Source organism: Deltaproteobacteria bacterium CG11_big_fil_rev_8_21_14_0_20_42_23, from assembly GCA_002796345.1.
Classification (GTDB): Bacteria; UBA10199; UBA10199; order 2-02-FULL-44-16; family 2-02-FULL-44-16; genus 1-14-0-20-42-23.
In genome coordinates this window covers 1-54,003 of the sequence record PCXC01000076.1, presented here as the reverse complement: position 1 = coordinate 54,003, position 54,003 = coordinate 1, and the positions used below count along the sequence as shown (strand labels likewise).

Below are 54,003 nucleotides of genomic sequence, written 5' to 3'. Positions count from 1 at the left end.
GCTGGACGACTTAACTAAGTGTCAACTATTTTAGGACGTGACAAAAACGGAAACACACCATGTTTGATAAACTCTCCGAGCTGGTAAAAAAATACGAAGACCTCAGCTATAAGCTTTCTGATCCAAGTGTCATGGCTGATCAAAATCGCTATCAACAAATCACACGAGAACATTCGAAACTAAAAGAAATTGTCGATATTTTCCAAAAATATAAAAAATTTAAAGAAGAACTAAAAGAAAACAAAAAACTTCTCGAAGAGAAAAATGATGAAGACATTCGCCAAATGGCGAAGGAAGAAATTCCAGTTCTCGAAAAAACTATTACGGAATGTGAAGATGAGCTAAAAATCCTTCTTCTTCCTTCAGATCCAAACGACAGCAAAAACGTTATCCTGGAAATCCGCGCTGGAACTGGCGGAGAAGAAGCCGCACTTTTTGCCGCCGAACTTTTTCGCATGTATGCTCGATATGCCGAGCGTGCACATTGGCAAGTGGAAGTGATTGATCAAAACTTCACTGGCCTCGGTGGACTGAAAGAAATTGTGGTGCTTATTTCTGGTACAAATGTCTACAGCAAACTTAAATTTGAAAGTGGAACGCATCGTGTGCAGCGTGTGCCCGAAACAGAAACGCAAGGCCGCGTCCATACTTCCGCTGTTACGGTTGCAGTGCTTCCCGAAGCTGACGAAGTAGATGTGAACATCAACCCAGCAGATCTTCGCATCGATACATACCGCGCAAGCGGAGCCGGCGGTCAGCACGTGAACAAAACTTCTTCCGCCGTTCGCATTACTCACATTCCAACTGGAGTTGTCGTTGCGTGCCAAGATGATCGCTCTCAACACAAAAATAAAGCAAGAGCGATGAAAGTGCTTTCCTCTAAATTGTTGGATATTGAAATTCAAAAACAAGCAAGCGCAGAATCTGAAGCAAGAAAAGCTCAAGTTGGAAGCGGCGACCGAAGCGAAAAAATTCGCACCTACAATTTCCCCCAAAGTCGTGTGACAGATCACCGCATCGGCTACACCATGCACAATCTCCCCTCTTTTATGAACGGTGAAATAGACGACATCATCTTAGCTCTTCGCACACACTATCAAACCGAAGCTCTCAAAGAGCAAAAAACTTGAAGATGATTTTTCCCCTCCTTCAAAATGCAGTGGAACAATTGCAAGCTGCGCACAAAGATACTCCACGACTTGAAGCCGAACTTTTGTTGTGTGCAACTCTAAACTGTTCGCGTTCTGATATAATTTTAAAAAAAAATGAATCCCTAAGTGAAGGTGAAGAAAAAAACTTTCAACAGCTTCTTCAACGTAGACTTGCATCAGAGCCGATGGCTTACATTTTGGGCTATAAAGATTTTTGGACGAGACGCATTAAAGTTACGCCAGATGTTCTTATTCCACGGCCAGAAACTGAACATCTTGTAGAAGCTGTTCTTGAAAAATTTAGTTCAGATACAAATCCACTTCAGCTTTTAGATCTCTGCACTGGCAGCGGATGCATTCCAGCTGCACTTGCCAGTGAATTACCACACGCACAATTTACACTGACCGATATTTCTAAAAAAGCATTGGACGTGGCAAAAGAAAACATGCTCTTTGCACAAGCTCGCACTCAATTTCTCTGCGGAAATCTTTTTGAAGCATTGCCCCATTGTCCCATTGCCCCACTGTACAATGTGATAACCGCCAACCCACCTTATGGCTCTGAAACTGATTATGAAAATCTGGAAAAAGAACTAAAACATGAGCCTAAAAATGCTATCGTTGCCGGAAACAACGGACTTGCAATTGCCGAACAAATCATAAAAACTGCACCAAAGTTCTTGGTATCAAGAGGCTTTCTCTTTCTCGAAATGGGATACGATCAAGCTCTGGTCATTTCACACATTGCAGAAAAATCAAATTGCTATCGGGAAATACTGATCCAAAAAGACTTAGCGGGCATCTACCGAACTTTGATTGCGCAAACTGATTAGGATATTTTTATGGATAGTTTTCTTATCGAAGGCGGAAAAAAACTTGAAGGTGAAGTGAATATTTCTGGCGCGAAGAATGCCGCACTTCCTTTGCTTGCTGCCAGCTTACTCTGCGAAGGCACGCACAGCCTCGAAAACGTTCCTCGCCTGCGAGATATTTCCACTATGCTGAAATTGCTTTCACACTTGGGAGTAAGTTCAGAGCAAAACGGAAACGGCGTCAAATTGAATGCTGATAAAATTGTAGCCGATGATGCTCCTTATGAACTCGTAAAAACCATGCGCGCTTCTGTGTTGGTAATGGGCCCACTTGTTGCCAGGCTTCGTCATGCAAAAGTTTCACTCCCCGGCGGATGCGCTATTGGCGCACGTCCCATCGACTTACACTTGAAAGCACTTGAGCAAATGGGTGCAAAAGTTGAACTTCACGACGGCTATGTAGAAGTGTTTGCAGAAAACTTAAAAGCGGCCCACATTTCCTTCGACAAAGTCACCGTGACTGGAACCGAAAACATTATGATGGCAGCCTGCCTGCTAAAAGGCACCACCATTTTGGAAAATGCTGCCAAAGAACCTGAAGTGGTAGAGCTCGCAGAGCATCTCTGCAATATGGGTGCAAAGATTCGCGGAGCTGGAACCCATCACATCGAAATTGAAGGCGTTGAAAAACTCCACGCTGTTCACCACCGTGTTATGTCAGATCGCATTGAAGCTGGTACGTTTGTAATAGCTGCTGCCATCACCGGCGGAAAAATCACCTTGCACAATGCGCCAACAGAAAATCTTTCTGTTTTTCTCGATCGCATTATCGATACCGGTGCAAGTGTTGAAAAAAATAAAAATGATCTTACTATTATCGGAGCAAGTGAAATTAAAAGTGTCAACATTTCCACTGCACCTCATCCTGGTTTTGCCACCGACTTACAAGCACAGTTCATGGCACTTATGTGCAAAGCTAACGGCACCAGCATCATCAACGAAAATATTTTTGAAAATCGTTTCATGCACGTTCCAGAATTAAAACGCATGGGAGCTGATATCAACATTGAGGGCCATACCGCAATTGTGAATGGAAAGCGAAAGCTCACCGGAGCACCCATTATGGCAACTGATCTCCGCGCCTCTGCATGCCTTGTCTTAGCTGCACTTGCAGCCGATGGGCAAACTGAAGTGAGCAGAATTTATCACCTCGATCGTGGCTACGATCATATGGAAGAAAAACTGTGTGCATTAGGAGCAAATATTATTCGCAAAAAAAATATTTAAGTTTCTCTGGGGGAAACCATGCAACTGATTCCAATGGTTTATGTGAAACACAAAAAAGCAGTACGACCTGAAGGCAGCAAAACAGCCCTCTTTTCCGAAGACCCCCTTGAATTTGCCACTGCACTAAAAGAAGCTGGCATTCAAACGCTTTTGCTGCACGACCTCAATCTTTCCACACTCGCCAAAAGTGAAAATGAAAGTGTAGTGAGTGATATTCGCAAACTTGGATTTACAGTTCACGTTACTGCAACTTTTCGCACTCTCGCTTCCGTTGAGTTTTATTTGAAGAAGGGAGTTCACCTTTGCTTGTTAGATGCCATCGCCTATCAAGAACCAGATTTTTTAAGTGAAGTGGCAAAAGCCCATCCAAAGCGGATTGCCGTGAGCATTGATGTGAAAGAAAAAAAATTACACATTCCCGGTTGGGCAAAACCTTCACACAAAACTGCAGAAGAACATGCAAAAGAATTTCGTGACGAAGGCATATATGCCATTTTTTATTCCGATGTGGGAAGTGATGGCGTCATCTCAGCCGATTCACTCTTGAGCACAAAACGTTTTTGCGAAGGAAGTTTGAATAGAATTTTTCTCACCAGTGAAATTGAAGAACTTCACGACATTCGCAAAATCTTGTCCCTCAAACTTCCTCGCTTGGAAGGTTTGGTGGTCAACAAAGCTTTTTACCAGAGAAAAATCGACCTCAAAAGTGGCGTTGATTACATCACCAACATCCTTGAAGACAGCGCTGAAGAAACTATTGCAGAGGAATAGGAGGAAACATGAAAAATTGTCTCTTTTGTAAAATCGCCAACAAAGAAATAGCTGCTGAGATTATTTACGAAAACGAGCATGTAGTAGCTTTCAACGACATCAACCCCGCCGCAAACACGCATGTACTGGTTGTTCCCAAGGAGCACTTCACTTCTGTAGTGGATGTAAAAAATGCAGAAGTGTTTGCACATCTTCTTGAAGCGGTTCAACATGTTGCACAAATCACTGGCGTTGATGTTACCGGATTCCGCACGCTGATCAATTCTGGAAAAGATTCGCGTCAGGAAATTTTTCACTTGCATGTGCATGTGTTAGGCGGCGAACCTCTCGGCCCTATTAATTAATTTGTTTTGAATTGTTTGATTTTATAACCCCCTCCTAGCGGGAGGGGATTAAGGGGAGGGAGAAAAGTTTTGTCTGAGCAAAAAAAGCTCACCCTCACCTTAGTCCTCTCCCTTAAGGGAGAGGAAACTGAAAAAACTGATCCACAACATCTTGTCAATTCATCACGGCAACAATCGTGAAGTCATCGTCGCAATGCCAATCAAGGCCATGGCAAGAAGTGCAAGGTAGAAAGCAATGGTCACCCAACGATTTGGCGATTTAACCGGAGCGCTCAACCTTCCCCAATGCCACCAAGGCACGAAGCGGTAAGGATCATCTTGCGGTTCGAGATCGTTTTCGAGAAATGAACCCATAAATCCGCCAAAGCCACCTCTTCTTTTCATGAGACGAGTTTTACTTTGTAATTGCGCATGAAGTGGAACGCCAAGATCATGCGAAAGCATCGCTTCGGTTTGTCCCGCCAACAAAAATTTTCCCTTCGATGCATCTTGACTAAAAGCAATTTCGCTCCCTTGTGAAGCTTTGAGCGCTAAGTACATCAAGTCTTCATCGTTCATGCCTTCAAGTGCAGCTTTTGAAAAAATATCTCCAGGATTCATACTTTTTAATTTTGCAAGAGCATCTGCCATCACACTAAATCGAATAAACTTTTCAATTTTTCCATTGGCCAGTACGAGATCGGAAATCACAATGCCTTTTCCATTTCCTTTTTGAATTAAGCCGCGAAAAAGAAAATTGCTAATGTCTTCGAGTGAAGTTTTTTTGGTAACGGTTCTTCCCATCATGCCTTCAAAAAAACTTTTCCACATGGCGAGTGATTTTTCGCCAAAGGCTAATTTTCCATTATTGGGATTTGCAACTTCCGCACCTTGCTCAAACCTTGCTACCACAAGCTTTTCAAAGGCATTGAGCAATTGTTGCACTCGTTCTTTTGTCGTTGCTTGTGTTGGTTGCGCGTTTGCGTTTGTTTGATGCGCTTGTTGTGTCTGTGCTTGTTGCGCATTTTTTTCTAGCATCTTCCCTTGACGCATTACATATGAACGAGAAACCGCGGCCGCTTTTCCGCCCTGCATTTTTCCTTCTGTTTGCTTTGCTTCTTGCTGACCCTCTTTTGTTTTGTGCTTGGCCTCTGACTTTTTCAGCTTGTCGCGCAGGTCTTTTACTTCGCGCTTGCCAGGAAGTCTGATCGTTTGAAATGCAGTTTTGGATTCTTTTGAGGCCTTTAAGGTATGCTTGGCAAAGTCAATGAGGGCGCGGGCGAGCTTTTCGTTCTTTTTTTCACCGGCCTTGTCGATCTCTTTTTTGATATCCGTGATTTCTTTAACAACGCTCTTATCGACGTCCAAAGAAGGTTTGAGCAGATTGCTCTGAAACGAATCAAAGCCCTTAATATCAGCAAAACCACCATTTAACATATTGATATCCCTCTCTTTTTGTTCAAAAAGTATAGTCTCATTACCCCAAAAGAACAAGAACCCATTTCCTTCAAACACACCCTATCCTTAAGCTATCGGCCCCCAAGCAGGCAAAAGTTGCGTATTTGAGCAAAATGCTGAGAAAAAAAGAGCTAAAACACTGTATTATTTTTTAGCAACTTTTTGCCGAAAACAGCGAAAAGGAACTCGAAGCACGAAGCACAACACTCAAAATCAAGCAGGAGGAAAAAAATGCTTACAACTCTTCAAATACTTCCAAAACTTCCACCCGGAAGGTTTTTTGCTCCATCAAGTGGAAATGCAGCACCCATTGCAACAACTGCAGATGGTATCGCTCCCAACTTGAGATCTGCTTACAACCTTGCGTGCAAAATAAACCTTCGTGCTTTTAGTCTGGATGTTCCATCCATTTTTTTTCCTCATGCTCTCATGAGTGATGGGGCTGGACCTATTTTCAATGCATCTCTATTACGAGGAAACCCAGGCAGTGGTATATGTGTGCTTACTCACGGCACGGATAGAGTCGTTATAGAAGACCTTAGCCCAAGCGTCGGGCTAGCACTTCAAGTAAACCTTATATTCGCCCTTTTTGCAGCAGGGGCAACTGTAGCTGTAAAGATAAAAGGTTGTCGGTTTACCGATCTCCTTTATCCCACCCCCCCAGATCTTAAACAGAGTGATTTAAGCGCTGTTGTGGAAATAAACCATTGGAAATATTATGTCGCGCAGCTAAACGCACCAAAGATCGATGATTATCCAAACAATATTGGCACCTTCCTGGCCGAAGGAGCAACAAGGCTCCACGCTTTGCACAGAGACATTATGGGGACTCGAAATATTGAAGGTAAATTTCCTGAAGCAGTATCAGAAATGCTCAGATCTGCTGGCATCAACACCTTTGGACAATTGTTGGGCGAGGAGAGCGATACACTGACCGGTATAACGGGTTGGCAAAGGGGCTACCTGAAAACAATAGAAGATTCTCTTGCCACGTGTGGATTAGCATTACGCAGTCCATACCCGTTTTATCATGATCGTCTCACACCAAAAGTTATAAAGTTTCTAAAGGAGCGCGGTATTACAACACCAGAAGCATTAGCAGAAATAAGGAAAGCTGAACTTCGCAGAATAAAAGGCTTTGGAGGTCAAACCGTCAAAGAGATAGATGGATTTCTTCAAATGTATTATGGCTTAACATTACAATAACTTCCTTCTTTCACTCCAAAACTCGAGCGTTTCGGAACATAACTCATTCTCCACACGCCCTAAGAGAGAATGAGCGCGGCTTCTGAAAAAAGGGCAGAAATCAAACATTGGCAAACGTGAGCATTCTTGCTAGAGCGCGGCTTTATTTTTGTTATTAAAATCAGTTTGAAAGAACGATGTCTGTAAGAAACACCATTTCCAAGATCTGTGAGACGCTTTTTACAGATCAGCTTTCTACTGGCTATGCACTGCAGGGCGTGCATGGTGGGGCCAAGTCGTATCTGCTTTCGAAGCTGGTGCAAAAAAATGAAGGCTGTTTGCTCATTTTGACCGAAAGCAATCAAGCTGCAGAGCAGCTCATGAGCGAGATCAAAAGCTTTCTCGATCACAGCGAAAACCATAAGCTGCTCTTGTACCCCGAACAGGAAACCCTTCCCTACACACAACTTTCTGGCGATGCCGAAACCTGGGCAAAGCAAGTGGAAGCCTTGGTACAGCTGAAGCAAAACAGAGCGCTCACTATTATCAGCACCGAAAATGCTGTGCGGGAAAAACTTCCACCGGCTTCTTTTTTGTCTGAAGCTTTTTTTTCACTCACACTCAAACAAAACCTTGATCGCGATGAACTTACTCATATTTTAGTTGAATGTGGCTACGAAGAATTTTCGCTGGTGGAAGACATCGGCACGTTTTCCGTTCGTGGAGCCATTGTTGATCTTTGGCCACCGCTTCGGGAAACACCTGTCCGTGTTGAGTTTGAGGACGATGTTATTTTAAGCCTTCGCCCTTTTTCGCCGTCGAGTCAGAAATCGATGAAGGCGAAAGATCTGCTGCAGCTTGATATTATTCCGGTACAAAAATTTCTCTTCACAAAAGAAAAATCGCTAGACGCACTTGAAAAACTGCGCGACTTAGCGGCAGAACACAATCTTCCATTGCCAGAAATTCGAAGCATTACCGAAAAATTGAAGCAACAACTGAGCTTCAGTGGCATTGAAACTTTTTTTCCTCTCTTCCATCAAGAAACGGCAGATTTTTTTGATTATTTGCCTCACAATACGTTAATCATAAAAGATGAAAGTGATGCTTCTGCTGAAAGAAGTGAAAAATGCTGGAAAAAAATGGGGGGTTTGCACAAAGAAACACAAAGCCTTGAAAAACTGATTCAGCCAAGCCAACTTTTTCTTTCACCACAAGAAGCAAACGAAAAAATGCAGGGAAAAAAATTTCTCGCTCTCAATGCTGTTTCGCTGCAAAAAGAAAATCTACATCTTCTGCCATCTGTACATTTTGAAGAAAACACTCAGCTGAAAATGCTGATCAAAAAAGATGCGTTGAAACACCACTCACTTTTGGACTCGCTCTCAAACCAGCTTAAAGACTGGATAAGAGAAGGATTCACTCTTTTATTTACGTGTCATAACGAAATTCAAGCAGAGAGACTCAAGGAATTATTTTCGCATCATGCTCTTTCCATCACTGATTTCGCAGGAAGTTTTTCTTCGCTGCAAGCCCTTGGAAATCAAGGCCTTCGCGTTCGCATCTCGCCTCTTTCTAAAGGCTTTCAATACGAAGATGAAAAATTGATTGTGATTGCGGAAGAAGAAATTTTTGGCAAAAAGCAGAAATTTAGCACCAAAGCAAGTTCGGCTCAAAGCGAAGCCTTTACTTCGTTTTCCGAAATTGCGCCTAACGATCTTTTGGTGCATCAAGATCACGGCATCGGCCGCTATCTTGGCTTGGAGCACCTGAAGTTTGGCGATGAACCCGGCGACTATCTCATTTTGGAATACTTGGGCGGCGACAAGCTCTACCTTCCCGTCTATCGCATGAACTTAGTGCAGCGCTACATTGGCAGTGGAGATGGCATTGTTCCCCTCGATAAACTTGGCGCCACACGCTGGAAAGACTTAAAGAAAAAAGTAAAAGAAGAAATTCGCGCCATTGCTGGTGACTTGCTTAAAATTTATGCCGAACGGCAAATTAAGACTGGATACGCTTTTCCCGATCCTGGCGATGAATATCAAGAATTTTGCGCACAATTTCCATACGATGAAACTCCAGATCAAGAACGCTCCATCAACGAAACCCTTCGCGACATGTGCTCAGAAAAACCAATGGACCGCTTGGTTTGCGGCGATGTGGGTTACGGAAAAACAGAAGTTGCTCTCAGAGCCGCCTTTCACGCGGCAAACAGCGGCAAGCAAGTTGCCATTTTAGTGCCCACAACCATCTTGGCGTTTCAACATTTTGATACTTTTAAAAAACGCTTGGCAGGTTTTCCTTTTCACATTGAAATGATTTCACGTTTTGTTTCCAAAAAAGACCAGAACGAAATATTAAAACGTTTGGAATCTGGAAGCATCGACATCATCATCGGCACCCATGCGCTTTTGCAAAACAGAATCAAGTTTAAAAACTTAGCGCTGCTTGTGGTGGATGAAGAGCAACGCTTTGGCGTAAAACACAAAGAACACATCAAAAAATTTAAGGCTACGGTTGATATTCTGACACTCACTGCAACACCCATTCCGCGAACACTCAATTTTTCTTTGGTGGGCATTCGGGATATCAGCATTATTAATACAGCCCCCATCAACAGACACGCCATTTCCACCCATGTGGCCAGTTTCGAGCCATCGCTGATTGCGCACGCCATTCGCACCGAACTAGAACGTAAAGGCCAAATCTTTTTTGTGCACAACCGTGTGCAAACTATCGATTCTATGCACGCGCAACTAAAACACATTGTTCCAGAAGCAAAAATTGCTGTTGCTCACGGACAAATGAAAGAAGGCGAATTGGAAAAAATAATGATTCGCTTCATCAAAAAAGAATTTGATGTGTTGCTTTGCACTACCATTATTGAATCTGGCCTTGATGTTCCAAATGCAAACACCATCATCATCAACAGAGCCGATAGCTTTGGCTTGGCGCAGCTCTATCAAATGCGTGGCCGTGTTGGCAGATCTGATCGATACGCCTTTGCCTATTTGCTGGTTCCTCCTGAAAAAACACTTTCGTCCATCGCAAAACGAAGACTTGCAACCTTGCAACGGTTCACCGAATTGGGGAGCGGATTTCAAATTGCGATGCATGATTTAGAAATACGAGGCGCCGGAAACATCCTTGGCACTTCACAATCCGGGCACATCAATGATGTGGGTTATGAACTTTACACCAAGCTTTTGGAAAAAGAAATTAAGCTGATGTCCTCTCAGCATCGCTTGGAAGACATCGACCCCGAGTTGCATTTACACGTGCAAGCCTTTCTTCCCGACACTTATATTCAAGATGAAGGGGTACGCATTGAAACCTATCGCCGGCTTGCAAACTTAGAAAGCGAAGAAGAGATTGGTCTTTTCCGTTCAGAGCTGGAAGATCGTTTTGGACATTTGCCTCAAGAAGCCATCAATCTGTGTGAACTCATGAAAGTGAAATCACTTGCTCGTCAACTGCGCATCGTCAAAATACTGGCCAGCGCAAATGCCTTCACCTGCAAGCTTAGCCCAGACAGTCCACTTTCTGCGGAAATCATCATCACATTAGTTCAAGAAAAACCTCAGCATTTTGGCATCAAACCGCCATCTCACCTGTTACTCTATCCAAGCTCTGCAGACACTCTTTTTGAAGCCAAAAAGCTCTTGAGCGAGCTTCTTGGCTGTGTTAGCAGACAGTCCTCATGAAAAAGCTTTACGCCCTCTTTTTCCTATCATTGCTGCTTGTGCCTGGTTTTGCCTGCACTAAAAATAAAAGCAGTGCGGTTGCCACGGTGAATACTACGGCCATCACGCAAGACGAAGTACAAAGAATTATTCAAACCGAAGTACTTAAATATGATCCCTTGCTCATCAACTCTGACGAATTTAAGAAAAAAATGAAGGAAGCTGCCCTCAACAGACTTATTCATGAACAAATTCTCTTAGATGAGGCTGAAAAAAGAAATCTCACTCCCAGTGAAGAAGAACTCCAATCTTCGCTTAAAAAATTTAACCTCGATTCTTCAAAATCAAAGGAACAGCTCAAAAAACTTCATCTTTCAAAAGAACACATTCGTCATGATGAAATAAAAAGAATAAAACTTCAAAAACTCAGTGAACTTGTTTTGGATGAACTTGATCCTATCAGCGAAAACGAAATCGAAAGCTATTACGAAAAAAATAAAACTGCCCTCACTACGCCTGAGCAATATCTGGTCAGTCAAATTTTGTTCGACACAAAAGAAACTGCAGATGAAGTTCATACAAAACTTACTCAAGGTGAAAACTTTGGAAAAATGGCAAAACATTTTTCTCAAAGTCCAGATGCATCGCGCGGCGGAGATCTAGGCTGGATCAACATCAGCAATGCACCAAACGAATTTATTGATATTTGCAAAAACTTAAAACAAGGCGAACTCAGTTCAGTTGAGAAAACTCCTTATGGCTATCAAATCTTTAAACTCAGAGAAAAAAAAGATGCGCACCTTCAATCTCTCTCTCAACTTACACCTCGTATCAAATATGAAATCCGTCTAAACCACTCTGAAGATAAACTTTCTTCTTGGATGGAAACTTTAAAAGCAAATGCTACTATAAGCATAAATGAAAAAGTGCTTACGGAGATGAATCCTTATGACAAAACAAACTAAACTATTCTTTCTTTTCTGCATTCTCCTCTTTCCAAGCTCACTTAAGGCTGAAGTGGTGAATAAAATTAAAGCAGTTGTTGGAAGTGAAATTATTACACAAACTGATTTGAAAAATGCCATCAAAGCTCAAAAAGCTACGCTAAAAAAAGAAGCTCAGCGAAAACTTTCTGATGAAGAAATCGAACAACAAGCTCTAGACTCTCTAGTGGATAGTTTACTTTTTGATCAAACCCTCAAAAATTCAAAAGTTGAAGTAAGCGATGCCGATGTGGATAAAGCTATTGTAAATATTCTTGAGCAAAACCATTTAAGCCGCGCCTCTCTTCAAGCAGAGTTGAAACAAAATGGAATGAGCTTCGATCAGTACAAAGAACAAATGCGAAGAGAAATTAAACGCGTAAAATTTGTAAATCAATTTATTGGACCTCGTGTAAAAATTACAGATCAAGATTTAAAAGATTATTATCAAGAAAACCAAGAGATATTTAGAGGTGTACACGAAGTTGGACTTGCACAAATTATTTTGCCTCTCGCAGAAATTAAAGACCAACAAGAATTTGAGGCACTCTATAAAAAAGCAACCGACATCAGCAAACAAGCGCAAGCCGGTGATATGAAGACATTTAAAGAATTGGCAAAAAAACATTCTAAAGACCAAGCCGCAAGCCAAGGTGGCGATTTAGGAATGGTAAATGTAAAAGACCTCTCACCTGAAATCGCAAGAGCAGTAAGAGATCTTTCTCTTGGACAAGTAAGCTTTCCTCTTTTAACTCCAAACTCCATTACTATTATAAAATTGGTTTCACTTCCTGAACTTTCATCGAAAGATTTTGATCGACTTCGTGATGATATTTACAATGTTCTCTACGACAAACGCGTTCAAGAAGAACTGCAAAATTATCTTCAACAGCAACGTCAAGGTATCTATATTGATATCCGTTAACTTTTTTTATGAATATTCCACACAACATTGGAATAAGTATTGGCGACCCCTTTGGCATTGGCGCTGAAGTGGTGTTAAAAGCACTTTGCGCTCTCACTTTAGAGGAAGTAAAAAACATTTTCCTTTTTGCACCAAAAAATCTCATTGCCAAAACTGAAACACTCACAAAACTTAAACTTCCCGCTGAAGTAGATGTGGTAAGCGTTGCAGAAGCTGAAGACTTAGATTCTCCTCTCATTGCACTGGAAAGTTTAAAGCTTGCGCTTCAGTACGCCGATGAAAAAAAAATTCGAACCCTTGTTACGGCACCGCTCAATAAAAAAAGAATCACCACAATTCTTCCAGATTTTTTTGGGCATACCGAATATCTGGGAAAACATTGCAAAGCTCATCCCGTAATGATGTTTGCTGCTCGAAATGAACGCTTTAAGATAATGCTCAATACCATTCATGTTCCGCTGAGAAAAGTCTGCGAACATCTTGACGTTGAAAGTATCGTAAAAAACATCAGTGTTGCAGTTGTAGAACTGAAAAAACATTTTAATCTTTCAACTCCAAAAATTGCAGTACTTGGCATAAATCCTCATGCCGGTGAAGATGGGCATTTGGGTGATGAAGAAAAAACAATACTTGAACCAGCACTTGCAAAGCTTAAGCTAAAAAATATTTATGCTGACGGACCATTTTCTGCTGATGCATTTTTTGGGCAAAAAAAATATTTAAATTACGATTTAATTGTCGCAGCCTATCACGATCAAGGCCTCATTCCCGCAAAACTTTTATTTGCAAAAAAAATCCTAAACATTACGCTCGGGCTTCCTTTTCTTCGTGTAAGCCCTGCACATGGAACAGCGGAAGATATCGCCTGGAAAGGTGTTGCCGATGAGTGCAGCATGTTAGAGGCAATTAAATTTGCACAAGAAAACCAAAAATAAATAAAGGATGAAGCTATGATAAAATTTGGAACTGATGGTTGGCGTGCCGTAGTTGGCGAAGATTTCACCGAAGAAAATGTTGGCAAAGTCATTCAAGCCTTTTGCGATCTCTACCCTTCTCTTCCCAACACGGGTAAACAAGTAGTTATTGGATACGATAGAAGAAACCAATCACCAGAATCTGCAGAGTTATGTGCAAGAATTCTTATCGCAAATAATATTCCTGTTCTCTATGCTTCTACCTTTTGCCCAACACCGGGAGTTTCTTGGTACACCAATCACAAAAAATGCACCGCTGGCATTATGATTACGGCAAGTCATAATCCGCCAAAGTGGAATGGTATTAAGTTTAAAGAACATACTGGAGGTGCAGCTTCGGGCGAATTTGTAACTCCTGTTGAACATCAAATTCAAAAAAATGATGCCGCTTCAAAAAAAGCAAAGTGTATAAGTAAAGAGGATTTCAAAACTCATCTTGAAGAACAAAAACTTGTTACCGTTTTTGATCCTCAAGAAGAATATCTTAGTTCGATGAAAACTCTTGTGGATATCGAAAAAATAAAACAACAAAAGTATAAAGTACTTGTAGAGCCCATGTATGGTGCTGGTATTGGATTTTTTTCTTCATTACTGGGAAACGCAGTCACAGAGCTGCATTCCGAACGCGACCTCACTTTTGGCGGCATTAATCCAGAACCCATTCCACCACATGTAAATGAAGCCATAGAAACCATGAAAAAAGGTGGCTACGATTACTGTGCCATTCTCGATGGCGATGCAGACCGCGCTGGAGCTGTGGATGAGCATGGCAGTTTCATCACTACACATGAAATTTATTCGCTACTGTTTTTGCATGCGGTAAAAAATAAAAAGTGGCCTGGGCAAAAGGTAATCAAATCAATTTCCACAACGCAAATGGTGGACACTATTGGGAAACACTTTGGCATTGAAGTGGAAACGGTAGCAGTTGGATTTAAACATATCTCTCCTGCCATGACACAAGCTGGAGTTTTGATGGGCGGCGAAGAGAGCGGTGGCTTTGGTTTCCCGCAGCACATCCCTGAACGCGATGGTATTTTAAGTAATTTGCTTTTACTTGAAATGATGGCCGTTGAACAAAAATCAATCAGCCAACTGGTTGCAGATCTTCAAGCTGAATTCGGCCCCACAAAATATCGCCGCATCGACTACTCGCTGAGCAAAGAACAAATTGCAGATGCTCGTAAAAAATTTGATGGGCTTAACATTCAAAACTGTGCAGGAAAAAAACTGAAAAAACATACTACGATTGATGGACATCATTTTCTTTTTGAAGACAACTCATGGCTGCTCTTTAGAGCTTCTGGAACAGAGCCTCTCATACGTACTTACGCGGAAGCAGCCACAGAGGAACAAGTGGAAACAATGTTAGCTTATGCCAAGGAAGCGTTGGGATTGTAGCTATTCCACTCTCTCTTCAGCCCTCATCAATAAATGGCCCAAGAGAAATTGTGCAGCTGCGCTAAACTCGCCAACAGCCTCATCTTCCTGTTCTTCAGTGATGACAAGCATGGGGTCAGTTGGTTCAAAAATATTGTGAAAAATATACGGTGCTTCTCTGTCATAAAAAATGCTAAATCTCCTGCCGCTTTGTCCATATTCCCCATTACGTATGGAAACAAATTCTTTAGGCTTCCCCATCTTCACTTTGCTTGCAGATGCTAAAACAAAGCGATCATCCCGACACACCATTTTATGCCAAGCTTTATTTACCATAAGTTCAAAACTCATCTCAGGAAAAAGAGTTGGTGAATAAAAAAGGGAAGCCAAGAGCAAAGCGGCATCATGGTGTATCTTCCCCTTGACACAAGCTTCTAGAAGTTCAGGATAAGATGAAAAAGGGAAACGAAAACTCTCGGAACCTTCATCTTGCACATATGACATTTTCACAACTGCATCTTCCAAATATTTTGCTGACAAGAGAAAGGTGAGAGCGTTGTGAGTACAGCGTACTTTCTGATTACTTACTTCCACTCTCGTTTTTTGCTCTACTTCACAACCGTCAACGATTGCCAACCGAGAAGCAACATCCATTATCAATACGCCAGTCTGTAACCTTTGGTACTTAAGCTCAAAACCTCTTACTACCCCATTTTTTCCAGTTGGTGAAAAATAATAGATTCCTTTATCAGCTGCACACTTTGAAACAGCACTCGCACTCAAAAATGCATCCCCTACATCTTGAGGTAGAAAACTTGCAACTAGATGCCTTGCATCGGTAGATGGAGCAAGGCTTTGCTGTTGACCTGTAATAAAAGTTGAAACACTTGGTGCAAAGGCCAAAAGAGCTTGAAATCCATTTGTCATGGGAGCTGTTGTCATATGACTTTGGTCCTCCCTTAATCTTTAAAAAGGAGAGAAATTTTTTCTCAACTTACAACATACCAAAGCAAACTTTCCATAAAAGATGAAATCTGCGGAGAAAATGACTCAGCCTCTGTTAGCTGTTGCCTTTGTATGTTTGTATGCACCCGTATCACAAAGTATGGACCTTGTTCAGCTGAAAATGCTGCATCAACTCCATCATTGCTAAAATCAAATTCACGAACAAGCTGCAGACGAAAAGTTTTCATCACTTGATCCCTGCCATCATCATGTTTGAAATGAGGTTCCCTCGCTCTAAAGCTAAACACAGTACAATAAGGATTTTTCATCTTCTCTACTGAACCACGCTCAGGCTTCAACATGCCTTCGTGATATATAACCTTTTCAGGTGACGGTTTTTCTTCTGAAGCCCATTTCAGGATTTCATCTGGCAAAGATAAAAGTGTTGCTAAAAGAAAAACTAATTTCGCTTTTACAAATGGTTTTCCATTTTTCCCAAGAATTAACGATTGAACCACACGGCGAAGAAGATCTTGAGAATACACTTCACTAGGCTTTAAGAGAGGAAGAAATTTGAACAGTGACGCTGCGCTCATCACAAAGAGCATGCCGTTTACGCCATACACTTCTTTGCTAAAAACCCTGCTATGTCTAGGGTTCAAAGCTGGTTTCATTCTCATGAGGGTACACTGTTCAAGATGCAAACCTTGTTCTGCATCAGTTAAAGCATATCGAGCTTCGAGATTTACTTTTGCCCCTTCATGTACAGCTCTTCTCAAATCAGCTTCAGGAACACCTCGCATCGCAAAAGAAAGTGATTTTTTTCCTGCACACACATAATGCTGAAAAGTATGATCCTTCCAACTAAAACGATCAGGCAAAGTCGTTCTCCAATCAGAAACACTCTGCCAAAAACGATTTGCTCGCAGTGGTACGGCGGAAAAAGCTGCATGCGCGATTTCCCCATTGGGGTCCATCACCGGCACCAAAAGTGAACCCTGAGGACGAAACGCCACCCCAGCGTGAAGAGCTGAAATGATCTGGGAGTTTGCAGCAACTGCTGGACTTGTGACGACGACATGACTCATATAGCTCCTTATCGCCTCGCTCTCGAAAAAGTTGCTTTAAAAAGCCTTTTCTCATTTCACCTGAAAAATCGTTGTCTTTCAATCCATTCCCTCGTAGAAGAAGTGCTTCTAACGTAAAGGTATTCCTCATGAAATTGCTTATTCCAAAAGAAATATCGCCTGAAACTCGGGTTGCACTTATTCCACAAATGGCAAAAAAACTCATTGAAACCACAAAACTAGAAATCTTTTTTCAGGCGGAAGCTGGCGTGAATGCTGGATTTCCCGACCAGTCCTATCTTGACGCTGGAACCAAACTATCTTCGTTTCTGGCTGAAGCAAACGTCTTTTTGTGTGTTGCACCACCCTCAACAGCCGATCTCCAGCGCTTTCCCAACGGAAGCACTGTCGTTGGATTTTTCAATGCCCTTTCCAACCCCGGCATTGCTGCGGATCTTGCGAAAAAAAATATCACGGCTTTCGCCATGGAAATGATCCCACGCATCAGCCGCGCACAAAGTATGGATGCGCTTTCTAGCCAAGCTGCTCTTGCGGGTTACAAAGCGGTGTTGCTGGCAGCGAATCACTTGCAAAAAATTTTCCCACTCATGACCACTGCGGCCGGAACCTTAACGCCAGCAAAGGTACTCATCTTGGGAGTTGGTGTTGCAGGCCTTAGTGCCATCGCCACCGCAAAGCGTCTTGGCGCGGTAGTTTCCGCCTTCGACATTCGTCCAGAAACAAAAGAACAAGTGGAAAGTTTAGGCGCAAAATTCATCGACATCACCCTTCCCGAACAAGTGGAAAGCAAAGGTGGATACGCGCAGGAAGTTTCGCAGCAAACCACAGAGCATATTCAAAAAGTTTTGAGCGAAGCCGTGGCAAAAGCAGACATCATCATCACTACAGCGCAAGTGCCTGGAAAAAAAGCTCCAAGACTCATCGATGAAAACATGCTCACAAATGTACAAATGGGTGCTGTGATTGTTGACCTTGCAAGTCATCAAGGCGGAAACGTTGCTGGATCAAGGCCAAACGAAGAAGTGAAAATAAATGGCGCCACCATTTTAGGGCCCACAAACTTACCTGCAATGCTCGCTCATCATGCAAGCCAAATGTTAGCGCGCAACTTTTCTGAATTTTTGCAGCTGCTTTTTCAGGATGGAAAACTTCACCTCAACTTTGAAGATGAAATCATCAACGCTTCATGCCTCACACATGAAGGCGAAATAAAAAATAAAACAATTGCCGAACTTTTGAAAAAGGAAAGCTTATGAGTGCCGATCTTATTTTGTTGCTTCTTTTCATTTTTATTTTGGCCTGCTTTGTTGGCTTCGAGCTCATTTCAAAAGTTCCACCAACCTTGCACACGCCGCTCATGTCTGGCGCCAACGCCATCTCTGGCATCACTATTATTGGCTCTCTTATTTTAGCTGGCGCAAGTGAAAGTGAAACAGCAAAAATAATTGGCTTCGCCTCGCTGATCCTTGCCAGCATTAACGTTGTGGGAGGCTTCCTTGTGACCGATCGCATGTTAGAAATGTTTAAAAAGAAACCTAAACCAGAGAAAAGCTTATGAACTTTTTCATCCAAATCACCTACATGATTGCCGCAACGCTTTTTATTTTCGGCATCAAAAAACTCACTTCACCCGCAACTGCGCGCCGTGGAAATATGCTTTCTGCATTGGGGATGCTGCTGGCAGTTGTGGTAACACTGTTTGATAAAAGCATTCTGAGTTTCGAATGGATTATAGCCGGCCTCGTCATCGGTTCATTCATCGGAGTGCTGTTTGCAAAACTCGTAAAAATGACGGCCATGCCACAAATGGTAGCTCTCTTAAACGGCTTTGGTGGCGGCGCTTCGGCGTTGGTTGCCGTTGGCGAAATTATTCGCAATGCCAATGATATTTCTTTACTCACCTCACCCTTTTGGCTTTCCACCATTATGTTGGGCACTACAATTGGAGCTGTCACGCTCACCGGAAGTGTGATTGCGTTTGCAAAACTGCAAGGTATCATGCAGGGAAATTTCAAACTTCCCTTTCACAACATCGTTAATTTGCTGCTCTTTGTCGCCACTATCACGAGCGCTCTTGCTGTTACCGCTATGGGCTACAACCCGCTCTACTTCTCACTTTCCTTGGCAGCATCACTCTTACTGGGAATTTTGTTTGTGGTTTCCATTGGCGGCGCTGACATGCCAGTGGTCATTTCACTTTTGAACTCTCTTTCTGGAATTGCCGCCAGTTTTGTAGGTTTCGCCCTGGCCAATAATGTGCTGATTGTTTCCGGAGCTTTGGTTGGCGCATCTGGTCTTATCCTCACGCAAATTATGTGCAAGGCTATGAATCGCTCGCTTATCAGTGTTCTCTTTGGAAGCTTTGGCGCTGAAAATGGCTCTGGTGTTACATCTGCCACGGGCGACAAAATTCATCGCTCAGTCGGCTCTGAAGAAGCTGCTATGATTTTGGGCTATGCCGAGAGTGTAGTCATCGTTCCTGGCTTTGGAATGGCTGCAGCTGGCGCACAACATGCTGTGCGTGAGCTTTCAGACTTGCTGGAATCTCGCGGCGCCAATGTACGCTTTGCCATTCATCCTGTTGCTGGTCGTATGCCGGGACACATGAATGTGTTGCTCGCTGAAGCTGATGTGCCCTACGAAAAATTGGTGGAAATGGAACACATCAACCCAGATTTTGAACGCACTGATGTGGTGTTGGTAATTGGAGCTAATGACGTAGTGAACCCTGCAGCCCGCACTGCCAAAGACTCTCCGCTGTATGGCATGCCCATCTTAAATGTTGATCTTGCGAAAAATGTGATCGTCATCAAACGTTCTATGAATGCGGGATATGCAGGAATAGACAACGATCTTTTTTATCTCGCGCACACCATGATGCTCTTCGACTCAGCAAAAGAAGCGGTGGCAAAAATTGTGGGTGAGGTGAAGTTGTTGTAAGATCTCACGTTCTGTCATTCCCGCATGCTTGAAGCGGGAATCTCATCTGCCAATTTTATTGCTTGGGAAATCTTAAAAGAAAACCGAAAAGCCTAGCAACGCCAGGGTAAAGTGGTGTGACTCCACGTTGATGAATCTGCGCAAAATGTCTTACTGTAAATTCCGGACCACTTGTTGCATCACCCTCATCATAGTCTATTTGGAGGCCATTTCTTCTCTCCTTCATCCCCGAATTTAAAAAAACATATGGACGATCGTCAGGACAACACACTCCCAAACTTGTACCTAAGATATCTTGAGGATCTTCTCTAAGAGGCCAATATCCAACCTGCTCTCTCTGCGGAAGCGGATGATGATGACTTCTCTGATCCATCCATTTCAAGTTTAATTCATCTGGAAGAAGAACATTGACGGCATGAAAAAAACCAGTTGGGGTTAAATCTCCGTACCACTTATTGCCAATTTTTTCCTGTAATAGTTCATGAGCATTTACATAACGCGCAAAGTAAGCACCATATATGGTCATCTCAAGTCCATGAAAACCAATACGTGAGCTAACATTTCCTTTAGCGTCTCTTCTAAAAGAAAGGTCTACTGACTGGATTAAAGAAAATTTTCCCTTACGAGCAAGTCTTAACTCTGCTCTTGCATATATATTTGTAGAAGATGAAGTGTCTCGCGACAAATCTTCACTTGGAACATCTAGTTCGAGATCAATATTCCCCTCACCTCTTTCCGCTTTTAAATGAACATTGCGCCTCTCGTTTTTATCAGTAACGGTAAGTGCAGGGAAACTTAGCCGAGCAGTGTGGTTTGGAAGCTTCATTTCATGCAAAAATCGAAAAGCACGCAAAGGATCTTGATGAAAAGCTACTGAACGCACTTGCTCACGCGCAGTGCGAACAGGCACAAACAATGGCCCAGCTGTGTTTGCTGCCATGTAATGGCATAAGTTGATTTTGCGCCATAAACAAAGTTGGAATTGCTGCTATTTGACCTGTCATATCTCTCTTATCGTCCTTTGTTAAAAAAGTTGTCTCTTTTCGCGTATGGATCTCTTTTCCACATCTAACGAGAGGAAAAAGATTTTTGCTTGTTTTACTGCTTCACTGTGATAGAGTCCCAGGCCTCATTTTAAGAGGGTCTCATGCACAACGAAATTAAAATTAAAGGGGCTAGAACACACAATCTAGCCAATATCGACCTCAACATTCCCAAAAATAAGCTGGTGGTCATCACTGGACTTTCTGGGTCTGGAAAATCGTCGCTGGCCTTTGACACGCTTTACGCAGAAGGTCAACGCCGTTATGTAGAATCTGTTTCAGCCTATGCCCGGCAATTCCTAGAGCAGATGGACAAACCGGATATGGACAGCATCGAGGGCCTCTCTCCCGCCATTGCTATTGAGCAACGCGGATCATCAAGAAATCCAAGATCAACCGTTGGAACCGTGACAGAAATTTACGATTATCTTCGCCTCCTCTTCGCAAGAGTAGGTAAATACTACGTTAACGGCCGTCCGGTTTCTTCACAAACGGTCACACAAATTGTGGATCAGCTTTTGGCGTTGCCCGAAAAAACCAGAATTGGCATTTTGGCTCCCATCATCAGAGGCCGAAAAGGTGAGCATCACAAGCTGCTTTCCAATTACATTAAACTTGGATTTTCGCGCGTAAAAATAAATGGCGAAGTGTTTGAACTCACCGATTTACCAACCCTCGACAAAAAGAAAAAACACGACATCGATCTCTACATCGACCGCATTAGCATTTCAGAAAAAGTAAAGAGCCGCCTTGCAGACTCGATAGAAACTGCACTTGCGCAAACCAATGGTTTTATAAAAATTGAATTTATCGACAAAAAAACTGAAGAAATTCTTTCCACAAAAAATGTAGACATTGAAACCGGAAAAAGTTTTCCCGATTTAACACCGCAACTTTTTTCCTTCAACAGTCCAAAAGGCGCTTGTCCAAGTTGCGATGGTTTAGGAACGCGACAATACTTTGATCCCTCTCTGGTTATTCCAAATCCAAATCTCTCTCTTCGCGATGGAGCCATTGCACCGTGGCAAACAAAAACATCAACCTATTACCTCAATCTTTGCGAGTCGCTGGCAAAGCATTATAAATTCAGCATTCGCACGCCCTTCAATGAGCTTCCCGAAAAAATTCAAAACATAATTCTCTATGGTTCACAGGGACAAAGTGTAGAATTCTTTTTTGAAAGCCCAGGCGGAAAGCAAACTTACTCCACTGTTTATGAAGGAGTCATGGCGCAGCTTGAACAAAAAATGCTGGAAACAAAATCTGAACATGTGCGCGAATCCATCAGCCGCTATATGAACAACCGCGACTGCCCCACCTGCAAAGGCTCACGTCTTCGCGAAGAAGCGTTGTTGGCACTCATTGGCGAAAAAAATATTGCAGACATTACCGCACTCTCTATTGAAGATGCATTGAAGTTTTTTGACAATCTCAAGTTGGGGAAAAAAGACGCTGCTATCGCGGATAGAGTTTTGAAAGAAATCAGCAATCGTCTTCACTTTTTGCAAAACGTTGGCCTCAATTATTTAAGCCTCAACAGAACCAGCGGAACACTTTCCGGCGGAGAAGACCAACGCATCCGGCTTGCAACCCAGATTGGGTCTGCACTTACGGGCGTGCTCTATGTTTTGGATGAACCTTCCATTGGCCTGCATCAACGCGATAACGACCGTTTGCTTTCCACGCTCAAAAACTTACGCGACATTGGCAACACGGTGTTAGTGGTGGAACACGATCAAGACACCATCATGGAAGCCGACTACGTAATAGACATGGGCCCAGGTGCAGGCGTAAACGGTGGAAAAGTAGTTGCCACCGGAACTCCAGAAGAAGTGATGAACAATAAAAAATCACTCACAGGCCAATATCTCTCCGGAAAAAAATCCATCCCGATGCTGAAACAGCGTAGGCCAATCGGCATTGATAAAGTACACGTCATTGGCGCTACACATCACAACCTCAAAAACATCGACGTGATGATTCCACTCAACACGCTTACGTGCTTCACCGGAGTTTCGGGTTCCGGAAAATCAAGCTTCGTCAACGATACGTTGCTTGCAGGTTTAAACCAACGCATCAACCAATCCAAAGAGCCAGCCGGAGAAATCAAAGAACTTTTGGGCTGGCAAATTGTGGGCAAAATTATTAGCATCGATCAATCTCCCATTGGGCGAACACCACGTTCAAACCCGGCCACCTACACCGGCGTGTTTACACACATCCGCGAACTTTTTGCAGAGCTGCAGCTTTCAAAAGCGCGTGGTTACAAGCCTGGCCGCTTTTCCTTCAACGTAAAAGGTGGGCGCTGTGAAGCGTGCGAAGGTGATGGCATCATCAAAATTGAAATGCATTTTCTCCCCGACGTGTATGTGGAATGCGAAGAATGCGCAGGAAAACGCTTCAACCGTGAAACCCTTGAGGTGCTGTACAAAGGCTCTTCCATTTCTGATATTTTGAAAATGACCATTCAAGAAGCAACTTCCTTTTTCGAAAACATTCCAGCCATCAGCCACAAGCTAGAAACCTTACTGGACGTGGGTTTGGGCTACATTCAATTAGGCCAAGCTGCCACAACTCTTTCAGGCGGGGAAGCTCAGCGCATTAAGCTCGCACGCGAACTTTCAAAACGCGCCATGGGCCACACGTTCTATATATTAGACGAGCCCACCACAGGCTTGCACTTTGATGACGTTCGCAACTTGCTTGAAGTGTTGAACCGACTTGTAAATCAGGGAAATACTGTTGTGGTGATCGAGCATAACCTTGACGTTATCAAAGCAGCCGATTACTGTGTCGACTTGGGGCCCGAAGGAGGAGACAAAGGGGGAAGAGTTGTTGCCTGCGGTACGCCGGAAGAAATTGCAAAACATCCCACCTCTTACACTGGGCATTACCTCAAAAAAGTACTCAAAAAATAATGCACTCATAACGAGGATATTATTTCATCTTTTTAACAGGAGTTTCTATGCGTATTTCGTTTCGTTCTCTTTCTGTTGTGTTTTTTCTCTCACTTTTTTTCCTTTCCACCTCAAGCTTTGCGGCAGAAAAAAGACAGTTCGTAGAAACTGTTCAGTTTCAAAATGGCCAATCGGCTGAAATTACAGTGGTGGCTTTTGACAACGAAGAAGCTTCAAGCAAAGTGGCTCTACAACGCGCTTTCTCGGCAATGACCAGATTAGACACAGAACTTGGCGAGTACGAAAACAATACGTTGTGGAAGCTCAACCACGCTGGAAAAAAGACAAGTGTTTCTTTAAGCCCCGAAGCTTTTTCTCTTCTCAAACAAGCCGTAAATCTTTCCAAAGTCACCGACGGCTGGTTTGATATTGCAGCTCCTTCTGCCTATAGTGCCTTCAGCCAACGCGATTACAGACGAATCAAACTCAACGAAAACACTTCAAGCCTTTCTTTCACAAAATCAAAAATGAAACTGGATCTCAGCTGGATTCTCAAAGCCGGAATGGTAGATGCTGCCATTGCATCATTGCAACAAAGCGGCTTTGCAAATGCGCAGGTTGAATATGCTGGTGTAAGCAGGCATATAGGAAATGATATTTACACACCGTGGTCCATCACGTTGGGACAAGGCAAAGAAAAAGAATTCGCCTATCACGCAAACCAATACAAACTAAGCAGCGCCGCTGTAACCCATATAGACCAAGCAAATGCGGGTAATCTCATTGATGCAAAAAACAAAAAAGTTGTGGTGCCTCAAATTAAAAATGCTTTCGTTATTGCAAATAGTGCAGTGAATGCCACTGCCTTTGCCGTTGCAGCTTATAGTTTAGAACCTCTCACCAGCATTCGTTACATCAACAAACATCCTGCGGTACATGGTTTCGTCACAGACCTTGAAGGAAACTTGCTTACTTCCGAAAGCTTTGCAGAAAAAATTAAAAAACAACTCTATACCGAAAACAAATAAGGAAAGTTTATGAAAAAAATATCTTCCATTTTTTTAGTTCTCTTTTTGTGTTTTATTTTTCCTCTTCACGCGCAAAGTACCGGCATAAAAGAATATGGAAAAAAATTCTTCCTGGGTAAAACTCCCTGTGCACTTGTAGTTGTGGGCTACCTCCATGACGCTGATGCCGTGAATAGACTTATAGATCATGCGATTCGCGAGGCCGAACTTGCACATGCTCAATTGGATTGGAGAAATCCAAACAGCGAAGTGGCAAGACTCAATCGAGCTGGCGATAAAAATTACTACAAACTCAGCAAAAATGTGCTCGATCTTTTTCAACGTTCCATTCTCATTTCAAAATGGACCGACGGTGCCTTTGACATTACCGCGTCTGGAAAAGTGGGAGATTATAAATCAATTAAACTCAGCGAAGGGAAATCTGCTGTACGTTTAAAAAAAGAGGGAATGCAAGTTCGCTTCGATGGTATCTTGGATGGTTACCTCGCTGATCTGCTTCGGGATTACGTCATCAACGGTGGGATGAATCACGTTTTAGCAAAAGTGGGAACAAGCTACAGTGCAATGGGTTCGCGCGCTAACGGAGCTTGGAAGGTAAATGTTCAAGATGACAACGGCAGCTTTGCTCACAGAGCCTTGTATATTGTTTTAAAAAATGTAGCGAGCTCCACTGCAAACTTTACCGATTACAAAGACAACTCCATCACTGATCCTCGATATAAAAAGGAAATTCCCCTCCAAGCAAGAGGTGCTAGCATCGTCATGAAAAACGCCAGCGAAGCTCAAGCCGTCAGCAATGCCGTGATGGTATTGGGTCCGCAGGCAGGCTACGATTTACTGTTAAAACTTGGAAGTGTGAAAGGCATGATTGTAGACAAACAAGGCAAATTTTTTAGAACGCCGGGATTTTAACTTTTATGAATCGTGAAGATACTCTTGTCATTGCACTTGGTGGAAATGCTATCAGCAAACCCGGTCTACGTGGAACCATTCAGGAACAGTTTTACTCCACAAGTGAAACCATGGATTCCATCGCAAATTTAATTTTGGATGGTTTCAAACGGGTCATCATCACTAACGGAAATGGCCCTCAAGTTGGCGCCGCCATTTTGCGAAGTGAAATTGCCGCTTCAACGGTTTACCCTCTTCCCCTTGACGTAAACGTAGCTAACACTCAAGGCGGCATGGGATACATGATGGAGCAAGTGCTTGCCAATGCCATCAAGAAAAAAGGTGGGCAGCCAAAAGTTGCCACTATAGTAACGCAAGTTTTGGTTGATTCGTCCGACCCTTCTTTTGATAACCCCACAAAACCCGTTGGTCGTTTCTATGATGCAGAAGAAGCAAAAAATATCATGGCGGGAAAAGGTTGGGCAATGAAGGAAGACGCCGGCCGTGGATGGCGCCGAGTGGTTCCAAGCCCAAAACCACTAAAAGTTTTAGAAACCGACGCCCTCAAAAGCTTGCTGAATGAGGGTTACATCGTTATTGCTGGCGGCGGTGGCGGTGTTCCCGTAGCAAAAAATAGACACAAACTCTATTACGGCACCGAAGCAGTGATAGACAAAGACCTCACCAGCTCTCTTATTGCAACCGAACTTTGTGCATCCACCCTTCTCATTCTTACAGCCGTTGAACATGCCTTCATTCATTTCGGAACACAAAAAGAAGAAGCTCTTGGAAAAATTAAAAAAGAAAAACTTCGAGAATACTTTGAAGCCGGAGAGTTTAAAGAAGGAAGTATGGCTCCAAAAGTTGAAGCATGTCTTAAGTTTTTAGACAACGGTGGAGATGAAGCAATCATCACCTCCATTCCTTCATGTCTTCATGCTTTAAGAGGAAAAACCGGAACACGCATCACTGCATAAAACATCGCAGCCCATCGCAAATCTGCATTCTTCTTCACTTTTACAGCGTCTCACCAAAATACAGATGTGCAAACCCTTGTTTTTTAAATGAAAAAATCCTCTTGCCAAGTCAAAAAAAAATGCTTAAGGCCATTTCACTTTAAGAAACACACAAACAACATCAATTTTTTGCGGGGAATAAAATATGGGATTTGAAATGAATGAAATGGAAAAAGAATTCGAAGGCGAAATCGATTTAGGCTCTTCTGAAAAATGTCCCATCTGTGGATCGCACGATCTCACCAACGACATGGTGTGCAACAACTGCGGCGCCATGCTTGGCAGCACAGATGCCCTCGATATTTTCGAAGGCGATGACGATTACGCTGAAGATTTCTAGCCACTCACCTCTCTCAAAACAGAGAGCAAACGCTCTGTTTTGAGGGGCTTCACGTCTCTCTCTTTTTTCTTTGCATCTCCTCTTTAGCCCTTGATTAAGTTTTTTAATCAGCTAAAAGAATCTGGTGAAATTCCTAAATATTTTTTTTTCAAAATACATCAAACGTCTCGGAAAACTGGCAACATTTCTTATAGGTTTTTTTGTCTTTGCGCTTGTCGCTTTTTTTATTGTCTACATTAAATTCGCCAGAGACCTTCCCGATATTAGCTCTCTCAATGATTATCATCCGCCAGTCATCAGCGAAGTGTATGCGCAAGATGGAAATAAAATTGGTGAGTTCTGGGAAGAGTGTCGCATCTTTCTTTCGCACGAAAACATTCCTCCCCTCTTTGCAAAAGCCTTTATTGCTACCGAAGATGATCGCTTCTATGAACACAAAGGCATTGATGTAAAAGCCATTTTCAGAGCCGCCGTCGCCAACCTCAAGTCTAACGGCATTTTCCAAGGCGCCAGCACCATCACACAGCAAGTTACTCGCTCCCTCTTACTCAGTCGTGAAAAAACGTTTAGTCGAAAAATTAAAGAAGCCATTCTCTCTCTTCGTCTCGAACGAAAACTGAGCAAACAACAAATTTTAACTTTATATTTAAATCAAATTTATTTGGGAAACAGAGCTTACGGCATTGAAGCTGCTGCGAGAAATTATTTTCACAAACATGCAAACGAACTCAGCCTTGGACAGATTGCGCTTATTGCGGGGTTGCCATCTGCACCATCAAAATATTCGCCGGTTGTAAATCCTGATGCTGCAAGAAAACGCCAAACGCATGTCCTTCGTCGCATGCTTCATGAAGGCATAATTACCGCAACGCAAATGGAAGAAGCACTTCAAGAAAGTTTTCCTCTTTATGTAGCAGGGCTTGATACGAGTTTTCATCACAAGCCATCACTCAACTTTGTTGAATATGTTCGTCGGCTCGTAAAAGAAAAATATGGCGACGAAGTTTTGTATCACAAGGGCTTGAAAATTTACACGAGCCTGGACCTAGCAACTCAAGAAGCTGCTTTTCACGCCATCCAAAATGGAGCACGAAAGTTGGACCGCAGACAAGGCTACCGCGGCACTTTTGGCCATATTGATCCTGAAGCTATTGAGGCAAAAGCAAATGAATTTCAGCAAGAAATGCTCAACGATTATCTTCGCACCCAACTCAAATGGCCACCCGAAAAAAATAATATTGTTCCAACTCTAGAATTCAAAAAAAATACTTTTTATAAAGCCATTGTCAAAGGCTTCACCGAAAAAAATGTTGATCTCTTCATTGGAACAACGCACGCCATAATTCCTTTTGAAGGTTATAAATGGGCAAGAAGCTACAACACAAAAGTAACTGGATATGATGATGCAAATTATGTCAGCAATCCAAAAAATATTTTAAAAGCAGGTGACATTATTTTAGTAAGCCTTCGTGATGATAACGAGAGCTTCGACCTTGCCCAAGTTCCTGAAGTGCAAGCGGCACTTTTTGCTCTCGATCCCAAAACTGGCTTTGTCAAAGCGCTCATCGGTGGAAATGGCTACAAAGACAGCGAGTTCAACCGGGCAACACAATCTTTACGTTCACCAGGATCATCCTTCAAACCTTTTGTCTATGCCGCTGCATTAGATAAAGGCTATTCCTTCGATACAAAAATTATTGATGAACCGATTGTCTATGAAGTTGGTGAAAATGATTTATGGGCTCCAAAAAATTACGACGGAAAATATAAAGGAGAGTTAGAGTTTCGCACTGCACTCATGCAATCACGTAACGTTCCCACGGTAAAAATCGCACACGATATCGGCACAGAATACCTCACTGGCTTTGCACGTAAATTTGGTTTTACTTCGCCTATCGAAAAATATCTTTCAATGTCGCTGGGTTCAAATGGAGTTTACCTCTCCGAGCTGACGCAATCCTATGCTGTGTTTGCCAATGATGGAAAAATGACTCCCACAGTTTTCATCAGCAAAATTGAAGATGCCCAAGGTAATATTCTTGAAGAATTTTCTGCAAAAGATGATTACAACTTCGAAGTTCCCACAAATGACAACACCGAAACTCCCATTGCAGAAACCCTCGATGCCGTAAGCGATGCCCTTGAAAAAGAAGTAAAACCTCAAGACTTAAATCTGGGTCTTTTTTCTTATCAACAAGAATTCACCAAAGGTGACCAGCTTCAGTTAACAGATTTAGAAATCAAAACTCTCTACGGAAAAGATATTGCGCCAGGTCATGTAATCACCCCACAAACGGCTTATCTCATGACCACGCTCTTGCAAGGTGTGGTTCAAGGAGGAACAGGAACTGCCGTTCGAGCGCTCAATAAACCCGCGGCGGGAAAAACGGGAACCACAAATGATGAAACTGACGCTTGGTTCGTGGGCTTCGTGCCTCAATTGGTTGCGGGCGTGTGGGTTGGCTTTGACCAGCTCAAGCCCATTGGAAAAACTGAAACTGGCGGAAGAACTGCAGCCCCTCTTTTTCTAGAGTTTATGCAAGAAGCCACGAAAGACATGGAAACACTTGCTTTCACGCCACCACAAAGTTTCCCCCAAAGCAATATCGCGAATCTTTCCGGCGGCTCTGCCCTCTTTGGCTTGGAACCACATTTTGAAGTAGCCGAAGAAAGAGCCCAATCAGATAAAGCTGGCAGTTTCTTCGAAGAAGATTTCGAACAAGCCACACCAGATTTAGGTGGGCTCTAAACTTACATTCCGTGAGTTGATTTTGAATTGAGAGAAATTTTTTTCCTCTTTGTTTCACTCTAATTTTTTCGCTCAAGCGCCGCGAAAAAATTGTCCAACATTTCGGCCTTCATCGTTTTTTTTAAGGCTGTCAACGAGATGAAGGCCTCAAAAGTGCGTTCCACAAAGAGGAAAAAAATTTCTCGAGTTGAAAATCAGTACGACTTCATTTGGAGAGAAAACAATATACAATGCTTAAAAAAAGAGAGCCTTTTGGGCTCTCTTTTTGAAATGTTAGCATTATTTCTTATTCAGCTTTTACCGTTACAGAAACGATTTTGTCGCCCATGGCAATTTTTTCTACCACATTCATGCCAGAAACAACTTGGCCAAACACGGTATATTGCCCATCAAGAAATGGTGTGGGTTCTAAAGTGATGTAAAACTGTGAACCATTTGATTTTCGTTCGGGATTCACCTCGTCTGGTGTTCTTGCCCATGCCAACGCACCTTTTGGGTGTGACTTTCCAATTTCAGCTTTAATGGTATAGCCCGGACCGCCAGAGCCTGTTCCTGTTGGATCTCCGCCTTGGATCACAAAATTTGGAACGACACGGTGAAAGGTAAGTCCGTTATAAAACTCACCATCAGCCAAGTATTTAAAGTTTGTTACTGAAAGAGGAGCTGCATCTGCAAAAAGTTCACATACAACATCGCCTTTTTCTGTTTTGATCACAGCAGTATATTTTTTCCCCTGCTCAATATTTGCTACCATTGGTTCTTTCCATCCATCTTTTTGCACCATAACCTCCTTATTATTTTGTGTGGGAGAAGAAGCTGCTTCCTTTTTAGAACATCCAAAACAGCACAGCATTCCGATGAAACAAAAACTTAAAAGCCTTTTCCGTTGCGATAAGTTCATTTACCCTCCCTTTTTGCTGGACTACCTCTCATATGAAATCTGAAAGGTCAAGCCCGGACAAAAAGAAGGCCCCAAACATGAGGCCTTCACCATACGCTGCATCTAAAAACTACAACAAATTAAATTCCTTAAGCTTACTGTAAAGCGTTGTCCTGCCTACATCTAAGACGCGTGCTGCTTTTGATTTGTCCCATTTTGTCATCCCCAACACTTCTTGAATGTACATTTTTTCAGCATATTGCGTGTACTCTTTCAAGCTTTGTTGTTGATCAAAGGGAGCACCTGAACTGGCGGAAAAATTTGCCACAAAATGAGAAACTTTTGCATTTTTCCCTACATGAATTCCATTCAATGCCCACGCTGGTAAATCGGTTTCTTGAATACTATTTTTCTGCGAGAGAATAATAAGACTCTGCACTACATTTTCCAGCTCTCTCACATTTCCTGGCCAAGAATATTCCATCAACTTTTCTAAAGCTTGTGGATGAATGGTTTTGGTGACTCCCTGTTTTGAATGTTTTGAGAAAAAATGCGCCACTAAAGCTGGAATATCTTCTTTTCTGTCTCGCAAAGCCGGCAAATCGAGTTGAATCACACGTAAGCGGTGATACAAATCCATGCGAAATTCGCCACGTGACACTTTGTCTTCTATGTTTTCATTTGATGCAGCTATAACTCTAAAGTTTGCTTTGGTGGCAGCACTTCCTCCCAGACGAACAAATTCTTTTTCTTGAAGCACACGCAAAATTTTTGCCTGGAGATCAAGCTTCAAGGTTCCAATTTCATCCAAGAAAATATCTCCACCATCGGCAAGTTCAAATCTGCCAATCCTTCGCTGTAAAGCACCAGTGTAAGCGCCCTTTTCCACTCCAAACAATTCAGCCTCAATCAAGTTTTCGGGAATGGCAGCGCAGTTCACTGCAATAAATGGTCTTGCGGGATCGTCTTCTCGTTGATGAATATAGCGAGCAATATATTCTTTCCCTGTTCCTGTTTCGCCCATGACAAAGACGTTTGCCTGATAGCCCTTCAACTGTCCCGCTTGCTTCAACACTTTTTTAAACGCCGGTCCGGTAAAAATAATTTCGCGATCTTGATTAAAATCATTTTGCCCCGAAACAAGAGCTTCATAACGTTCTCTTAAATTTCTATTTTTGAGCACTAATGCGAAGACCGCAAAAAATTCTTCGGAAGAAAATGGTTTGGTTAAATAATCAGAAGCACCAGCATGAATTGCCTCCACTACAATTTTTGGATCGTGCTGCCCAGAAAGCATCACCACATCAATGTCAGGAAATTCCGATTTAATCAGCTTCACGCCATTGATTCCCGATTCATCACCAAGTCCAACATCAAGCAAAACCAAATCAATGTTTTCACGCAGCAAAATTCGTTTGGCCTCTTGAATGTTTTCCACTCCCAAAACTTCGGCATATCCTTTAAGCGACATCCGAATCGCCAAACGCTGGTCCTCTTGATCATCCACACACAATACTTTGTATCCCATATAAAAACCCCTTTCTCGCAGTAGAGTTTGCAAGCCCAATACCAAAACATCACCGCTTAAACCTGCACCAAACATGGCTTTCCGGGAACCTTTCAAATCTGTTCCGATATGTAAACAGATTTCATGTCCTATTTTTAGAACATGTTCATTTTTGCGAACACTTTGTGGAATGCAGCTGAATTCTTGCTTTTTCCCTGAACTTGAGCTAGGGCTTGCGAACATTCGGGAGGATTTAAAGATGAAATTGAGCCTAAGAGGACTATTACGACGCGAAAAACCAAAACTACTCCCACCAAACTCAAAGCACATCACCCTCGCCACCATCCTGTCTCAAAAACAAGACCTTCACTACCACGACAACCTCGATCCCGTTTCCAGCCACAAAAACTTTTCGCGCCTTGTAGAGCAAACCCACTCGCTCTTCGAACAAGCCCCAGCAGTTCAAGAAAACTTAGCCTCAGAACTCTTGGCCGCCAGCGTAGTCAAACAACAATACACTGCTGCTCCTGTACAAACAGCACAGGCAAAATTGTTTCTTTTTCAAAATCGTTTCTTGTTTACATCCTGGAACATTCCCAGAACGCTTGTAGAAGAAAAATCAGAATTGCTTGGCCATAATCCCAGAATGTACCTCCGTTTTTCAGAGCTTCTTGTTGGCACAAAAAGGTCTCGATTTGACATCGAAACCTATGGCCCAAAAGGAAACTGGTACCTCAAAACCAGTAACTCAGACCAAAAGCTCATTTTTGACCTCATCCTAAAAAACGAACTGGGTGAAACGGTTCTTTTGGCCAGTTCAGACGAATTAAACGCTCCTAACGGCTCTTTTGCAGAAAATAACCCCACTCAAGATGAAGAGCTAAAACAGGTGCTTGGCCCTTATTTTTACAGGCTGTTTCACGATGGAAATACCCAGCATCTTTCAAGCCCCAGCATTGAAGGCCTTTTTCAAGATGTCTCTAGCTTCAAAAAGTAGTTCAAGTTCAACGGGTTAAACCGATTATATTGGCTCTAAACCCCGATTTTGGCCAAAGAGCCAAAACTACTATCTAGCTGATTTTATTCAGAAAACACCTATACTTCACAAAGCCCTTTCTGGTATACTTACAAACATGGCATTTTACCGTCCTGAATTTGGGTCAGAAAATGAAAACCACTTGGTACTTGGCCAATACACCCTCCTCCATGAAATTTCTAAAGGCATGGGGGGAACCGTTTGGAAGGCAAGTGACAAGACAAAACGCGAGCTGGCCCTCAAGTTTCTCAACTGGTCTCCCATAAAAGACAAAGAACTGGTTGCAGGACAGTTCAAAAATGAATTTGCGATTTTAAAAAATCTTTCCCATCCCCACATTTCGAAAATTTATGATTTTGGTTTTGATCCTCAGCTTGAAAAATATTTTTTCACGACCGAACTTTTTCCACACGGTGACTTGAGCACCTTAGTAATGGCTGAAGTAAATGTGATTGAAGATTTATTGCTTCAAGCTTTGCGCGCACTTGAATATTTGCGCAATCAGCAGCTGTTGCACCTTGATATCAAACCTCAGAATTTATTGTTGCGAAAAAAGGGAAAGCATCCCGAACTTGCCTTAATTGATTTCGGTCTTGCTTCGTTCCGTGAAAATTCTCGCGCGGGTGGAACTCCAAACTACATGCCGCCTGAAATGGTAGCGCATCTCAAGCGTTTTAGTGAAACATTTAGACACGAAAATTGGCAAAAGCCAGATCATCGGAGTGATCTTTATTCGCTTGGAGTTACTTTTTATTATTTACTTACTGGCATTCAACCTTTCGATCGCAAAAAAAATATGAAGCGTGATATGGAAGCAACACTTTTGGCGCACATGAATTCTGAGCCAAAACCACCTTCAGCATATAGACAAGAAATTCCGCATTATTTGGATAGAATTATTTTGAAACTCATGGCAAAAAATCCTGATGATCGCTACAGCACTTCCGGCATTGCCGCACAGGCACTGCAATACAGAAGCCCTCATCAACATCAACCAGAAAGTAAAGAGACCTTGCTTGCCTATTTACCTAAAAAAGGAAAACTCATTGGCAGAAAAAAAGAGCATCTCTTTTTAGAAAATGTATGCGAGCAGCTTCGTGCTGATACTTCACATATTCCCGTCCTTGCTCTTACCGGTCCGACTGGAATTGGAAAAACAAGACTTCTTGAATACGTAAAAGCTTATGCTCAACAGCAAGAAATGTTTGTACATCATCTTGATCTTTCTCGTCAGGAAAATTTAAACACCTTGGAAGAAATGTTGGAAAAAGAAAATTCTTCTGAACCTTTTGTGCATTGCGTATTAATTGATGATCTTGACCTTCTCTTTGATGAAAAAAATGGTTTCGGCCAAAAAGAAGAGTTGCTTCACGGGCTTAAACATCTTTTGAAAAAACTGGAACTCCAGCAAAAAATTAAAGATAAAGAAAACAAACGTTATCTCCTCCTCTGCACCCTCAATTCCGAACGTCTTTCACCCGAATCATTTTGTCTGAACTTGGGGTTAAAAAATGATTTTGTAACATCACTTGAACTCAATCCTTTTTCGCATGAGGAAGTTTCAGAATATTTGGAAAATCTTTTGGGAGAAAAACCTGAGGAAAGTGTTGTGGATCAACTCTTGAACGTAACGGAAGGAAATCCACTTTACTTGACCGAGCACCTTGAACAAATGATTTCCCGCGGAAAGCTTTTCACTTTAGCCGGGAGACCTGATGCAAAAACGTTAAAGCAAATTGGAATTGATTTTTCACATTCTGGTCCTTCAAAATCTTTGAAGGAAACTACCTTAAACTGGTATCAACAGTTGGAACCAAAGTTAAAAACTCTCGCCGCAGTTTTTTCATGTTGGAAAAGAGCTGTTTCACTTAATGAACTTGAAGCATGCTTGTCAGATGCAACGTGTATAACGCAACTTCCACATTTGGTAGAAAGTGCTTACATCAAAAGAAATGAAGATGCGACTTACACTTTCAACAATGGAATGGTAGCAAAAATTATTTCTCAAACACTTCCAAACAAAGAAAGCTACGCTCTTCACGATGCCATTGTTACAGTGTTATCGGCTGAGGCTACAAGCCAAGATGAACTTGATTATTATTTGGCACATGGATCAAAACGCGAAGTAAGAGTTGAAGCCTTAAAGCGACTTATTCCTTTTGAACTGAAACACAATCATAATTATGCAGCTATTGATTATTGCAGACAACTTTACACTGAGCTTTCAGAAGACAACTTAAATGAAAAGGTAGATTGTCTCATTCACTTAAGCAATCTTTATGAACGTGCACAACAAGACGATTTAAGTTTTGAAGCATTACAAAAAATTGAGCAACTTCAGGTTCCTGAAAAAATACTCAAAACATTTTCTATCAAAGCACTCGAACAAAAAGGTTTATTAAGCCTTCGAAAACGAAACACGCGTGAAGCAGAAAAATATTTTCATGAAGCACTAAAGCTTGTTTTATTTCAAGAATATCCTGATGCCTGGAAAATAAGGCTCAGCAACTATTTGGCGTCAGTTGAGTTGAGAGCTGGAAAGGCAAAGTCTGCTGCAACAATTTTTGAACAAAACGCAACAGCTGCAAAAAAACTACCCAAAAAGCAACAAGACTTGGTAGACAACAATGAACTTGGCGAAACGCTCTTTCGTTTGGGCAAAGCAAAAGATGCCATTCCCATCTTGATGCAAGAACTTCAAACTTCAACTCAACACGCAGCAGAAGAAAAAGCGGCTTCGAAACATTATCTCTTGGGCGAAGCCTACCGACATCCATCACTGCAGGAATTTTCTCACGCCATGAAACACTATAAAGCGGCATTGAAAATTGCATCTGAACATCATTTACTTCAACTGAACATTCGAGTTTTAAATGGAATGGGAAGCATCCATTTGCTTCAGCAAAAACCTAAACAAGCCGCAAAGCATTACCGTGAAGCACTTACGCTTTCACAGCATATTGAAAGTGAAACAGTTACAGCTGAAATAATGGTAAACCTTGGTTTTATTTTGAGTGAACTAGGAGAAGCCTCTAATGCTGCTGAATACCTTGAGGCTGCGCTTGATTTTTCAAGCGGGCCAAAGGGAAAATCGAGTGTGTTTGTGAGGAAAAAACGTGCAGAAATTCTTATCGCACTTGGAGATGCTTTATATCACCAGAAAAAATATGAACGAGCTGAACATTATTTGCTGGAAGCGATGAACTACGACAACCATGAACACCTTTCGGCAAATATGCGCTATAGCTTATATGGAACCTTGGTTGAAATTTATCTTGAAAGTGACCGCAAAAAAAATGCAGAAGGTTTATTAGCAACCCTCAAATCCCTCACACATGAAGTCCCTGAAGTCCCTGAAGTAAGCGAGCACTTCAAACAACTCCAAGCACGATTTTAGCTGTCATTCTCATACCCTCCCGCCCGCCAATGTTTTTGGAGGGAAACGGAAATCCAGTAATTCGACCAATTTGCTGTCTTTGCGAGGAGTGTTGTTAAACGACGTGGCAATCTCCTCAGGTGATTCACAATTACAAATTGTCAGAGGAGATCCTTCGTTACTCTCAGGATGACGGCACAATGTTTGAATTACTAGATCCCCTGCCTGTAACCGGCAGGTCACGTGGTTACGCTGCTTTCACCACTAAAGCTTGTCGAGGTACTGGATGAGATGTGAAAGTTCTTTTGTGGTACGAATGGAATGCTCTAGATTTCTCTTCGCCGCTTCGTGAAGTTCGCGTAATTCACCTTCAAGCGAGCAAGAATCAAGGTGGAAAATAAAACTCTTCACAACGGAAAGACCACCATTCAAGTTGTGCAAATGCTCTGTAATTTGCTTCCGGTTTTCATTCGGCATAAGCAAGGTATTTGCCAAAAATATGCTGAACAATCAATAGTTTTCAGCCTTTCTTCTCAGAAAAACTTACAGAACTACTCCGAGAGTTCAGCTTGAATTTCTGGGTAGTAGTATTCAAATACTCTATGTTGCGTTAACACAAGAAGCTGCGTTTCATCTTGTGCAAATCCCACAAAGCGAACTGGCCCAAATGCTGCTGCATCAGATTCGTAATCTCCCAACATGGACGTGAAAAGACGTTCACTGTCAGAGCTGTACACTTCAAAGTATTTGTTTGCGGCAAGTACCACATTGCCATCGGCATCAATATTTCCCACCACTTGTGCATCGGCACCTAAAGCTGGGAGAAGTTTTTTGATCGCAAGATCCGAGATAACTTTGTGCTCATAATCAACTACAGCTTCATCTGTAAATAATTCGTCTTTGTTGGGATGCATCAACAATACCGTGTTCAACGGAAGGAGATCTGAGTTGTAGTTTTTCCAGTTTCCATCTTCATTTAGACTTACTACTTTAGAAAAACTTTTTTCAGCATCTGAAATAAGAACTGCTTTTCTATCTTTTCTCACTTGAAACTTCACTTCACCTCTTGGATCTTTTGCTAAACTAAAACTTGAAAGTTCTTCAACATTTTTGAGTTCTTGATCATCAAAACTTAACGAAACAAGATGAAGATTTTTGCTGTCTTGCGATTCGCCAGATAAAATAAGAGCTTCTTTATTTGCAGTAATCGCAATATCCAAAATGTTGTCACCTTCCACTGTCCAGGTTTTGAATACTTCAAAGTTGCTGTCTAAAAGAAAAAGTTGATTTTCTTTTGAAATAAGAATGTAGGGTTTGTCGAAAGCAAGATCAAACGTGCGTGCAGCATGAGGAAGCGAAATGCTCTGAAGAAAACCAGATTGAAGTGAAGAATAAACCAAGATTTTTTCGCTGTCTTGATAGTGAATGTAAAGGTTTCCGCTGGCGGCATCATAGACAGCTTTATCAAACACTGCATTCTCTGCGACCGATGAAATTTCCGTTGTCGTGTGTTGAGGAAGTTTATCAAACTTGAATGCTAAACCAAGCGTATAAAAATTAGTTTGATCAGATTTATCTTCAACGTGAAAACGTGCATCTGAACAATAGCTAGTAACGTTTACAGTAAAATTATATTCATCCATTATTTCAGTTGGCATTTCGTCTGCACAAGCTTCGAAACGAACTTTCACTTCTGACGGAAGATTGTGTGCTCTCATCCTTACTTGAGTTCCTAGTGTACCTGAAAGTTTATCCAGATTTGTAATTACAATATCATCGATTCCACCCTCACTAATTTCTGCAGAAAATTCTTCTTCGGACAAACTGTTCACTTTACCATCTAAAAGTGGTTTGTTCGTTTTGAGATCAAACTGAACAAAATCTACTTCATGAATGAGACCTTTGAGCTTATCCCCATTTTTAATTCCAGCTTCTTCAACGTCAACCATTCCTGATGTGGAAATCCAGGAACCCGTAAGGCTAAACTTTTCAGATGGAATATCATTAAAAGTAATATTTCCATTTTTATTTGGCTCAAATTCATGCATAAAAAGAATGCCTTTGCCGTAATTGCTTTCATCATCAACATCGTTTGTACCAAGCTCAAACTGTTCGCCAGGGTATGATTTATAAAATGGCATGATCAAAACAATTTCTCGTGTTCGAGCTGAATTTAGAAAAGCATACAAAACTCCCCTGTGTTCATAATCAACCTTTGCTCGCTTAACTGAAGCGTACTTTCCAGCTGATGCTGACGCGGATGTATTCGCACTCCCCTCTGAAGATCCACCACTACAGGCGCTGAGCAAAAAGGGAGTGAGCAGAATGAGGGACAAAATACTGTTACGGAAAAGGGAACAAAGAGATTGCATGGTTTTCTCACTTTCTAACTTTTTTCTAATGGTAGTCCGCAAAGCCTTGTAATAAGCAGCTTTGCCGAAGCTACTTATTTTTAGGAAGAGAACAATCTTTTCCTGACTTTTTTTTGGCAATGATCCGAAAACCTGCACTTATTTTCGTTTTCTGTTCGAAATACTGAACATGTTCACCGAACACACACAAAAAAGGGAGCATGTTTGAGCATGCTCCCCCTTTTAACGTGTTCTTATGAGACTAATTCAAGGGTGTAATCTGAACGTCATCCAACCAAAGTTGGCCAAACTCATATTCGATATAGCTTTGCCCATCCAGTGATACTTCTCCATCATAAACAATAAAGACGGCACGGAAGTCATCGGTATCTGGTGCTATAAATTCTCGTTCATAATAGGTCCACCCTGCTGCCGACCTTGTAAACACAGGATACAATGGCTGTCCATTTTCATCCCAACCTACAAACTCGAAGTCATTGTTTGAATCTCCCGCTCCAAGCCGAGGAAGAGACATTCCGTGAGACTTGTACCAGAAAGAAAAACGATAACGACGCCCTGGTTCAACGTTGACCTGCAGCTGCTGCACACCACCTTGATTTCGCCCAGTTGCATCAGGAGTTTGTATGTACAAACTACGGCTTCCACCGTGCACAGAATCTGAAACTTTTTCTAAAAGAGCCGGGCTTGCATAAGCTTGCCAAGCACTTAAGGTATCTGATTCCATGTCACCATCAAGAATGGTAAGTGGGTTTGCAATGGGGATGATTCGAACAGCATCAAGATAGAGATCGGCATCCCGAGTATTAATCACTAATCGTAAGCCACCCGCAAAACCAGCTGGAACCTGGAATTGCCGCACATATGACTTCCAAGTTCCACTTTGATCACGAAGCACTGCTCCGTTGCCTTCGAAATCGGTGTTTGACGAATTGATTCCCAATAGAGGTTTTATTTCACCTTTTTTCATGAGGTACTGGAAAGAATATTCGTACCACTGACCCGCTTCAACCGGAAGATCAAGCTGTTGAACTCCGCCTGCTGAACCCAACGTGCTGATGTGCAAGCTATGCTGACCATCCGCAAATTCAACTGCAGTTTTTTCTTTCGTCGCAGGACTGCCGTAAGATGACCATGAACCAACACCTACCGCTTCCATGTTGCCGTCGAGCACAATGTCTGGACCCGCAATTGGCGTGATGCTCACATCATCCAAATAGACACGTGCATTTTTGGTGTTGATAACAAAGCGCAATCCACCCGCATAATCTGCAGGCACTTGAAATTGTCTGGTGTAGGTCTGCCACGTATTGCTCTGGTTGGTGATGATGGCAAGCGCATTCTCAAAGTCGATGTTTGAAGAATTGATGCCAAGTAAAGTTCTTATTTCACCTTGCTGCAATTGATAGTGGAAAGAATATTCATACCATTCACCCGCTTCAAGTGGAATATCCAACTGCTGCACTCCACCACCTGCACCTTCGGTATCGAGGTAGAGACTCTGAACTCCGCTTAAAGATTTTTCAGCTGTTTTCAGCTTTTGCGCCGGACTACCGTAAGAATTCCAAGCGCCAACGCCCTCTTCTTCCATGTTTCCATCGAGTACAAGTCGCGGCCCTGGAATGCTGCGAATGTTTATCTCATCAAGATAAACATCTGCATTAACTGCGGTGATAAGAACGCCAAGCTCTCCCACAAAGTTGAGAGGAATTTGGAATTGTCTGGTGTAGGTCTGCCATCCATTTTCAGTGTTACTAATAAGTGGAAGTAATCCTTCGAAGTCTGCACTGCCACTTGTAACAAGCACAGGTTTAATTTGGCCTTGAAGCAATTGATAGCTGAAGGAAAATTCGTACCACTTTCCAGCTTCCACTGGAATATTGTTTTGTCTTACACCAGCATTTGCAGCACCAACAGTGCTAAGGTGTAAACTTTGCACACCACTTTCAGCTTCAGCATTTGTTTTTTCTCTCACTACCGGATTCCCGCTAGCTGGCCATGCATCTAGGTTTGCAGCTTCCATACTTCCATCGATAAGCAACGGAGACTGATTTGCAGCGCAGCCATCGGCACCGGCCAAACCTTGCGTATCAGCACAAAGATCGACGTTGTCGCCAATGCCATCGTTGTCGGTATCTGCCGATTCATTTGGATCAAGCGGGAAGGCATCGTTTACATTGTCAACCCCATCGTTATCACGATCGGTATCTGCATTGTTGCCAATGCCGTCGCCATCGGTGTCTGCTGTCTCGTTTGAATTGTAGGGAAATGCATCTTGCGCATCGTTCACACCATCGTTGTCATCATCAAGATCGGCATTGTTTCCAATGCCATCTTCATCGGTATCAAGTGATTCATTTGCATTAAGCGGGAAGGCATCAAGTTGATTGAGCACGCCATCATTATCGGCATCTTCATCGCATACATCACCCGCAGCATCACCATCAACATTGCTTTGGTTCGGATCGCTCACAAGTGGACAAAGATCTTGCGTATCATTGACACCATCGTTGTCGTCGTCGGTATCTGCATTATTTCCAATACCATCCCCATCGGTATCAACAGATTCACTTTCATCGGTTGGAAGATCATCAACACCATCTTTCACGCCATCGCCATCGGTATCGATGTTTCCAGGATTCGTTCCGTTAAGAAGTTCAACTTGATTCAAAATACCATCACTATCGAGATCACCATTTGGATCTATGTACTGTATTTGATGAATCTGCGCAGATTGACGACCATTGCCATTATTCACAACGACGTTATATGTTCCAACAGCAAATCTTGGAAGTGTTCCATGAATAAAACCTTGCGATGCTACATAGGTATCTTGAAGGTTTTGATTTCCGATGCGAACACTTGCAGCACCTGCAAAATTTCTTCCTGAAAGCTCAAGCCTATTTCCATCTCTATCTGCAAGCGCATAAGGAGTAGATAATTTCTCAAGCACAGGAGTAGATGCGCCATCAATCACATCAACGACAATTTTATTTGAGAGAAGACGTGATGGATACACCATCAAACGAAGTTGATACTCTCCAAATGGAACATCGACCTCAAAATCAAGCACTATCTGATTTTGCTGCCATGATTGAATTTTGAACGGTCGATAAATATCATGATTTTGAATGAGGTCTACTTCTCCAGAAAGTGCATTGGCCAAACCACCCAAGTTTGTTCCGGTAATAATCAAGCTTCCACCACGAGAAAGAACTCGGCTGGAAATATTTTCAATCTGAGGAGCTGGAGCATTATATTGTGCAGCATCATCTTCATCGAAGTTGAGTTCTGGAATATAAGCACCATTTTCATTTTGAATCATTAATGGACGAGAACTATTTAGCGAAGCAATATTTAGCTTTGCGCTAATTTCCGGACTTACACGTTCACCAAGATAAGCAAGGTTATCAATGTGTTGAGGTGGAGCATCTGGTGAAGAAATAGCAACGTTAAATTCGCCATCTCCCGCGCCCACAATATTCACTTGATAATCATTTCCTACATTTACATTTGGAAGTGCTAAGAGTTCGTACTCATCCACTCCAGCATGAACGGTGTAATATTCAACTTCTGGAATCTCGAGGTCCATTGTGCCAAACGCACCCTTGCCCACTTTTCTTCCTTGGCTATCGGTTACGCTGAGATCAACCGGACAACGTGATTCCACAATGGTCCAGGTTTTACTGCCATTTGAAGGAAGATCAAGATAGTCATTTATATCAAGTGGAACAAAGGCTGAATAGAATGTTGATGAATGCATTCCACCACGCAAGCTTGTATTGAGTCCCTCTTGATTCATTGGAGTTCCACTCGCAGTGTTAAGTGCGATGTTTTTATGGAGGTTAAAATGCAAGTGAGGTTTATAGCCACCTGTTCCACCAATTTGACCAATCAAGGTTCCAGCATCTATATGTTGACCTACTTCCAAATTGTTTGCCCACGATTTCATATGAGCATAACGTACAGCAAAGTTTGCATCGATATCGGATTGAATCACTACTTCTTGACCATAACCCCCATTACTTCCCTTAAAAATAACTGTTCCTGAAAGAGCTGCATATAAATTCTCACCATTATCAGTACCATCTGAAAGATTGAAATCTCTTGAATCCCAATCTCCTTTATCGTGATGATTACTTCGACAGTTTGAATAACAAGAAAGATTATTTTGCCCAGCTTGAGTTGCTGTTACTACACCTATACCACTTGAACCATTAATTGTGACTGTAGGATTGCACGGTCCCCATCCTGCGTCTTGCGCTAATTGCCAATTGCTTGCACAAGTTCGTTCAACTGACCACCAATCACCTGCATCTGGATTAACTGGGCTAAACACATTTGATGGTCCATTTCTATTTAGAACAAACCCATTTGGAAGTCCTTCGCGAGCTACGCCATGATAATGGAGTTTAATAAAGTAATTCAAACTTTTATCATCGCCAACTATCCGATTCATACTCGAACTTCCATGGACAGCCACATAGTACTTTCCAGCTGGAGGATTATATAAAGTTACAGATTCAAATGAACTTCCATGAGCTGGCGCAATGAAAATAGGATTAATGCTATCTCGATAACAATCTGTATCACGTTTTTTGACGTCTGGATCAGGACATGGAAGACGAGGTCCTATTTCATTTGCTGCAATCGGCGATCCTTGTTTTAGATAAAGATCTGCATCCTTCGGATATACTAATCCCTTCCCACCCATCTGAACTGTTACTACATCAACGTTTGCGGGGAGCTTGAAACAATAGTTATTGATATCATTTACAGCAATTCTCTTCGACATAACCATGTTGTTATTGTGAAGCTCAGTACATGCAATGTCGAAGTTTGCTTCTGGAACATTAAATTGAATTTCATCTGACCATGCTCCACATTCGTCCTTCGTAAACACATCATACCACGGAGCTTCTTTGCAGGCCTTTACTTGGATACGGAATGACCCTTCGCTTGCATTTTCTTTGGAGTAAGTCGTACTGTCTGTTTCAGCCGAACCTGTTAGAGGAATGCCAGCAAATCCAGTAGTTTTCCATACGAGGAGATATTTATTTGCATTGCCAACAGCATTCCAGGTAATGCGCACATCATGATCATCAACATCTGTTGTTACACCTTGCACTTGAGCTAATCCCGCTTGAACCGCTTCAACACTGAAGAGATAAGACTTAGAACGCGTTCCAGTTCCAGCAGCATTGAGAGCTGCTACTTGGAAACGATAACGACCAGCTGCAAGATTTTGACTGACACCCGAACCTTGGATTGGCCCGAAGCGAACTTCATTTCCTTGCGGAGTTCCGTTTGCGTCAACGGTTTGAGTATAGAGATAATAGCCTTGAACAGTCTCATCTTGCGGATTTTCGTTCCATTCAAAGTTTACCGTACCACCATTTTGCGTAAGCGTGAGTCCTTTCACTTGAGAAGGAATGGAAAGATTATTTGCCGTTCCTGATTCACAGTTTCCTGATGAAACAAGATCGGTTACATCATTGTAATTGTTTCCACCTGTCCAACGATGAATACGTCCACCGTTATCTACAAGCTCAGCAAGTGAATAAGGCTGATTGCCATTCTCAAAAATCACTTCACTGTAACCCGGTATATCTTGAGGAGAACCAATGTTTGCAAGGGTTGTAAGATAGGGACTTACATGCGCATTTGTAAACGTATCTCCGCGCATATAAGAATAGATGTCTCTCACATAACCATATGCACCATCAATACCTCCCTGCCCATTGTACCAAGCAATGGGATAATACCAGTTTTCAATAACACGCTTGTCGATATCGCATCCAGCTGCTCCTGGATAATCTATGTTTTCCATCCACCTGGCATTAAGTTTTTCGATAGCCTTTTCAATATTGGTTCGCCAGTTTCCTGAAACTTGTTGGTGCAAAGTAGCATCACCCCAGTTGATTCCATTTTGAATATTATTCACCGTATTCGTAACGGGAATAGTAATTTGCATAAGACCTATACCAACACTGATGATGTTAGGACAATCGTTTGGATTAAAATCATATCCATAAACAATATCACCTGCACTCCATGGAAGAGCTGTTCCGCAATGGAATAATCCGGAACTATTACTGTCTCGAAACTGTCTCCACTTAGACTCTTGAAACGCAACCGTCTGTAAAATATTAGGCGGAATATTATGTGCTGCAGCTTGAGCCAAAAGTTCTTGGTTGATCTCGGCATACGTAGGATTGGAGCTGTTTGTAGTAGGCAATCCATCTGGCGGCGTTTCGGGAACAGCAACCGAAATGTTTGCCCAAATTTTATCTGTAGACCAAGAATTATCAGCCCCGCGGATTTGAATCACACTTCCGCTTGGTCCAACAAGTTCCCATTCTTCACGATAGGTACCAGCTTGTTGCGGAGCTCTCATATTTACCGAGAAAACAAAATTGGAACCAACCGCAACACTTCCCGAAATAGGAAGAGTGTTTTGTTGACTCAATTCAGTTACAACTGCGCGGCGGCGTAGGAAATAATCACTGTTCCACGCGACTGAACTTCTGTTTTTTATGGTCCACGTTTTGGTGAATGATTGTCCTGGAGTAAACGGTGCGCTGTCATCCGGAATAGTTTCGCCCACCCACTCTGCAGAATCATTTGCCGCCACATTTACTCGTGCCCAAACGGTTTGCGACCCACCAACAGGAACAACGCCTCCAGTATCACTGCGCAGTTGCCAATCATCTTGAATATTTTGGCCACTTAATGGTGCGGTCATCGAAACGTAGAAAGACTTTGTTTGATTAGGCGCAACATTTGTTCCCAAAGGAATATCCACATGGCTGTTGCTCATAGGTCCACTTACATAACGAAGCACATAGTTACTGTTCCACGTTACTTCTCCGTTGTTACGAAGTGTCCAACGCTTGGTGAAATTTTGGCGCGGATTTACGCTTGTTCCATCTTGATGAGATTCACTCTCAAGCGCTGCTGTAAGTTGCAACTCTTGTTCGGTGGTGAAATTTCGAGTGGCCGACCATGCTCCAGCACTTAAAGCGTCTTCTCCTCGTGCTCGCCAATAATATTGCGTATCATAAGAAAATCTATTTGCAGGAACATCAAAGTGCGTTTGGTTTGAAGGAGTAAGTTCATTTACAACTAATGCTGAAAAGTTATTCGTGGTACTCGCTTGAACTCTATAGCTTGTGGCTCCTGAAGCAGCATTCCAGTCTAAACGAACGGTGCGAGAAACATTACTGACCGCATTTGCAGGCGCAGTAAGCACTGGCGCTGATGGTGCTGCAGATACGGTAAAATTATTATTGGAGAAATCGTAAATCGTTCCATCACAAGCACCATTGGCATGGAGGTTTGACATTCCAATGCGGTAGTCATTTCCCGGAACAGTGTCTGCTTGTAAGGAGAAATTAAAGGAACCGTTGTTTGGTGCATTATTGCTCAAGCCATAAACAACATTCGCCCCTTTATAGAGATGAATATGAAGCTGCTGAATATTTCCCACCTCATTCCAGGTAACGGTGTAGTTATTTCCAATGCGTAAATTTTCTCCACCATTTGGTGAAGTAACGGTCAAACTTGCACCAGCAGTTCCGCATGGATCTGCAATAACATCGATGAGTGCCCAAATTTCATTCGAGCCATCCACTAAAATGCTTTGATTGAAACCATCGCGCAATTGCCAACGATCTCGCAAACCCGTTCCACTTGCGGGTGTGCGCATGGGAACACTAAAGGTGTAGTTGTTATTAGGCGCAACACTTCCCACAATACAGGTGGCATTTGTATTTTGGCTCAGAGGATTTCCACCCGGAACATTTGTTCCCAAGAAGTGAATGCAATGACTGCTTGTCCATGTACTGTTTCCGGTATTTTGAATGGTCCATGTTTTGGTAAAGTTAGTGTTGGCCAAAACATCTGCTCCATCCACATTATTATCAGGATAGGTTTCACTCACAAAACTAGCAGTAAGATTTTCTGTTCTAAAATTACGCGTAACCGACCACTCTCCGCCTCTGTCCGCTGAGCCAGCTCTGGCTCTCCAGTAATATAACGTATTTCTCTGAAGATTATCATTCTGCTGCATATCGTAATATGAATTTCCATCAGCATGGTCGATGAGAAAACTGTTGAACGCACTTGAAGTACTTACTTGCACGCGATAATTTGTCGCTCCGTTGATGCTGTTCCAATCCAAACGCGCGGTTCGTGAAATAGCTGTTGCCCCATTAGCAGGACTTACTAAGCCAGGTGCCGGAAACGGCGCAGGCGCTGTCACATCAATCAAAACATAAACGGTATTCGAAGCACTCACTTGAATAGTGGTTCCGTTTCTTTTAAATGACCAATCTTCTCTTGCGTTGGCTTGCGCACTTGCAGGTGTGCGCATGGAAACACTAAAAATATAGTTGTTTCCTGGCGCAACCGTTCCTTGAACACACACAGGATTTTGACTAGTGCTTAAAGTTCCAGCAACATTATCACTTGCATAATGAAGGCAGTAAGTATTGTTCCACGTAGTCTGACCAGAATTGCGAAGTGTCCACGTTTTTGTAAAGTTTGTGTTTACCTCAAGGTCTGTTCCATCAGGTATTGTTTCAGTCACAAAACTGGCACCATCTGTAGGAGCTGCATAAGTAACAATGAGTTTAGGACGATACGTTGAGCTTGTGGTGTTGGTATGAAGCCAAACACTATCAGCGTCGTCACCTACTCCGTTGTAAAGACGAAGGCCAATGGCAAACCAACCCAATCCGCGTTTGTTAAAAACGTGGCTGCGTTCTGTCGCATCGAAAGTAAAATCTTTTGTCGTGTTCTTTCCAAACCATTGAATATAGCCGTAATCACGACCGTCACTAATATCATCATAAACTTGCTGTGGAGTTGAAGATGTTGGCCGCAAACTCATTTCTATGATCTTCGTAGACATAGAACCATCGCCACTGACATCGTTCCACACTCTATCACGAAGCCTTACAATAGCTGATGAAATGGAAGTGGCATCTGCTATAGCGCTGATATCCCATTCGGCATACCCGCGATAATAATTTACATTTCCGTTTGCTCCCCCAATTTTCATACCGACTGATGAAGAATAAGATCTCGTTTTTGATCCGGCATTACCATAGATGTAACCCGTTCTACTTGCCGTGCTCGATTCAAGTGTCACCGAAGGATCGAGCACAAGCGGAAAAATGCGTTTGGCATCTTGGATCCAAGCGTAATCAAACTGAATGCTGATGCGAAGGGCTTCGCGCGTTCGTTCAAGTTTATAGGTTCCTTGAATTTCTTCATCACCATCTTGCTCGAACATGCTAGGCGCTGAAAAATAATACCATTTTTCTGTTCCATCTTTTTTTATTTTGAATGATTTTGCTTCAACACTTTCTTCGGGTTGAAGATAGGTTTCATCTGCCATTACTTCAAATTCTGGTGGAAGGCTTAGCGTTCCAGTATGCAAGACTTTGCTGGCATCTGAAAAATCGTCAAATTTCTGCTTGAGGATAACATTGTGCTTAATACTTTCGGGAAGAACGATATAGTTTTCGTCAACATTCTGAAAAACATTTACGTATGAGATTTGGTTTTCACTATTTTTTCGCTCAGCACGAACAGCATTCTCTTCGTAAAGAGCTTTTTCGTCTTTATCCACGATACTCATTTTTTCGGATTGCCACAACAAAGCACTCTCACCTGCCATAAATTTCATCACATAAGGAGAGGTGTCAGTATCTAGGTTTAAAGCGCGCGTAATAAAGTTGGCGTTGCTTGCAGTGTCTTTGAAAAAAACTTTGAGCTCAGATTTTTCAACTCCAAGATCAAAGTCATCATCTTCAATATCAGAACTCAGCGTGGTATCGATATCCTGCCACGCATCACCTTTGAGGTAATAGACCGGCGCGGAACTAAACTCTGTGGTTCTGCTTCCGTCTTTGTTTTCGTAGGTAATTGAGGAAGCTGTTCGAAGTCCGGGAATTTCTACAGATGCTTCGGAAAAAGAACTGTCATCTGGTATCTCCGTTGTTGTGGAGAGTGTTCCCTTTTGAGATTGTGTGCCGCCACATGAAGTGAGAAAGAGGAGAAACAAAAGAAAAAAGTTCGTAAACGTAGACCAACGGTTCATCTTCTTCATAGGCAATCTCCTGTATTTTCATGGCAAATTTTCAAAAACCCGTTTATGCGACACGCCAAGAAATATGATTTTACGCAACGTGTCAACTGGAAGTTACTGTTTTTATGAAGTTTTTTAGAAGTAAAGAAAAAGGCTTAAGAACCTTCTTGATGCATACTGGGCTAAGTATTGGGTTTTAAGTGCTTTGTTGGGGTTGGGTGTGAGGAATACTTTGGTCTCTCTATCAGATTGGATTGAATAAGATGATAAACCCTTCCTCAAAAGCTTCTTTTTCTAAATGTTTGGGAGGAAGCGGAAGAGTTTTTATTTTTTTGATGGCTTGCAGACAAGATTCATCGAAGTCCAGCTTGCCTGAGGAATGAACTAAATTCATTTTTGTTATTTCACCAGCACGATTAATATTTACGCTTACTTTTGCAGTTAACAAACTCAACACATCACTATCATTACTGGGAATTTCCCAATGAGCGACAATTTGTTTTCTTACTTCATTTCCATATTTATTAAGTTCTTTCTTTTGCTCCGCTGTATAATGTGCACTTCCATACGAAGAAGTAATCATCTGATTTTGAGCACAAGAGTATAGAGAGCAGGAAAGTATAAAAACAAGAAATTTTAAAAATGTGATTTTCATTGACACTTTCCCACTTCGTCTCTTTGTTGGATTGTGTTAAAAAAATATTATCTTAATGAAATAATATCTTCCTTTGGATGCATGCACCAATCAAACTGACCAAGAACATTCATACCAATAAGTCCATCAATGTGATAATGAGAAGGAAGATCTAGCGCTGCAACTTCAAAATCATCGAAATATTTATTAAAAATCTCAAACTTTTTTATCCTAATAGTATATCCTTTTTCTTTTCCAATAACCGATTCAACATTAAAAACCCGAAGAGCCTCATTTGCTGAGTAACCAAGAGCATCAATTCTTGGAGTGCGAATTATTGTCATTGCAGCTCCTGTATCAACAATAAATCTTCCTGAAAATTGAAGGTGCTTTCCTGTAATTATTGCCGTAAGAAAAGGAACCCCTTTTAAGAGTTCGTATTTGAAATCTGCCATAGAATGGGTCCCACTGGATTGTCAGGAAGGATATTCCCTGTAAATCGAATATCAATTGTTTGCTCCAAGGTTACTTGCCTTAACTGTTCTGTAAAACGACCTTCATCTTGTTCGTGAAACAAAACATCACCTTGTATGTTTCCATATGGAGCACTCGTATCACCTGTGTGATTTACAATAGCAACCCACTCACCAGGATAAAGTTTTTTGATTTCTTCCCAGGTCATTTTTTCTAGCATTATCATAGCCACCTTCATAACCTGCAGCAGAATAGGCTTTTTTAGAGCCAGTTTCAAGCTAAGATATGTTTAGTTTTCAGCAGGTTCAACTTCTCAAACAATTTTTGTTCGAAATGATGGATTTTGGAGAGGAGATTGCTCGTCCTTTCCTGCCGGCAAGGTGCCGGCGGATCTGCCAAGCGTTGGATAGTAGAGCTTCTTACACTAACTCTCCCAAAAACCGATGACAAGGAGCCACTCGGATCTTGTCTCCAGACACATAATCTTTTGTTCCAACTGCAGATAACTGCCATGTATCGCATTCAGGAAATTTGGATTTGAAATAAGATAATCCCTTTGCAATTGGCGCATCAGAAAATTTACATTCAATAGCCAAAAGTGGTTTTTTCTTTTCTTGCACAATAAAATCTACTTCACGACCGTCAACATCTCGAAAATAACACAGTTCCAAATCAGCCCCTTCAGTATCTTGTTTATAATGCACCCATTTTAAGAGATGAAGTGCTATCATGTTTTCAAAACGGCTTCCCTCTTCTTCTATTAATGTCCAATCCATGTGATAGTGCTTTTGCTCCTTTTTGATTGCACGAATTTTAGAACTGCCAAAGGGAGATAAGCGAAAAAGAGCATACAATCTCTCTAAAATGTTGATCCAATTAGAGAGCGTTTTATGACTAACCTGTAAATCTTCACGAAGTGCATTAATGGATAATGGTGAACCCACTAGTTCTGGCAAACGTAACATCAACAATTCTAAATTCCCTAAATCATGAAGTTGCTCGAGTGATACAACATCTTCTTGAATAAGACGTGTTCTATATTCGCGCTGCCATCTTTTTGCTTGAATATCGGAACCTGAAAAAAAAGGTTCTGGAAATCCTCCTAATTTTAGCAATTCTATTACATCATTTGAAGATTTCATTTTTAATTCTGCAAAAGACAAGGGATATAAACGTAAATAGTGATATCTTCCTTGCAACGAATCTCCTCCTCGACGGTAAAGATCAAGTCTGGCAGAACCAGTGACTAAAATTTTTCTTTCCTGATGGTGTTTGTCATATATTCCCTTCAAATAATTTCGCCACATACGATATTTGTGAATCTCATCAAAAACCCAACAGGAAGAATCAGGAAGAGCACGTTTTAAAATCGCCTCTCGATCTTCCGCAACATCCCAATTCAGATAGCCATGTTTCGATTTGTTCAATAACTGAAGCGCCAATGTTGTTTTTCCAACTTGACGAGGTCCTCCAAGGAAAACCATTTTTCGATCAAGATCTGCTTTAACTTGATCAGAAAGATATCGCTTTTTTGTGATTTTTTTCATGTTCTAATGATGCTACTTTTTTAACCAGGTGTCAAATAATCTTGCTATCTTTTTTGACACCTAGTTAAAAAACAAACACCCGTACTAAGAGTAATATTTCTGCAAATAATTGAAATTATTAACAAAACTTGCTGGCACCCACTATTCCGTATTGATTTGTCGTCACCTTGAACGAATGTGAAGGGCCTCCTCGGACAATGTTCTTTCTTGTCCCGAACGAAGCATCCGTAGAGACGCATTGCAATGCGTCTCTACAATTGTTTGCGTCATTCGGGACAAAAACAGATTCATCTTCAGGGCCATTCACAAAATATCCCGTCGGATCCGTGTACTTCAACGGATTGTTCAGTACGTATGTGTATGGATTAATATTTTGTGGTGCAAATAAGTCTGCGATGATTGCATCGGCTTGGATGAATCTGCCAAGTGTTGGGTCGTAGTACCTGGCGTTGTAGTAGTATAAATTGCATCACCATTTTTCTTTCATCAACGCCTTTTCTTTTAGAAATTTATTCAGATTCTGTTTGCAGAAAAACCAGTATATAATGTCACTTCGTTGCCTTAGATGGTATTCGTTATAAAATGTAAGAAAAATTAAAAGAATAGAAAAAGTATAATGACTGAAAAAAGAAGAAGAAAAATTTTAAAATTCCTTCTTAAATTTCTCTTAAGTTTGAGTATTACAAAGTCTGAATTATCAAGATCATTGTAAATATACGGGAACCATTTAAATGGATTACTACTTCCATATAAACCAAAGAGAGAAGTTAACTCTTTCCATCTTTCATGATAGTTGTGATTAAGATGGAAATATAACTTCAGATTATCTTTAAATAATAAGATGCCAAACACAAACATTAGTAGTGATAAGGTTATAAGAATTATGGAAATGTAAATCACAAGAATCAATCTATCACTTTCTGATAGTTTTTATTTTTTTAAGTTTTCAAAGCCCATCTATTTCGTAATAAATCCCGTTAGATATTAAAGAAAAAGGTAGTTCTTCTGTTCCAAAAAGATCCCCGTTTCTATTCTGTACCTTAAACTTAATTATTTGATCTGGAAGGTATTCTTGATTATTTTTTACAGAACAATTTTTCCTATAAGCAGGAGACCACACATATCTCAAAGCTTTCAAGTTATCCATTTTATATGGAATAACTTCATCATCAAAACCACCACAATATCCTACTTTAACATCTTCAATAATTAACTCATCGCCATTCAGGGACATTGAGCCAACAAGTATTGATGGCCAATGATTTTTTTTGTCTACCTCAAATATCAAAATATATTTTTCTCTAATTAATTTGTAACGAATTGGCATTTCATTGCTCAATTGAAGATGTGATAATTCAGATTTTCCATATGATAAAATTTGAATCTCAGGAATATTTTCCAGTGAAATATATTTATATTCATAAAAGTTAAACACAAAACCAAAGCTAATAGTAAGTAAGATCAATATAACTAAAATAATTTTCATATTTACCCCTATTTAAAATAACGTTCTGGTAATGGGTCATTTCCACCATAATAATTTCCAAAATTTACAGAAGCTTTACCTCCTGTAGCTTCAATTAATCCACGCACATAACTATTCGAATTATAACTGTCAGAGACACCAGGAAAAAGATCATAATCTGCACAGTCACAGTACTTTCCATCCGCCCTTCGCAATTCATTTATGTAATCGTTAGTGGTTACTCCTTCTGGTGGTGTAACTCGACCAATAGTAGAATTCTTCTCAGGAGCATCTGAGGCGCGATTCGGCTCACTAACCAACTTCCCTCCTTCCGGGCCTGCGCTGAGTGTGCTTGTTTTTCCAGCCTCATCGGTATACTCTATAGCCATATGCATAGGTCCAATTCCTCCTACATTATGTCCTGTTACAGATATGCTTCCTGATTCTCTTTCATCTTCATCCTTCTGCTTCTCGCCGTCTTCGCCTTCTACTGCGGTGTCTGCTTCGTCAGTGCCTGGTCCTACGAGATCTGCTACAAGTGTTTCTGTGAAGTCATCGAATATTTTTTCTATAACTCCTTTATCATTACCTTCTCCACCTGGATCGGAATCATTGTCGGTAGTGTCACCTTCATATCCATCACCTTCTTGATTTACTTTAGTCCCCCCTGAAAAACCCTCCATGAGCACATCGAAGTGAGTAATGAGAGTGGTTTACGGTTTGGTGTTGTTGAAAAAAGGGCGTTTG

The 54,003-nt window shown here is 41.8% G+C and carries 37 protein-coding genes and 1 pseudogene; 22 read left to right on the top strand and 16 right to left on the bottom strand.

The window, feature by feature from the left end; genetic code table 11:
• Window positions 1-59 precede the first annotated feature (59 nt).
• Genes COV43_08945 through COV43_08925 form a run of 5 tightly spaced genes read left to right on the top strand, consistent with a single transcriptional unit; the run spans window position 60 to window position 4,365 of the window.
• Entirely contained in the window at window positions 60-1,130 is a 1,071-nt protein-coding gene (locus COV43_08945; GenBank protein ID PIR24750.1) for a peptide chain release factor 1, read from the top strand.
• A 2-nt stretch (window positions 1,131-1,132) separates the two neighbouring features.
• Window positions 1,133-1,984: a protein-(glutamine-N5) methyltransferase, release factor-specific gene (gene prmC, locus COV43_08940; protein ID PIR24749.1), complete on the top strand. Its 852-nt coding sequence runs from the start codon at window positions 1,133-1,135 to the stop codon at window positions 1,982-1,984.
• 9 nt (window positions 1,985-1,993) lie between these two features.
• Window positions 1,994-3,250 (top strand): UDP-N-acetylglucosamine 1-carboxyvinyltransferase, encoded by a 1,257-nt coding sequence (gene murA, locus COV43_08935; GenBank protein ID PIR24748.1) that lies wholly within the window; start codon window positions 1,994-1,996, stop codon window positions 3,248-3,250.
• 18 nt (window positions 3,251-3,268) lie between these two features.
• Window positions 3,269-4,021, top strand: coding sequence for a hypothetical protein (locus COV43_08930; protein PIR24747.1), 753 nt, complete (start codon window positions 3,269-3,271; stop codon window positions 4,019-4,021).
• 8 nt (window positions 4,022-4,029) lie between these two features.
• Window positions 4,030-4,365, top strand: coding sequence for a histidine triad nucleotide-binding protein (locus COV43_08925; GenBank protein PIR24746.1), 336 nt, complete (start codon window positions 4,030-4,032; stop codon window positions 4,363-4,365).
• Window positions 4,366-4,527: 162 nt separating this feature from the next.
• On the opposite strand, the gene COV43_08920 is transcribed toward COV43_08925, so the two are convergent.
• Window positions 4,528-5,781, bottom strand: a complete 1,254-nt coding sequence (locus tag COV43_08920) for a hypothetical protein (GenBank protein ID PIR24745.1) — start codon at window positions 5,779-5,781, stop codon at window positions 4,528-4,530.
• A 252-nt stretch (window positions 5,782-6,033) separates the two neighbouring features.
• Between COV43_08920 and COV43_08915 the strand changes: the two genes are divergently transcribed.
• The 6 genes from COV43_08915 (at window position 6,034) to COV43_08890 (ending at window position 14,956) form a co-directional block, all read left to right on the top strand.
• Entirely contained in the window at window positions 6,034-7,008 is a 975-nt protein-coding gene (locus COV43_08915; protein ID PIR24744.1) for a hypothetical protein, read from the top strand.
• Window positions 7,009-7,184: 176 nt separating this feature from the next.
• Complete coding sequence (gene mfd / locus COV43_08910) at window positions 7,185-10,694, top strand: transcription-repair coupling factor (GenBank protein PIR24743.1); 3,510 nt, start codon at window positions 7,185-7,187, stop codon at window positions 10,692-10,694.
• Window positions 10,691-11,638, top strand: a complete 948-nt coding sequence (locus COV43_08905) for a hypothetical protein (GenBank protein ID PIR24742.1) — start codon at window positions 10,691-10,693, stop codon at window positions 11,636-11,638. Before mfd ends, COV43_08905 begins: the two co-directional genes overlap by 4 nt.
• Complete coding sequence (locus tag COV43_08900) at window positions 11,622-12,581, top strand: hypothetical protein (GenBank protein ID PIR24741.1); 960 nt, start codon at window positions 11,622-11,624, stop codon at window positions 12,579-12,581. Before COV43_08905 ends, COV43_08900 begins: the two co-directional genes overlap by 17 nt.
• Before the next feature lie 8 nt (window positions 12,582-12,589).
• Complete coding sequence (gene pdxA, locus COV43_08895; protein PIR24740.1) at window positions 12,590-13,516, top strand: 4-hydroxythreonine-4-phosphate dehydrogenase PdxA; 927 nt, start codon at window positions 12,590-12,592, stop codon at window positions 13,514-13,516.
• Between the two features lie 15 nt (window positions 13,517-13,531).
• Entirely contained in the window at window positions 13,532-14,956 is a 1,425-nt protein-coding gene (locus COV43_08890; protein PIR24739.1) for a hypothetical protein, read from the top strand.
• On the opposite strand, the gene COV43_08885 is transcribed toward COV43_08890, so the two are convergent.
• A complete protein-coding gene (locus COV43_08885; GenBank protein PIR24738.1) occupies window positions 14,957-15,877 on the bottom strand; it encodes a hypothetical protein in 921 nt (306 codons plus the stop codon).
• A gap of 47 nt (window positions 15,878-15,924) precedes the next feature.
• Entirely contained in the window at window positions 15,925-16,968 is a 1,044-nt protein-coding gene (locus tag COV43_08880; protein ID PIR24737.1) for a hypothetical protein, read from the bottom strand.
• A 128-nt stretch (window positions 16,969-17,096) separates the two neighbouring features.
• Here COV43_08880 and COV43_08875 point away from each other — a divergent pair, with 128 nt between their 5' ends.
• The 3 genes from COV43_08875 to COV43_08865 are packed head-to-tail and all read left to right on the top strand — an operon-like array spanning window position 17,097 to window position 19,908.
• Window positions 17,097-18,224 carry an NAD(P)(+) transhydrogenase (Re/Si-specific) subunit alpha gene (locus COV43_08875; GenBank protein PIR24736.1) on the top strand — a complete coding sequence of 376 codons (1,128 nt, stop codon included), beginning with the start codon at window positions 17,097-17,099 and terminating at the stop codon, window positions 18,222-18,224.
• Window positions 18,221-18,526: an NAD(P) transhydrogenase subunit alpha gene (locus COV43_08870; protein ID PIR24735.1), complete on the top strand. Its 306-nt coding sequence runs from the start codon at window positions 18,221-18,223 to the stop codon at window positions 18,524-18,526. The genes COV43_08875 and COV43_08870 overlap by 4 nt, the downstream gene beginning before the upstream one ends.
• Window positions 18,523-19,908, top strand: coding sequence for an NAD synthetase (locus COV43_08865; protein ID PIR24734.1), 1,386 nt, complete (start codon window positions 18,523-18,525; stop codon window positions 19,906-19,908). The genes COV43_08870 and COV43_08865 overlap by 4 nt, the downstream gene beginning before the upstream one ends.
• Window positions 19,909-19,963: 55 nt before the next feature.
• On the opposite strand, the gene COV43_08860 is transcribed toward COV43_08865, so the two are convergent.
• Window positions 19,964-20,848 (bottom strand): hypothetical protein, encoded by an 885-nt coding sequence (locus tag COV43_08860; protein PIR24733.1) that lies wholly within the window; start codon window positions 20,846-20,848, stop codon window positions 19,964-19,966.
• Between the two features lie 207 nt (window positions 20,849-21,055).
• Between COV43_08860 and COV43_08855 the strand changes: the two genes are divergently transcribed.
• The 6 genes from COV43_08855 to COV43_08830 all read left to right on the top strand — a co-directional run bounded on the left by COV43_08855 (window position 21,056) and on the right by COV43_08830 (window position 29,872).
• The gene (locus tag COV43_08855; protein PIR24732.1) at window positions 21,056-23,869 is read left to right on the top strand and encodes an excinuclease ABC subunit A; all 2,814 of its coding nucleotides are present in this window, start codon (window positions 21,056-21,058) and stop codon (window positions 23,867-23,869) included.
• Between the two features lie 47 nt (window positions 23,870-23,916).
• The gene (locus COV43_08850; GenBank protein PIR24731.1) at window positions 23,917-24,876 is read left to right on the top strand and encodes a hypothetical protein; all 960 of its coding nucleotides are present in this window, start codon (window positions 23,917-23,919) and stop codon (window positions 24,874-24,876) included.
• A gap of 9 nt (window positions 24,877-24,885) precedes the next feature.
• Window positions 24,886-25,788, top strand: coding sequence for a hypothetical protein (locus tag COV43_08845; GenBank protein ID PIR24730.1), 903 nt, complete (start codon window positions 24,886-24,888; stop codon window positions 25,786-25,788).
• A gap of 5 nt (window positions 25,789-25,793) precedes the next feature.
• Entirely contained in the window at window positions 25,794-26,744 is a 951-nt protein-coding gene (gene arcC, locus COV43_08840; GenBank protein ID PIR24729.1) for a carbamate kinase, read from the top strand.
• Window positions 26,745-26,928: 184 nt separating this feature from the next.
• On the top strand, window positions 26,929-27,123 hold the full coding sequence (locus COV43_08835) for a hypothetical protein (GenBank protein PIR24728.1): 195 nt from the start codon (window positions 26,929-26,931) through the stop codon (window positions 27,121-27,123).
• A gap of 121 nt (window positions 27,124-27,244) precedes the next feature.
• Window positions 27,245-29,872: a hypothetical protein gene (locus COV43_08830; GenBank protein PIR24727.1), complete on the top strand. Its 2,628-nt coding sequence runs from the start codon at window positions 27,245-27,247 to the stop codon at window positions 29,870-29,872.
• A 286-nt stretch (window positions 29,873-30,158) separates the two neighbouring features.
• Here the strand turns inward: COV43_08830 and COV43_08825 are convergent, their stop codons facing one another.
• Window positions 30,159-30,725 (bottom strand): peptidyl-prolyl cis-trans isomerase, encoded by a 567-nt coding sequence (locus tag COV43_08825; protein ID PIR24753.1) that lies wholly within the window; start codon window positions 30,723-30,725, stop codon window positions 30,159-30,161.
• Window positions 30,726-30,882: 157 nt separating this feature from the next.
• Window positions 30,883-32,604: a two-component system response regulator gene (locus tag COV43_08820; protein PIR24726.1), complete on the bottom strand. Its 1,722-nt coding sequence runs from the start codon at window positions 32,602-32,604 to the stop codon at window positions 30,883-30,885.
• Here COV43_08820 and COV43_08815 point away from each other — a divergent pair.
• Together COV43_08815 and COV43_08810 are read left to right on the top strand one after the other, a co-directional pair.
• On the top strand, window positions 32,354-33,256 hold the full coding sequence (locus tag COV43_08815) for a hypothetical protein (protein ID PIR24752.1): 903 nt from the start codon (window positions 32,354-32,356) through the stop codon (window positions 33,254-33,256). The two genes, COV43_08820 and COV43_08815, sit on opposite strands and share 251 nt — an antisense overlap.
• Window positions 33,257-33,392: 136 nt before the next feature.
• Window positions 33,393-36,692 carry a hypothetical protein gene (locus COV43_08810; protein PIR24725.1) on the top strand — a complete coding sequence of 1,100 codons (3,300 nt, stop codon included), beginning with the start codon at window positions 33,393-33,395 and terminating at the stop codon, window positions 36,690-36,692.
• A 243-nt stretch (window positions 36,693-36,935) separates the two neighbouring features.
• On the opposite strand, the gene COV43_08805 is transcribed toward COV43_08810, so the two are convergent.
• From COV43_08805 to COV43_08760, 10 genes and pseudogenes are all read right to left on the bottom strand, one after another.
• Window positions 36,936-37,166 (bottom strand): hypothetical protein, encoded by a 231-nt coding sequence (locus tag COV43_08805; GenBank protein ID PIR24724.1) that lies wholly within the window; start codon window positions 37,164-37,166, stop codon window positions 36,936-36,938.
• Between the two features lie 56 nt (window positions 37,167-37,222).
• Entirely contained in the window at window positions 37,223-39,043 is a 1,821-nt protein-coding gene (locus COV43_08800; GenBank protein PIR24723.1) for a hypothetical protein, read from the bottom strand.
• Window positions 39,044-39,284: 241 nt separating this feature from the next.
• On the bottom strand, window positions 39,285-49,157 hold the full coding sequence (locus COV43_08795) for a hypothetical protein (protein PIR24722.1): 9,873 nt from the start codon (window positions 49,155-49,157) through the stop codon (window positions 39,285-39,287).
• A gap of 223 nt (window positions 49,158-49,380) precedes the next feature.
• The gene (locus COV43_08790; GenBank protein ID PIR24721.1) at window positions 49,381-49,791 is read right to left on the bottom strand and encodes a hypothetical protein; all 411 of its coding nucleotides are present in this window, start codon (window positions 49,789-49,791) and stop codon (window positions 49,381-49,383) included.
• Between the two features lie 47 nt (window positions 49,792-49,838).
• Entirely contained in the window at window positions 49,839-50,225 is a 387-nt protein-coding gene (locus COV43_08785) for a hypothetical protein (protein ID PIR24720.1), read from the bottom strand.
• Window positions 50,198-50,521, bottom strand: a complete 324-nt coding sequence (locus COV43_08780; protein PIR24719.1) for a hypothetical protein — start codon at window positions 50,519-50,521, stop codon at window positions 50,198-50,200. The genes COV43_08785 and COV43_08780 overlap by 28 nt, the downstream gene beginning before the upstream one ends.
• 142 nt (window positions 50,522-50,663) lie before the next feature.
• Complete coding sequence (locus COV43_08775) at window positions 50,664-51,782, bottom strand: AAA family ATPase (protein PIR24751.1); 1,119 nt, start codon at window positions 51,780-51,782, stop codon at window positions 50,664-50,666.
• A gap of 127 nt (window positions 51,783-51,909) precedes the next feature.
• Window positions 51,910-52,254: pseudogene (locus tag COV43_08770) on the bottom strand (hypothetical protein).
• Between the two features lie 483 nt (window positions 52,255-52,737).
• Window positions 52,738-53,277, bottom strand: coding sequence for a hypothetical protein (locus COV43_08765; protein ID PIR24718.1), 540 nt, complete (start codon window positions 53,275-53,277; stop codon window positions 52,738-52,740).
• An 8-nt stretch (window positions 53,278-53,285) separates the two neighbouring features.
• On the bottom strand, window positions 53,286-53,939 hold the full coding sequence (locus COV43_08760) for a hypothetical protein (GenBank protein PIR24717.1): 654 nt from the start codon (window positions 53,937-53,939) through the stop codon (window positions 53,286-53,288).
• Window positions 53,940-54,003 lie beyond the last annotated feature (64 nt).

What these genes read in the sequence shown, in the direction of transcription:
- COV43_08945 (PIR24750.1), top strand. Translation starts at nt 60, where the DNA reads ATGTTTGATAAACTCTCCGAGCTGGTAAAAAAATACGAAGACCTCAGC.
- prmC (PIR24749.1), top strand. Translation starts at nt 1,133, where the DNA reads ATGATTTTTCCCCTCCTTCAAAATGCAGTGGAACAATTGCAAGCTGCG.
- murA (PIR24748.1), top strand. Translation starts at nt 1,994, where the DNA reads ATGGATAGTTTTCTTATCGAAGGCGGAAAAAAACTTGAAGGTGAAGTG.
- COV43_08930 (PIR24747.1), top strand. Translation starts at nt 3,269, where the DNA reads ATGCAACTGATTCCAATGGTTTATGTGAAACACAAAAAAGCAGTACGA.
- COV43_08925 (PIR24746.1), top strand. Translation starts at nt 4,030, where the DNA reads ATGAAAAATTGTCTCTTTTGTAAAATCGCCAACAAAGAAATAGCTGCT.
- COV43_08920 (PIR24745.1), bottom strand. Translation starts at nt 5,781, where the DNA reads ATGTTAAATGGTGGTTTTGCTGATATTAAGGGCTTTGATTCGTTTCAG.
- COV43_08915 (PIR24744.1), top strand. Translation starts at nt 6,034, where the DNA reads ATGCTTACAACTCTTCAAATACTTCCAAAACTTCCACCCGGAAGGTTT.
- mfd (PIR24743.1), top strand. Translation starts at nt 7,185, where the DNA reads ATGTCTGTAAGAAACACCATTTCCAAGATCTGTGAGACGCTTTTTACA.
- COV43_08905 (PIR24742.1), top strand. Translation starts at nt 10,691, where the DNA reads ATGAAAAAGCTTTACGCCCTCTTTTTCCTATCATTGCTGCTTGTGCCT.
- COV43_08900 (PIR24741.1), top strand. Translation starts at nt 11,622, where the DNA reads ATGACAAAACAAACTAAACTATTCTTTCTTTTCTGCATTCTCCTCTTT.
- pdxA (PIR24740.1), top strand. Translation starts at nt 12,590, where the DNA reads ATGAATATTCCACACAACATTGGAATAAGTATTGGCGACCCCTTTGGC.
- COV43_08890 (PIR24739.1), top strand. Translation starts at nt 13,532, where the DNA reads ATGATAAAATTTGGAACTGATGGTTGGCGTGCCGTAGTTGGCGAAGAT.
- COV43_08885 (PIR24738.1), bottom strand. Translation starts at nt 15,877, where the DNA reads ATGACAACAGCTCCCATGACAAATGGATTTCAAGCTCTTTTGGCCTTT.
- COV43_08880 (PIR24737.1), bottom strand. Translation starts at nt 16,968, where the DNA reads ATGAGTCATGTCGTCGTCACAAGTCCAGCAGTTGCTGCAAACTCCCAG.
- COV43_08875 (PIR24736.1), top strand. Translation starts at nt 17,097, where the DNA reads ATGAAATTGCTTATTCCAAAAGAAATATCGCCTGAAACTCGGGTTGCA.
- COV43_08870 (PIR24735.1), top strand. Translation starts at nt 18,221, where the DNA reads ATGAGTGCCGATCTTATTTTGTTGCTTCTTTTCATTTTTATTTTGGCC.
- COV43_08865 (PIR24734.1), top strand. Translation starts at nt 18,523, where the DNA reads ATGAACTTTTTCATCCAAATCACCTACATGATTGCCGCAACGCTTTTT.
- COV43_08860 (PIR24733.1), bottom strand. Translation starts at nt 20,848, where the DNA reads ATGGCAGCAAACACAGCTGGGCCATTGTTTGTGCCTGTTCGCACTGCG.
- COV43_08855 (PIR24732.1), top strand. Translation starts at nt 21,056, where the DNA reads ATGCACAACGAAATTAAAATTAAAGGGGCTAGAACACACAATCTAGCC.
- COV43_08850 (PIR24731.1), top strand. Translation starts at nt 23,917, where the DNA reads ATGCGTATTTCGTTTCGTTCTCTTTCTGTTGTGTTTTTTCTCTCACTT.
- COV43_08845 (PIR24730.1), top strand. Translation starts at nt 24,886, where the DNA reads ATGAAAAAAATATCTTCCATTTTTTTAGTTCTCTTTTTGTGTTTTATT.
- arcC (PIR24729.1), top strand. Translation starts at nt 25,794, where the DNA reads ATGAATCGTGAAGATACTCTTGTCATTGCACTTGGTGGAAATGCTATC.
- COV43_08835 (PIR24728.1), top strand. Translation starts at nt 26,929, where the DNA reads ATGGGATTTGAAATGAATGAAATGGAAAAAGAATTCGAAGGCGAAATC.
- COV43_08825 (PIR24753.1), bottom strand. Translation starts at nt 30,725, where the DNA reads ATGCTGTGCTGTTTTGGATGTTCTAAAAAGGAAGCAGCTTCTTCTCCC.
- COV43_08815 (PIR24752.1), top strand. Translation starts at nt 32,354, where the DNA reads ATGGCTTTCCGGGAACCTTTCAAATCTGTTCCGATATGTAAACAGATT.
- COV43_08820 (PIR24726.1), bottom strand. Translation starts at nt 32,604, where the DNA reads ATGGTGGCGAGGGTGATGTGCTTTGAGTTTGGTGGGAGTAGTTTTGGT.
- COV43_08810 (PIR24725.1), top strand. Translation starts at nt 33,393, where the DNA reads ATGGCATTTTACCGTCCTGAATTTGGGTCAGAAAATGAAAACCACTTG.
- COV43_08800 (PIR24723.1), bottom strand. Translation starts at nt 39,043, where the DNA reads ATGCAATCTCTTTGTTCCCTTTTCCGTAACAGTATTTTGTCCCTCATT.
- COV43_08795 (PIR24722.1), bottom strand. Translation starts at nt 49,157, where the DNA reads ATGAAGAAGATGAACCGTTGGTCTACGTTTACGAACTTTTTTCTTTTG.
- COV43_08790 (PIR24721.1), bottom strand. Translation starts at nt 49,791, where the DNA reads ATGAAAATCACATTTTTAAAATTTCTTGTTTTTATACTTTCCTGCTCT.
- COV43_08785 (PIR24720.1), bottom strand. Translation starts at nt 50,225, where the DNA reads ATGGCAGATTTCAAATACGAACTCTTAAAAGGGGTTCCTTTTCTTACG.
- COV43_08765 (PIR24718.1), bottom strand. Translation starts at nt 53,277, where the DNA reads ATGAAAATTATTTTAGTTATATTGATCTTACTTACTATTAGCTTTGGT.
- COV43_08760 (PIR24717.1), bottom strand. Translation starts at nt 53,939, where the DNA reads ATGGAGGGTTTTTCAGGGGGGACTAAAGTAAATCAAGAAGGTGATGGA.